Origin of the sequence: Paenibacillus sp. FSL H7-0326, assembly GCF_001955535.1 — a bacterium.
Classification (GTDB): Bacteria; Bacillota; Bacilli; order Paenibacillales; family Paenibacillaceae; genus Paenibacillus; species Paenibacillus shunpengii.
In genome coordinates, this window is sequence record NZ_MPVN01000001.1 from 1,785,886 (window position 1) to 1,843,556 (window position 57,671).

The 57,671-nt window shown below is 47.7% G+C and carries 47 protein-coding genes (2 of these 47 only partly in view); 13 read left to right on the top strand and 34 right to left on the bottom strand.

Going from position 1 to position 57,671, the window contains the following annotated elements; all coding sequences use genetic code 11:
- The 10 genes from BK126_RS08720 to BK126_RS08765 all read right to left on the bottom strand — a co-directional run.
- Positions 1–413: the 5' portion of an alpha-glucuronidase family glycosyl hydrolase gene (locus BK126_RS08720; protein ID WP_076312165.1), read on the bottom strand. It extends 1,666 nt beyond the left edge of the window; only the first 413 of its 2,079 coding nucleotides appear in the window; the start codon lies at positions 411–413; the stop codon falls past the left edge of the window.
- A gap of 58 nt (positions 414–471) precedes the next feature.
- Entirely contained in the window at positions 472–1,146 is a 675-nt protein-coding gene (locus BK126_RS08725) for a GntR family transcriptional regulator (protein WP_076312166.1), read from the bottom strand.
- 42 nt (positions 1,147–1,188) lie between these two features.
- Positions 1,189–1,998: a Nif3-like dinuclear metal center hexameric protein gene (locus BK126_RS08730; RefSeq protein WP_305954037.1), complete on the bottom strand. Its 810-nt coding sequence runs from the start codon at positions 1,996–1,998 to the stop codon at positions 1,189–1,191.
- Between the two features lie 116 nt (positions 1,999–2,114).
- Positions 2,115–3,734 carry an ABC transporter substrate-binding protein gene (locus BK126_RS08735; protein WP_076312168.1) on the bottom strand — a complete coding sequence of 540 codons (1,620 nt, stop codon included), beginning with the start codon at positions 3,732–3,734 and terminating at the stop codon, positions 2,115–2,117.
- Positions 3,735–3,809: 75 nt separating this feature from the next.
- Positions 3,810–4,682, bottom strand: coding sequence for a carbohydrate ABC transporter permease (locus BK126_RS08740; RefSeq protein WP_047913429.1), 873 nt, complete (start codon positions 4,680–4,682; stop codon positions 3,810–3,812).
- Between the two features lie 12 nt (positions 4,683–4,694).
- Positions 4,695–5,657 (bottom strand): ABC transporter permease, encoded by a 963-nt coding sequence (locus tag BK126_RS08745; RefSeq protein WP_076312169.1) that lies wholly within the window; start codon positions 5,655–5,657, stop codon positions 4,695–4,697.
- Between the two features lie 470 nt (positions 5,658–6,127).
- Positions 6,128–6,820, bottom strand: a complete 693-nt coding sequence (locus tag BK126_RS08750) for a DNA alkylation repair protein (protein WP_076312620.1) — start codon at positions 6,818–6,820, stop codon at positions 6,128–6,130.
- Between the two features lie 68 nt (positions 6,821–6,888).
- On the bottom strand, positions 6,889–8,733 hold the full coding sequence (locus BK126_RS08755; protein WP_076312170.1) for an ABC transporter ATP-binding protein: 1,845 nt from the start codon (positions 8,731–8,733) through the stop codon (positions 6,889–6,891).
- A complete protein-coding gene (locus tag BK126_RS08760; RefSeq protein WP_076312171.1) occupies positions 8,726–10,489 on the bottom strand; it encodes an ABC transporter ATP-binding protein in 1,764 nt (587 codons plus the stop codon). Before BK126_RS08760 ends, BK126_RS08755 begins: the two co-directional genes overlap by 8 nt.
- A 163-nt stretch (positions 10,490–10,652) precedes the next feature.
- Positions 10,653–11,732 carry an NAD(P)-dependent alcohol dehydrogenase gene (locus BK126_RS08765; protein WP_076312172.1) on the bottom strand — a complete coding sequence of 360 codons (1,080 nt, stop codon included), beginning with the start codon at positions 11,730–11,732 and terminating at the stop codon, positions 10,653–10,655.
- 240 nt (positions 11,733–11,972) lie between these two features.
- On the opposite strand from BK126_RS08765, the gene BK126_RS08770 reads away from it, so the two are divergent.
- Positions 11,973–13,148, top strand: a complete 1,176-nt coding sequence (locus BK126_RS08770; protein ID WP_076312173.1) for a TetR/AcrR family transcriptional regulator — start codon at positions 11,973–11,975, stop codon at positions 13,146–13,148.
- A gap of 52 nt (positions 13,149–13,200) precedes the next feature.
- Here the strand turns inward: BK126_RS08770 and BK126_RS08775 are convergent, their stop codons facing one another.
- From BK126_RS08775 to BK126_RS08785, 3 genes are all read right to left on the bottom strand, one after another.
- Positions 13,201–14,079, bottom strand: coding sequence for an AraC family transcriptional regulator (locus tag BK126_RS08775; protein ID WP_076312621.1), 879 nt, complete (start codon positions 14,077–14,079; stop codon positions 13,201–13,203).
- Between the two features lie 231 nt (positions 14,080–14,310).
- Entirely contained in the window at positions 14,311–15,861 is a 1,551-nt protein-coding gene (locus tag BK126_RS08780) for an acetate--CoA ligase (protein ID WP_256702793.1), read from the bottom strand.
- A 376-nt stretch (positions 15,862–16,237) separates the two neighbouring features.
- A complete protein-coding gene (locus BK126_RS08785; RefSeq protein WP_076312175.1) occupies positions 16,238–16,708 on the bottom strand; it encodes a GNAT family N-acetyltransferase in 471 nt (156 codons plus the stop codon).
- Between the two features lie 219 nt (positions 16,709–16,927).
- Here BK126_RS08785 and BK126_RS29360 point away from each other — a divergent pair, with 219 nt between their 5' ends.
- The gene (locus BK126_RS29360; protein WP_177178798.1) at positions 16,928–17,089 is read left to right on the top strand and encodes a hypothetical protein; all 162 of its coding nucleotides are present in this window, start codon (positions 16,928–16,930) and stop codon (positions 17,087–17,089) included.
- Between the two features lie 18 nt (positions 17,090–17,107).
- Here BK126_RS29360 and BK126_RS08790 read toward each other — a convergent pair whose 3' ends face one another.
- The 3 genes from BK126_RS08790 to BK126_RS29365 all read right to left on the bottom strand — a co-directional run bounded on the left by BK126_RS08790 (position 17,108) and on the right by BK126_RS29365 (position 17,982).
- Entirely contained in the window at positions 17,108–17,431 is a 324-nt protein-coding gene (locus BK126_RS08790) for a hypothetical protein (RefSeq protein WP_076312176.1), read from the bottom strand.
- 123 nt (positions 17,432–17,554) lie between these two features.
- Positions 17,555–17,737 carry a hypothetical protein gene (locus BK126_RS08795; RefSeq protein WP_076312177.1) on the bottom strand — a complete coding sequence of 61 codons (183 nt, stop codon included), beginning with the start codon at positions 17,735–17,737 and terminating at the stop codon, positions 17,555–17,557.
- Positions 17,738–17,841: 104 nt separating this feature from the next.
- Entirely contained in the window at positions 17,842–17,982 is a 141-nt protein-coding gene (locus BK126_RS29365) for a hypothetical protein (protein ID WP_179085491.1), read from the bottom strand.
- Positions 17,983–18,175: 193 nt separating this feature from the next.
- Between BK126_RS29365 and BK126_RS08800 the strand changes: the two genes are divergently transcribed.
- The 10 genes from BK126_RS08800 to BK126_RS08845 all read left to right on the top strand — a co-directional run bounded on the left by BK126_RS08800 (position 18,176) and on the right by BK126_RS08845 (position 30,547).
- Positions 18,176–18,493: an antibiotic biosynthesis monooxygenase family protein gene (locus tag BK126_RS08800; RefSeq protein ID WP_076312178.1), complete on the top strand. Its 318-nt coding sequence runs from the start codon at positions 18,176–18,178 to the stop codon at positions 18,491–18,493.
- Between the two features lie 328 nt (positions 18,494–18,821).
- Complete coding sequence (locus BK126_RS08805; protein ID WP_076312179.1) at positions 18,822–20,951, top strand: BglG family transcription antiterminator; 2,130 nt, start codon at positions 18,822–18,824, stop codon at positions 20,949–20,951.
- Complete coding sequence (locus BK126_RS08810) at positions 20,948–22,930, top strand: PTS mannitol transporter subunit IICBA (protein ID WP_076312180.1); 1,983 nt, start codon at positions 20,948–20,950, stop codon at positions 22,928–22,930. Before BK126_RS08805 ends, BK126_RS08810 begins: the two co-directional genes overlap by 4 nt.
- A 43-nt stretch (positions 22,931–22,973) precedes the next feature.
- Positions 22,974–24,119, top strand: a complete 1,146-nt coding sequence (locus BK126_RS08815; protein WP_076312181.1) for a mannitol-1-phosphate 5-dehydrogenase — start codon at positions 22,974–22,976, stop codon at positions 24,117–24,119.
- 162 nt (positions 24,120–24,281) lie between these two features.
- Positions 24,282–25,088 (top strand): polysaccharide deacetylase family protein, encoded by an 807-nt coding sequence (locus BK126_RS08820; protein ID WP_076312182.1) that lies wholly within the window; start codon positions 24,282–24,284, stop codon positions 25,086–25,088.
- Between the two features lie 309 nt (positions 25,089–25,397).
- Positions 25,398–27,464: an MMPL family transporter gene (locus BK126_RS08825; protein ID WP_445321894.1), complete on the top strand. Its 2,067-nt coding sequence runs from the start codon at positions 25,398–25,400 to the stop codon at positions 27,462–27,464.
- 26 nt (positions 27,465–27,490) lie between these two features.
- The gene (locus tag BK126_RS08830) at positions 27,491–28,162 is read left to right on the top strand and encodes a response regulator transcription factor (RefSeq protein WP_076312184.1); all 672 of its coding nucleotides are present in this window, start codon (positions 27,491–27,493) and stop codon (positions 28,160–28,162) included.
- Complete coding sequence (locus BK126_RS08835) at positions 28,159–29,544, top strand: sensor histidine kinase (protein WP_076312185.1); 1,386 nt, start codon at positions 28,159–28,161, stop codon at positions 29,542–29,544. Before BK126_RS08830 ends, BK126_RS08835 begins: the two co-directional genes overlap by 4 nt.
- A gap of 7 nt (positions 29,545–29,551) precedes the next feature.
- On the top strand, positions 29,552–29,941 hold the full coding sequence (locus tag BK126_RS08840) for a hypothetical protein (RefSeq protein WP_076312186.1): 390 nt from the start codon (positions 29,552–29,554) through the stop codon (positions 29,939–29,941).
- A gap of 408 nt (positions 29,942–30,349) precedes the next feature.
- A complete protein-coding gene (locus tag BK126_RS08845) occupies positions 30,350–30,547 on the top strand; it encodes a hypothetical protein (protein WP_047913413.1) in 198 nt (65 codons plus the stop codon).
- Between the two features lie 145 nt (positions 30,548–30,692).
- Here BK126_RS08845 and BK126_RS08850 read toward each other — a convergent pair whose 3' ends face one another.
- The 8 genes from BK126_RS08850 to BK126_RS08885 all read right to left on the bottom strand — a co-directional run bounded on the left by BK126_RS08850 (position 30,693) and on the right by BK126_RS08885 (position 40,488).
- Complete coding sequence (locus tag BK126_RS08850; protein WP_090726301.1) at positions 30,693–30,905, bottom strand: hypothetical protein; 213 nt, start codon at positions 30,903–30,905, stop codon at positions 30,693–30,695.
- Between the two features lie 71 nt (positions 30,906–30,976).
- Entirely contained in the window at positions 30,977–31,351 is a 375-nt protein-coding gene (locus BK126_RS08855) for a nucleoside triphosphate pyrophosphohydrolase (protein WP_256702752.1), read from the bottom strand.
- 310 nt (positions 31,352–31,661) lie between these two features.
- The gene (locus BK126_RS08860; RefSeq protein WP_076312188.1) at positions 31,662–32,693 is read right to left on the bottom strand and encodes a glycoside hydrolase family 18 protein; all 1,032 of its coding nucleotides are present in this window, start codon (positions 32,691–32,693) and stop codon (positions 31,662–31,664) included.
- A gap of 6 nt (positions 32,694–32,699) precedes the next feature.
- Complete coding sequence (locus tag BK126_RS08865; RefSeq protein ID WP_076312189.1) at positions 32,700–35,351, bottom strand: transglutaminase domain-containing protein; 2,652 nt, start codon at positions 35,349–35,351, stop codon at positions 32,700–32,702.
- Positions 35,348–36,385 (bottom strand): carbohydrate-binding family 9-like protein, encoded by a 1,038-nt coding sequence (locus tag BK126_RS08870; protein WP_076312190.1) that lies wholly within the window; start codon positions 36,383–36,385, stop codon positions 35,348–35,350. The genes BK126_RS08865 and BK126_RS08870 overlap by 4 nt, the downstream gene beginning before the upstream one ends.
- On the bottom strand, positions 36,382–37,719 hold the full coding sequence (locus BK126_RS08875) for a glycoside hydrolase family 125 protein (RefSeq protein WP_076312191.1): 1,338 nt from the start codon (positions 37,717–37,719) through the stop codon (positions 36,382–36,384). Before BK126_RS08875 ends, BK126_RS08870 begins: the two co-directional genes overlap by 4 nt.
- A 73-nt stretch (positions 37,720–37,792) precedes the next feature.
- A complete protein-coding gene (locus BK126_RS08880; protein WP_076312192.1) occupies positions 37,793–39,079 on the bottom strand; it encodes an alpha-L-fucosidase in 1,287 nt (428 codons plus the stop codon).
- A gap of 20 nt (positions 39,080–39,099) precedes the next feature.
- Positions 39,100–40,488: an alpha-L-fucosidase gene (locus BK126_RS08885; RefSeq protein WP_076312193.1), complete on the bottom strand. Its 1,389-nt coding sequence runs from the start codon at positions 40,486–40,488 to the stop codon at positions 39,100–39,102.
- A 113-nt stretch (positions 40,489–40,601) separates the two neighbouring features.
- Here BK126_RS08885 and BK126_RS08890 point away from each other — a divergent pair, with 113 nt between their 5' ends.
- Positions 40,602–42,884 carry a helix-turn-helix domain-containing protein gene (locus BK126_RS08890; protein ID WP_256702794.1) on the top strand — a complete coding sequence of 761 codons (2,283 nt, stop codon included), beginning with the start codon at positions 40,602–40,604 and terminating at the stop codon, positions 42,882–42,884.
- A gap of 91 nt (positions 42,885–42,975) precedes the next feature.
- Here the strand turns inward: BK126_RS08890 and BK126_RS08895 are convergent, their stop codons facing one another.
- The 10 genes from BK126_RS08895 to BK126_RS08940 all read right to left on the bottom strand — a co-directional run.
- Positions 42,976–44,598: an extracellular solute-binding protein gene (locus BK126_RS08895; RefSeq protein WP_076312195.1), complete on the bottom strand. Its 1,623-nt coding sequence runs from the start codon at positions 44,596–44,598 to the stop codon at positions 42,976–42,978.
- A 39-nt stretch (positions 44,599–44,637) separates the two neighbouring features.
- Positions 44,638–45,546: a carbohydrate ABC transporter permease gene (locus tag BK126_RS08900; RefSeq protein WP_076312196.1), complete on the bottom strand. Its 909-nt coding sequence runs from the start codon at positions 45,544–45,546 to the stop codon at positions 44,638–44,640.
- 16 nt (positions 45,547–45,562) lie between these two features.
- Positions 45,563–46,486 carry an ABC transporter permease gene (locus BK126_RS08905; RefSeq protein ID WP_076312623.1) on the bottom strand — a complete coding sequence of 308 codons (924 nt, stop codon included), beginning with the start codon at positions 46,484–46,486 and terminating at the stop codon, positions 45,563–45,565.
- A gap of 471 nt (positions 46,487–46,957) precedes the next feature.
- Positions 46,958–50,170 carry an alpha-mannosidase gene (locus BK126_RS08910; protein WP_076312197.1) on the bottom strand — a complete coding sequence of 1,071 codons (3,213 nt, stop codon included), beginning with the start codon at positions 50,168–50,170 and terminating at the stop codon, positions 46,958–46,960.
- A 5-nt stretch (positions 50,171–50,175) separates the two neighbouring features.
- Positions 50,176–52,473 carry a glycoside hydrolase family 3 N-terminal domain-containing protein gene (locus BK126_RS08915; protein WP_179085526.1) on the bottom strand — a complete coding sequence of 766 codons (2,298 nt, stop codon included), beginning with the start codon at positions 52,471–52,473 and terminating at the stop codon, positions 50,176–50,178.
- 311 nt (positions 52,474–52,784) lie between these two features.
- A complete protein-coding gene (locus BK126_RS08920) occupies positions 52,785–53,603 on the bottom strand; it encodes a carbohydrate ABC transporter permease (RefSeq protein WP_047913487.1) in 819 nt (272 codons plus the stop codon).
- Between the two features lie 108 nt (positions 53,604–53,711).
- Complete coding sequence (locus BK126_RS08925; RefSeq protein ID WP_076312198.1) at positions 53,712–54,590, bottom strand: carbohydrate ABC transporter permease; 879 nt, start codon at positions 54,588–54,590, stop codon at positions 53,712–53,714.
- Position 54,591: 1 nt separating this feature from the next.
- Positions 54,592–55,695 carry an ABC transporter ATP-binding protein gene (locus BK126_RS08930; protein WP_076312199.1) on the bottom strand — a complete coding sequence of 368 codons (1,104 nt, stop codon included), beginning with the start codon at positions 55,693–55,695 and terminating at the stop codon, positions 54,592–54,594.
- A gap of 18 nt (positions 55,696–55,713) precedes the next feature.
- The gene (locus BK126_RS08935) at positions 55,714–57,042 is read right to left on the bottom strand and encodes an ABC transporter substrate-binding protein (protein WP_076312200.1); all 1,329 of its coding nucleotides are present in this window, start codon (positions 57,040–57,042) and stop codon (positions 55,714–55,716) included.
- Positions 57,043–57,262: 220 nt separating this feature from the next.
- Positions 57,263–57,671, bottom strand: partial view of a glycerol-3-phosphate responsive antiterminator gene (locus BK126_RS08940; protein WP_083655777.1) — the 3' portion only. Its footprint extends 260 nt past the window's final position; the window shows 409 of its 669 coding nt (coding positions 261–669); its start codon lies beyond the right edge, outside the window; it ends in the stop codon at positions 57,263–57,265.

Below are 57,671 nucleotides of genomic sequence, written 5' to 3' on the forward strand. Positions count from 1 at the left end.
AGACGAAGCAAATGAAATGCTCCATACAGCAGCCCCTTATCGGTCTTTCCCACAACATAAAGAGAATGAATTGCCGTACTGTTATCAGAAAAAGACTTAAGGACATATCCTTCCTCATTCAGCTCTTGTGCCCATGAAGCTGCATCAAGCTCTGGCGGCAATTCCTCTTGGACGACAGCTAGACGAATACAGTCTGTTGTTAATTTATCGCTGGAGTCCAGCACTTCAGGCAGTACACCGAACATTTCCGAGATTCCATATTGCAGCTCCCGAAGGGCTGACTCTGTAATGTGGGAACGTTCCATACATCCAATTTTGGAAATTTCAAAAGAACCCTGCCAGGATGCCATACTCTCGTATCTAAGCCAGCCGCGGTCTGCAGCAGAATGTGGAAGCTGTGTGATCTGTGCCATGACGTAAAAACTCCTCTCCCTTACCTTGCTTTAAATTATACCTAGCCTAAAAAGTCCCTCACACAAAATAATGCGGGTATTTCTCACGCAATATATCTTGATCTACAACGACAAGCCGCAGATGATTCTCCATCATCTTTCCGGCCAGCTCCGTCTCCTTGTTCACAATCAATTGATAAATCTGCTTGTGCTGCGAAATGATGTTCTCCCAGTTGGAATCCGTCAACAGCCGGAGCAGTCTTAGACGATTGAAATGAATGTTAAGCTGCTGCAGCATTTTCCAGGTCCGCTGCTTACCAGTGCCATGAAAAAGAATCTGGTAAAATTCCTCATCGAGCTCAAACAGCTTTTGGTAGTTCTTCTTATCTGCACATACGTCCTGCATCGCAATGTTCGTCTCCAGCTTGAACTTGAATTCCTCTGGAAAGTGCTCACAGCACAGCTCTACGATTTCCTTCTCCAGCTTCTCCCTAATGAATCTGCCCTCCTCTACATGAGCAAGATGAATACGGGAGACAAGGGTTCCGCTCTGCGGAATTATATCGAGCAGCTCCTCTTCAGCCAGCTTCATAAACGCTTCGCGGACTGGAGTTCTGCTTACATTCAGTTCATCCGCAATTTCTTTCTCTGAGATCTTCGTCCCTGGCGGAAGCTCCAGGCGTAGAATACGATCCTTCAATAAATCATAGGAGTAGGCTCTGGTTGAGCCTTTGATCTTCTGCTCAGTCGACATACCGTTACCTCTTTCTTCGAAGCTATTTGGTTCTTCTTGCTGTTATACTACCTGAAAGATGGGGGCAACTGGAATAAAGTGAACCGGCACATTCGGGAATTGCTGACGAATCCTGTCTGCGGCTCGCCTCATCCCCGGCTCTTCGCTGGCCGCATGGCCTGTGAGGATCAGTGACTTGCTGCCTCCAAGGGCTGACGCATCCCGTATGTATTCAGGGGTCTCCCATTCCGGTCCCTCACCTGCAATAATGAGCTGCAGCTGTTCATTCTCATACATAGGAATCAGGTGCGGACCTCCACCCCTGTATCCCACAGTGATACCTATACGGTCACATATCATATCCATATTTCCAATAACTCTAACATGAGAGAGCTGAAGCTTCGCCTTGAGATGCTCCGTAATTTGCCTTACCGTTTGACCTGATGGCAGATGAATAATGGATGCTGAAGACAAGTGCCGAATTGCATATCTGTCATATCCAATCGCTTCAATCAGCCCAAGTGTAATTTCATCAGGAGTATATCGGTGTGGATAATCATGAAATCGATAAACCGTTAGATGCCTCGCCTCAATAAGCGCCTGCTTCGCTTGGTATACCGGATCTGACTTCAGCATTTCATGTGCTCCCTCATGATGACTGTAGAACAATCCCTCATGGGTAATAAACAGGTTGGCTCCAAGCTCTGCCGCTCTATTTAGTGCTTCATAAGTTGCGGAGAATGATACTGCAATGCCCTGGACGAGCCCATGCGAACGGCCGCATATGATCTTGTCTACTGTCGACTCAAGCACACCGGCCGGCTCCTCCAAGCTGCGGATCACATCCTGTACGGTGACATCCAATATTCTCACTCTCCAGTGTCTTGATTTTTGAAGGTTCAGTCGTCATCAATAAAAGAGGAGGCAGCCTTTTCGTAGGCGAAACGGCTGCCTCCTGCGATAACCTTAACTTTTACTCGCCTGAACGTTTACTCACCAGCTTGTGCCTTATATTCCTTGTACGTTTCATTCGCAATTTCTAGATATTGAGACACACCTTGGCTCTCCAGTTCCGATACAAATGTATCGAATTCGGACAGATCACGCTCGCCAAGAATGAATTTGAACGTATTCTGATCGGTATAATCCTTCAGCGGTGTGCTGAGGAGAGTGACTCTTTCGCGTTCTTCAACAGAATAAGGGATTGGTGGTTCAGCAGGAATCACTTCCTTGACTTCCTTCATATCATTTTGGAATTTAAGCTCTTCTTCACTAAACATGGAATGAAGCAGCTCTGTCGCACCACCATAAGCAAATACACCGCCGGAGAAACCATGATCGATACGCAAATCTTGTGTACCCTCTGGGTTCAAGCCATTATAGTTAATATCGTCTACAAGCTTCCGTACTCCATTTTCCTTAGTGAACGTCTCGCCCTCTATGCCCCACTTCGCAAATTCCTGACCTTCATCACTGTAATACAACCAGTCAATGAATTGCATAATGGCTTTAAAGTTCTCGCTCTCCAATGCTTTGGAAGAGATCATCACACCATTCTCCAGTCTGGAACCGGACATTAACTGCCCTGCTGGGCCGCCAGGCACTGTAATCTTGGAAATGGAATAGTTGTCTTTGCCTAGCGTCTTATCCATATCGCTGCGATGCATGACCACCGTTTGAGAGTTGCCGTTGATGACAAAGGATTTGCCGGAAACGAATTTTTGAACCGCCTGATCATCATCCTGAGTGAAGCTCTCTTTGTCCAAAAGCCCTTCCTCTACCAGCTTGTTAAAGTACTCCAGCATTTCTTTATACTCTGGTGTCGTTGCTGTATATACGAATTGATCCTGATCTTCCTTGAAAGTGAGTCCATTGCCAAAACCCCAGCCGGCTTTGGTTCCAAAGCCCATTGCAGCAATGCTCAACGTACTATTGAATTTGAAGCGATCAGAGAATGGAATGGAGTCCGGATACTCCTCCTTCAATTGTTTAAGTGCGGTATACAGCTCATCCCAAGTCGTTGGAATCGCAATGTTGTGCTTCTCGAAAATGTCCGTTCTCACGATGAGAGTGTAGTCTGGCCATACAGCTTCATGAAGACCAGGAAGTACATAGTATTTGCCATCTTCCTGCTTGAGTCCCTCAAGCTCGTCTTCAAGCCCCCATTTCTCCACTTTATCCTTGTAGTTCGGCATCAGATCTACGTAATCGCTTACAGGAAGTGCTGCCCCCGAAGCAACAAAGGGAGCTTCTTCTCCTGGGTAAGTCTTCGGAATAATGAGCGGAGCATCTCCAGAACTAATGAGCAGTGAACGTTTCTGGCTGTAATCACTCATCGGCACAATCGTAGGCTGCAATGTAACGCCTGTGATCTCCGTGATTTTCTTGAAGAGCGTCCAGTCTTGCTTGATCGGGTAAGCCGGATTGTCGTTATACATAATAGACAGATTAAAAGGTTCCGTCGCCTTGAACGTATCGCCTATATCGTAGGACTCCATCGCGCCCTTGTTCTGAATTTCCGCTTCCTGAGTGCCAAGGCCATTGCTGCATGCTGCCAGAGACAAGCTCAGTAATCCTGTGAGCAATACTTTACCCCATTTTTTCTTCATCTCAACATCCCCCTACGATTTGTAATCTCGCAATTTGTGGTTCTCTAAGCCATTGTGACCGAGAGATAGGAATCCTTACCCTTTGACAGATCCGAGCATGACACCAGAAACAAAGTACTTTTGAACGAAAGGATAAATCGTTAGTATAGGTAAAATGGTAAGAACCATGGTCACCGATTTGATGTTTGCCGATATCTGAGTCAAATTATCCGCGGAAGTCGCACCAACTGCTGCACCGCCTGTTGCCGCAGCGATCATGTTCCGCAGATAGATGGTGACAGGGAACAGCTCCTTCTTATCCAGATAGATGAAGGCTGGGAACCAGGAGTTCCAGTGTGCTACCGCATAGAAGAGAATCATGGTAGCCAGCACGGCTTTACTTAACGGAAGCACAATGCGAAGCAATATCCCGTATGTGTTCAGTCCGTCAATCGCAGCGGCTTCCTCCAGCTCCTCCGGCATATTCTCAAAGAAGGATTTCATAATAAGCATGTTGTAGATGCTGATCGCACCGGGAAGAACAATTGCCCACATGGAGTTTGCCATTCCAAGGGTGTTGATCAGGACATAGTTCGGGATTAAACCCCCGTTAAAGAACATGGTGAACACAGCGAACACCGTCAGGAATTTGCGTCCCATCAGCCGTTTTCTGGATAAGGCGTACGCAAAGATTGTAGTCAAGAACATCGATATCAGAGTTCCGACGACAGCGTATATGATGGTGTTCTTATAGTTAGTCCAGAACATGGAATCGCTTGCAACTTTCTTGTAGGTCTCAATATTGAAGCCTCTCGGAATCAGATTGACCTGACCGGAATTGATATAGGCTTCACTGCTGAAAGATTGAGCAACAACGTTGAGAAAAGGATATAGCGTAATGAACACGATGAATATAAGAGCTGATGCGTTAAATACCTTAAAGACCTTATACGATACAGATTCCTTCATGTGGCTGCCTCCTTACCATAAGCTTCTTTCCGTTACCTTGCGTGAGATCGCATTGACGGATAATACAAGGATAAGTCCGATGATAGATTCAAATAATCCGATCGCTGTCGCGTAGCTGAAGTTACTGGATCCAAGACCTACGCGATACAGATAAGTCGAGATCACGTCGGATGTCTCATAAATCAGCGGATTGTACAGGAGTAGAATCTTCTCAAAGCCGACAGCCAGGAAGCTGCCCATATTCAGAATCAGTACGGTAACAATCGTAGGCAATATCCCCGGAATCGTTACATGCAGCGTCTGTTTCCATCTGTTTGCGCCGTCAATTCTAGCTGCTTCATAGAGGGAATCATCGATCGTTGTCAGTGCAGCAAGATACAAAATTGCTCCCCAGCCCATTCCCTGCCATATTTCAGATGTGACATAAATGGTGCGGAACCAGTCAGCCTGCTGCATAAAGTTGATCGGGTCTCCACCGAAAAATTGGATCAGTGAATTGATCGAGCCATTCAAAGCCGTCAGCTGCAAGATCATCCCTGCGACAATGACAATGGATAAAAAGTGAGGCAGGTACGAAGCCGTCTGAACAAACTTCTTGAACTTCTTGTTCTTGACCTCATTTAGCAGCAGTGCGAATACAATCGGCATCGGGAAGGTTAACAGCATCGTAAGTCCGCCCAGAATGAGCGTATTACTGAATACTCTCCAGAAGGTTGGATCCTCGATAAACATGCGGAAATAATGAAGTCCGACCCACTGCTCTCCAAAGATACTGCCCCCGGGCACAAATCTTCTAAAAGCGATAACATTACCAATCATTGGCCCATACTTGAATATGAGCAGGTACAGAATCGGCAGAATCAATAGAGAGTAGAGCTGCCAGTCTTTACGCAGAAGATAAAGGATCGTTCTCCGTTTGCTCTTACTCACCACCTTCATCTCCGGCATGGGTGGATTTACAGTCTTCGGTTCCATAGCTTATTTCACTCCTATCCGTATAAACAAGTTGATAAAACCGCTTACAATTCTGAAATGAGCTATTTTTACCCATTTCGTTCTAATCCGGATTTAAACCCCCTTCTGTTGTTGAAGCGCTTACAAATTTGCATTAAAATGAAAAAACGTGAATGGGTGCAACAAGTGGAATTGCGATCTGTGCTGAAATTGAAGCTGGATATGCAGCTTAGATATGAAGCTGTGAAAGTGAAGCTATTGCATACTAGTCATACTAGTATGGTAGTTGGTTGCTCTTATTGTAATGAAGGAGTTTGATGAATTCAATACATTTTTCTTAAAATTTGTTATATATGCTTTAAAACGCATAAAATGGGTAAATCTGAGCTAATTAAAGGCATGATTATGAAATGACAAAAAATAACGGCCTCGCGATCGGATCTGCGGAAGCCGTTATTCATGAACCCTTATAATGATGTGAATCTGCTGTATTAACAGATACAGGTTTTGCGTTTCTTGAACAGCCTGCCCTTCTCTTCCACTCTGCGGATATACTCCTCTGCCAGCGGTATTTTGCAAGCCGTATTCCCTACATCTACATGGACTTTGCCGATCTCTTGTGCTACATTCATTGCCTGCTCATGGAGTGGCTGGACATAGCTCCCCACGCTGATGACAAAGCCATTCATTACAGACCTCACCCAATTCTGTTCCTCATGTATCGTCGATCTTACACGTTCCAGCAAACCAGCCAGTTCTGCCAGATCAAGCTCATCGTCCGGTGTGATGGATACATAATTCGAATAGGTACTCCAGCCGGCCGTTGCAACCATCTCTTCGTCCGATTGAATCCACTTCATTGCCAGTTCTCTGGCGAATGGACTCTCTGCGGTCAACCACGCCACCGGATACTCGGCAATCATGTACCAGTAAGCCTGCTGTACCCAAGCTTCCAGCAGCTCCTTGGAGACCAGCTTTGGATTCACGGTAAGACCTGCCAAATACATGGCATCACTATTACCTGTGCTAAATAGCGACTGCGCAACCTCCTGATCCTTCTTCACTTCCTTTACGAGCCTCTTCTTCATGTCACCGACTCTGACGCCGAAGAATGGCTCTCGAGCCCCGTGCCGCAGGAATGTCTTCTTGGTCTGCTCTGTCCCCAGCTCCTCCAGAGTGCTCATCACTTGATCTAGTGTTAATGCTCCCACACCGCTTCACCTTCTTTCCTGTCATTTTTTATCCAATCGATCTATGTCATGGCCTCTTTCTTGATCTGACTGTGAAACAAATCACTGTAAAATCCTTCTGCAGCAAGAAGCTCATCATGCGAGCCCTGCTCAATCAAGCGTCCATCCTTCAGCACCAATATCTTGTCCGCCTGCCGAATTGTATTTAAGCGATGGGCAATGACAAAGCTGGTTCGCCCTTTCATGAGCCTTGCAAGACCTTCCTGAATTTTGATCTCCGTCACCGTATCAATACTGCTCGTCGCTTCATCGAGTACAATAATTGCCGGATTCGCAAGCATGGCACGGGCGATGGCAAGCAGCTGCTTCTGTCCTTGGCTGATGCCGCTGCCGTCTGCGCTCAGCACTTGATCGTAGCCCTTTTTAAGCCGAGTAATAAAGGAATGCGCATTCGCCAGCTTGGCAGCTTCCTCCACCTCTTCATCGGTCGCACTCAGCCGGCCATAACGAATATTTTCCCTTATCGTTCCTTCAAACAAGAAGGATTCCTGGAGCACAAAGGACATATGAGAACGAAGGCTCTCACGCGATATCTTGGTTACATCCTGTCCATCAACAGAGATCTGCCCTTGATCGGGATTGTAGAATCTCGAGATCAGCTGGATCAGTGTGGTTTTGCCAGCACCGGTTGGCCCCACAAGCGCAACCATCTCTCCCGGCTTGGCAGAGAAGGATATGTCCTGTAGTGTTGCCCCTTTTTCCTCATAACCAAAGGACACTTGCTCAAATCTGACCGCCCCTTCGACATGATTCAGCTTCTCTGCACCGATCTCATCCTTCATCTCCTCATCCTCATCCATGACCTCAAATACACGCTCGGCCCCTGCAATGGCAGACAGAACGGTATTCCACTGATTCGCGAGATCATTAAGCGGTCGGGTAAACTGGCGTGCATACTCTGCAAAGATAATGATTACACCGATGGTTATCATATCGTTAATGACCATGATGCCGCCGATTCCGGCAATGATCGCAAAGCTCAGATTGTTCAGGCTGTTCATCAGCTTCGGAATAAACCCTGATATCGTCTGCGCCCAGAAGCCTGAGAGTCTGATCTTATCATTTTTCTCCTGGAAGGAGTTAATCACTCGTTCTTCTTGAGAGAAAGCTTTGATAATTCTCTGGCCCGATAACGTCTCCTCTATGTAACCGTTCAGATCACCCAGATTCTTCTGACGTTCCTTGAATAAAGGTCCCGTACGACGGGTAATCCAGCGCATGCCGAGCACCATCAGCGGAATCACGATAAATGTAAGCAAAGTAAGCAGCGGGCTGAGTGTCAGCATCACGGTCACTACTCCCACCAGCGTAAGGATACTTGAAGTCACCTGAATAATGGACCCATTCAGCGTAGCGCTGACATTCTCAATATCGTTCGTGAGCCGGCTCATAATCTCCCCTTGCTGCCGTTTGCCGAAGAACGGAATTGGCAGCCGGTGCAAATGGGTGAATAGATCAAACCGCATACGATAGACCGTTTCCTGTGCGACCTCAATCATCCATATGCTTTGTAGAAAGGCAAAGATCGGATGCAGCAGATACACTGCCCCTAGCGCACAGAGGAAGTAAATCCAATCTTGACCCGACTCTCCGACAAGATAAGTATCGATGGCAACACCAATCAGATAGGGGCCCAGCAGGGCAAGAGCTGAAGTAAGAACGACCATAAATAGAACCAGAGTAAGCTTAAGCCGTCTCTTCGCAAGATAGGACCATATTCGTTTTAGCGTCCAGGACCAATCCTTGGCCTTGGCGGTCTTCTTAGCCGCTCCCTTTCCGAGCCCTGCTTTGTTCCTGAGCACCTCGGAAGGCGGCTGTCGAAAAGGTTCAACCAGTTGTTTAAGCATGCTTAGCCTCCTGTCCAAATTGGGATTCGTATATCCGTCTATACAATTCCGAATCCTGCAGAAGCTCCTGATGAGTCCCTTGAGCGATCAATCTTCCTTCATCCAGCAGCAGAATCAGATCTGACGACAAGGTTGATGAAATCTTCTGCGTAATTAGAAATGTCGTGCATGACAGCTCCGACAGCTCGTTAAGTAGTGCTGCCTCTGTCTTGACATCGAGTGCGCTTGTACTGTCATCCAGTATTAAAATTTGTGGATTCCGGACAAGAGCTCTTGCAATGGACAAGCGCTGCTTCTGCCCACCCGACAAGTTGACTCCACGCTGGCCGAGCATCGTATCATAGCCGTTCGTGAGCGACTCAATCGTGTGATGGATCTGGGCTTTGCGCGCAGCCTCCCTCACTTCTTCATCACTGGCCTGCGGATTTCCCCAAGCAATATTTTCCTTGACACTGCCTGTGAAGAGCACGGCTTCCTGGGGAACATAACCGATAAAGCCGCGCAGATCGTCCACCGGATATTGCTGTACATTCTTCCCGTCAATGCGGATTATTCCTTCATCCGGATCATATAAACGAAGGAGCAGCTGTACAAGAGAAGTCTTGCCTGAGCCGGTTGCTCCCATAATCGCAATACGCTCTCCAGCCTTCGCTTCGAAGGACACGTTCTCCAGCACATGAAGGTCGCTTCCCGGATAACTGAAGCTTACCTGCTCGTATTGCACACTCTGTTTAACGGCAGAGTTCTTGCCTTCTGTTGTTATTTTAGCAGCACTGCTTCCTTCCGCTGCCTGAACAGAATCGAACCCAGCCTGATCCGTATCAAGCACTTCACTAACCCGGTGTCGCGATGCACTTGCCCGTGATAATGTAGCGACGATCCATGAGAGCATGGATAAGGAGCCCATCGTTCTTACCGCATAATTGACGACCGCTACAACCTCTCCCATTGTCGCATCACCCGTGATGTTAATATCATTTCTCCCGAACCATAGAATGGTCAGAATGCTTGCATTCATAACAAGCATAATGAACGGCATCGTCGTTTCTGCGAAACGCTGGGCCGCCATCGTTGAATTCATCAAATGGCGAATCGAGCGTCCGAATCGTTCAATCTCATGGCCCATGCGGACGAACACCCGGATTAAACGAATGCCGATCAAATTTTCCTGTGCGACGCCATTGACTTCATCCAATCTCTTCTGAACGGTACGGAACATGAGGGATACTTTCTTCATAATGTAAAAAATGAACAGCAGCAGCACAGGCACCGTAACCGCCAGAAATAATCCCAGCTTCACGTTGACAATCAGTGCCATGATAACGCTTCCGATCACGACAAGCGGAACACGGGTCGCAAACCGCAGCCCCATAAACACCGTGTCCTGAAGCTGGGTGATATCCCCTGTCAGCCGGATAATCAGCGAAGAGGTAGCGAACCGGTTGAATACAGCGTAAGAGAACGACTGAACCTTCTTGTACAGCGATTCCCTAAGATCGGCTCCAAAGCCTTGACTTGCATGGGCAGCATAGAACGAGCTTGAGATCCCGGCCGCAAATGCTATGAAGGCACTGATCAGCAGCACACCACCCCACGTCCACACCACAGAGAGATTCTCCTGCTGAATACCGTCATCGATAATCTTCTGGATCAGATAGGGCTGAATCAGCTCAACCATAAGCTCAAGCAGCAGCATGAATAGTGCTGCAATTGCCGCTACCTTGTACTTCCGCAAATAACTGAATATTAGAGCCATGTACATTCCTCCGATGATTCACTGATTACTCCCAAAAATACACTCATATGTATATTATAACGTAGATTGATTGTTCTCTACCTCTCTATCAGTAAAAAAATAACCGCACCCCTACGTAGGGTGCGGTTATTCCTGTGCACGAATTCATCCGTCGACGTGAAAATTAGTTCATCTTAACAATCGGCTTCACAGCAACTCCGGATTTAGAATCAGCAAAAGCTTTATTGATATCACTGAAGTCATAGAATTTGACCAGCTTATCAAAAGGAAATCTTCCTTGTTTATAATATTCGATCAATTTAGGGATAAAGAGCTGCGGCACAGCATCCCCTTCAATCGAAGCCACAAGACGCTTTCCAAGTGTGAAAGTAGCCGATTTAGTCAAATCAGGACCACCTGCAACGTAAGCCGCCGTACCCAATGGTTTCAGCGCCTCCACTGCCTGCGCCATAATAAATGGAAGCCCGGTAGTATCCAAAGTATAGTTAACACCACCACCGGTAATTTTACGGATTTCTTCAACCGCATCCACCGATTTTGAATTAATAACATGTGTAGCACCGAGCTCTTTGGCAAGCTCTAAGCGACTGTCTACAATATCAAGCACGATAACTTTTGAGCATCCGATCAAGTGAGCCGCCATTACTGCACTTAAGCCGACACCGCCTGCACCAAAAATGGCAATCGTTTCACCGAAGCTTGGTTTCAGCGTATTGAGCACTGTACCACTTCCGGTCTGAATACCACAGCCTAGTGGTCCTAGAAGTGCAAGATCAACATCCTTGTCTACTTTAACCACACTACGCTCATTCGCAATCGCGAAAGTAGCAAAGGAGGATTGTCCGAAGAAGTTGGACAGACGATGGCCATGCTGCTCAAGCGGAGAAGTGCCGTCTTTCATCACTCCCGCAAAGTTTAAAGCCATAAAGTCATGGCAATAAGCAGGCATGCCCACCAAGCAATTTTCACAATGGCCACACGAAGCAAAGGACAGCACAACATGATCTCCAGGAACAACGGTAGTTACATTCGCTCCAACCTTCTCTACTACACCCGATCCTTCATGACCAAGCACAGCTGGGAAGGGAACCATACTGGCATCACGAGCTGTTGCATCTGTATGACAAACCCCGGAGGCTACAATACGTACAAGCACTTCATTCGCTTTCGGTTCAGCAATTTCAATCTCTTCCAACTCGAATGGAGAGGTGTTGTCTTTCGTGATGGCTGCTTTGATTTTCATTAAGTACACACTCCTTTATGATATAAAACATGAAAAATAAAGTGATAAAAATCATGATTCTTCCGATCGTAATGACAGTGATGCTTGAACATTATGTGAATTTTCGGTTGATCATGGTGGTGATTACGTCTTATAGTATAAAAGGAGTGGTCGAAAAGTAGGTAATCACTAAGAGATCAAAAGTACTTTAGCGTACTTTTGTCACATTTTTGTCAACTCATGTGAACAAGGGGTGACACCATGTATGTAATGAAAACCCATTATAGCTCTGCACAGCGAAAGCTCAACGAATCCCTGTTATCTCTGGTCATAACCAAAGGCTACGATCATACAACAATTTCGGATATTACAGAGCATGCGAAACTTAGCCGGGCGACATTTTATAAATATTATCAAAATAAATCTGAGCTCTTTCATGATCTGGTTACGGATATACAGGAAGGACTTCTTCAATCTGTTCTCATCTCTTTCGAGCACTCGAAGGAAGTTGATTTCAATCAATATCCATCCATGCTGCCTGTGTTGAATTACATTGAAGAACATCGCGACTTTTTCAGCTATTTGTTTAGTAAAAATGTGTCTGGGAAGTTGTTTCTAGACTTTTATTCCTTTCTAGCCTCAAGCTTTACCAGCGAGATCGTATTTAAGCCGAAATCGAACCGCTTGGATGAAGATAGCTCGGCACAGTATCTTTCTCTGGCTTTTTTATCTTTTATGGGGTATTGGGTCCGTTCTAATTTTAAATACTCTGCGGCAAAAATGAACGAACAGCTGAACCGCCTGCATAGGGAGAAGACGGCGAGCTGGTATTTTACTCCCTCCCCTAACGATAAGTCTCTTTCTAACCTACCGAATAGGGAAGATCGACGTGTCACACGTACACGTAATGCAATCAAGCAGGCACTCCTGAGTCTGCTCCAGGATCAGATTCCTGAGGAAAATATCTTGATCAAGAATATTACAGAGAGAGCGGACATCCGAAGAGCTACTTTTTACGATTACTACAGCAATAAAGATGAATTGATCGTGGAGATGCTGGACGAATTGGGAAGCATTATGATCGAGGAGCTTAATGCTGAGCCAATTGGGATAGGTGAGCAGCATCTGATTGCCAGCTGTGAGCGTCTCTTTAAGCTAATAGAGGATCATCATGTGCTGCTTGGCATTTTGGAAAGCCCTGCAAAAGTTGGTCTCGCCATCAATCGCTGGTTTCCCATCTTTCTGAGACACTACCATGCCAAACAGCCGTCCATCTCTTTTGAAAAAGGAATCTACAATTACTATGCAACTGGAGTTATGCTTGAGCTCATCTTCTGTAAGGCAGGGGTTATTCGCAACATCTTCAGCTCCGATGCAACCGCAGAACAAATCATAGCCTTGATTGATCAGAAAGAATATGAACTTGCCTATATATAGAATCTTAATAGACCACACCGGAATATTTTCGGTATGGTCTATTTTAATTTATTTATTTTTTTACAACAGGAATCCAGATCTCACTCCGATAATTCGGCAAGGAGGTATCCTTGCTCTCATTCCACAGCATCTCGGGTCCTGGCGCTGCTTCATAATTAGAAGAAGGGAACCAGTCTGCATAGATTCGGCCCCAAACCTCCTGCAGTTTATCCGGAAAATTACCCACCGCTTCAAACACGGCCCACGTTTGAGCAGGTACTTCAAGGACATGATAGTGCGAAGGCGGTGCCAGTGTCGTTGCTGCTCCAATATAATGATCCAGCTCTCCCTGCTCCTCCATTCTCCCCTCGGAGAATTGCGTTGAGGCACTGATCAAGCCTGCTGGCTCAATGTTGGATAATGCCTTAAGCTCTGTTATACGCTGTTCGTTAAGCTGGCTCCACATGGAAGCAATCTCCGGATTGACGCCGTGAAAGACGATAGGAACCCGCTTATACAGCCCAACAATACGAAAAGCTTCTTTTTCTACAATTCGATAATTCATTTCTTCTCCTCCTCTAATTGACAAGTAGAAGCTTAGCTTGGGATAGGCTTTGAGATTTTTTCCCTGATGGAGGACTTCCGACGGCAGTATGCCATGCATGCTGTGAAAGGCACGAGTAAATGAATCTGGCGAGTTATATCCGTATTTGAGCGCTACATCAATAATTCTGAGCCCCGGCTTCGCCTCCATTAACTCCTGCCCTGCCAGCGTCAGTCTTCTGCGCCGAATATATTCAGAGATCGGAAGTCCGGCGAGAAAGGAAAACATCCGCTTAAAATGATATTCAGAGCAGCCAGCTGCCTTTGCCGCCTGTTTATAATCCAGCTCATCCAATAGATGCTCTTCCATATATTCCATTCCACAGTTCATACCTGTAAGAAAATCCATACCCACACTAGCTTCCTCCTTCGCATTTAGAATAACAGGAGCATAGAGAGATTCTCTCGACTTATGCTGCACCCATTGTGCAGGGTCTGCCTCAACCTTATCTTAGCAAAAAAAGCTGTCCAATCGACTCATCGTTTGGACAGCTCCTATTGGACCCTGAGGGATCGTCTAATGCTGGAAATTGAGCACTAGGGGTACTAAGCATGCTATAGATTCAGCAGCAGCCATTACTTACTTCTGCGCTCTTTGCTTCTCCAGTTCTCTCAGCTCGATCCGGCGGATCTTGCCTGAGCTTGTCTTGGGAAGATCTGAGATAAACTCAATCCGGCGCGGATATTTGTAAGGAGCGGTAATACTCTTCACATGCTGCTGCAGCTCCTTAATAAGCGCATCTGAGCCTTCCACACCGTCCTTCAATACGATAAAGGCTTTGACAATATTCCCGCGGGTTTCGTCTGGACTCGCTACCGCCGCACACTCCTTCACGGCTGTGTGCTTCATCAAGGCTTCCTCGACCTCGAATGGACCAATCGTATAGCCTGAGCTGATAATAATGTCATCACCACGGCCTTCAAACCAGAAATAGCCGTCCTCATCAAGGCTAGCCCGGTCGCCGGTGATGAAGTACTCTCCGAGTGTATTGGCCGGCTTGCGTTCCGGATCCAGATAGTAGCTGCGGAACAAGGCAGGCATTTCAATATGAACCGCGATATTTCCAACCGTTCCTGGTGCCACCGGCTGACCTTCATCGTCCACCACTTGCACGAGCCCCGGCGAGATCGATTGTCCCATCGCTCCCTTGCGGAATGGCATTCCCTTCAGATTCCCGATGAGCAGCGTGCTCTCTGTCTGTCCGTAACCGTCGCGAATCGTAATGTTGAAGTATCGTTCAAAGGTGCTGATGACTTCCAGATTCAGCGGTTCACCCGCCGATACCGCACTGCGCAGAGCAGACAAGTCATATTGCTCCAAACCATCGGATTTGGCCATCAATCGGTACTCCGTTGGTGTACAACAGAGCACATTAATCCGGTATTCCTGCAGCAGTCTGAGATAATGGGAAGAATCAAAGGAGCCGCTGAATACAAAACCGGTCGCTCCATGACCGAGTACAGATAGGAATGGACTCCAGATCCACTTCTGCCATCCCGGTGCCGCGGTTGCCCACACCGTGTCTTCTGGCTGAATATCCAGCCAAGGGGACGTGATGCGCAGATGGGCATAACCCCAGCCGTGTGTATGCACAACCCCTTTGGGGTTGCCCGTCGTACCGGAGGTATAAGTCAGAATTGCAATGTCATCCCGGTGTGTTTCCACGGCTGGACGCATTTCAGGCTGATTCTCCATCAGCTGGCTCAGCATGGACCAGCCCTCTTGCTGCTCTCCTCCCTCAGCCGAGACAGCAATGCGGAAATCAAGCCCAGGCAGCGGCTCTTCGATCCGATTCACTTCATCTGTTACCGTAGACCATGCAATAACAGCCCGAGCCTTGGAATGCTCCAGACGGTAAGACAGGTCCTTCGCTCGCAGCATTTCCGACGAAGGGATGATAACGAGACCCAGCTTGAGACAAGCAATATAAATCGCATAGGCGATGACTCTTCGAGGTACCATGACCAGAACGCGATCACCCTTCGTCAGACCCAGTTTCTCAAGTCCTCCGGCAATCTGATTCGCCTTCTTGATCAGCGCGCCATATGTAATCTCTTCATATTGTCCATGCTCATCTAAGCATTTGAGTGCAATCTTATCCTCACGATGCTGTTCCATTTCCGAAGTCATATTATATAGTTCAGGGGCAACCCAATGTTCATAATTCACGTTCATCTTCTCCTTCGTGACCATGTGTTTGGATTATTATAACATGTCCTAGTACCAGGTGCTAATCCTTTTACCCCTTGCCGAGGATTGAGATGGGAATTATTGTATGATACCTTCTATTGGTTCACTCTGGACTACCGTATTTTGCAGTTGTCCCTCTTCCTTAATCTGGCTCCTAGGACCAAGGATCAGGAAGAGGCGGCAAATCGTTAATTTCTGGTCTTAGGACCAGGCTTTCGTCAAAATAAAAACACCCTGCTCCCAACCCCGGAGTACCGAGCTTGAGCACAAGGTGAGTGAACTTAGATCATATGTATGTACACAGGAGCATCCCCTGCTAGGATAGCATTCCCTTATATACACCGGGTACTGAGCCTTCAATAACAGTGGCTCCCGTAGTTTTGGCATAGAAATCGACGGGTCCTGCTCCTCCGATCACCGCATAGCCATATCCATCCTGCTTCATGTAGTCAAGAGCATAGAGCAGCAGCATTTTGCCGATTCCGCGCCCACGTTCATGCTCATCAACTCCAGTTGGTCCAAAGAAACCCTTAACCGTTGCATCGTAACACGCAAATCCAAGCAGCTTGCCGTTCTCGACAGCAATAAGACATGTGATCGGTGATCTGGCAAATGCAACCTCGCATTCACTTACCCAGCCTTTTCCAAAATGGGCTCCGACCCATTCACTTACAACATGCTTCTCCGGTGCAATTGCCCGGCGGATGGTGACTCCTGTTCGCCCCTCATAGCTGGCTCTCCCTTCCACCTCAGGCAAATCATACAGCTTAACGAGCATATCCGGCATAGTATCCTCCCTAATCGTCTGTTCCTATAGAACAGAATTATGTGCTACCTAGAGTATAGAGGATATCCGCCTCCAAATGCTTGAGCTAATTCGCTCAATATTTTCAAAATCTTGCTGTTTCGAATCCATTTCATTACTTATTAAAAAGGTCCATATGCATAATGTGTGGTCGTTTCACAAACCATGATATAACAAACACCTAAGAAGGAAGGAAAGATAATGAAGAACAAAGACAGCTACAAATTTGCTGAGCTGAATGATCAATCGGAGGCTGTTGAACTGATTCAACGCACTGAGCAGCTGCTTACAGAACAGCACGGGGCGCCGATTACCCTTATTGCTTATGAGTCAGCGAAGGATAAGGATACAGCTGAAGACTAACTTTCTTAGATGAATTCTCTAGAAAGCAATTGTCAGCATAATCATCATCCAGCGAACAAACTCGGAAGGATCAAATTCATCCCAATTAAATGATATTCCGTAATCGACTGAATAGTTAGGAGGCTCGGGAGCAGGTTCTTCAAGGTCATATTGCTCCATGAGTCTCTGCTGAATTTCCTTCGACGTTTCACTTTCCTCAAGACTTAACGGGCCATTGGTCGATTGATCAGCTGATACAGAAGCTGCGTGATCCGCTCCATATGCATCTGCATGAACACCCGATGCGAGGGAAGCGGATAATAGGAGCGTCATAATTACTGCGGTGCATTTTCTTTTTAACATCAAATGAGTTCATCCATTCTGTCTTCATACTTATGTAGTCAAATTCTATTTTAGCAGAAACCGGTAACCTGCACACTTCTGCAAACAGCCGGAAGTATGACTAGAACAGAGAATACAGGATCGCTATAAGATGTAGAACAGCAAGGTAAAGATATGCTTGATATACTGTGCCCACACAGTCAAATTGAGGTCCATTTGGAAGCTTGCTCCTAGATCCCCTATAAAGGATAATATCGAATCGTTAGCCGGGACTGGCTCTTCCAGTCCATAGATCTCTCTCAGTCGCTCTTGTTCTTCTTCAGACACGGCAGCAGCCTCTTTTCATTTTGGAATTATATCCAAATTATACCATATTAAATGACAAAAAAGGCTCTCATAACCCTATGAGTGCCCCCGTGCCTTCTTCATAATTATTGACCTACCTTCTGTCCCCGCGCTTTTCCTACGATTCCTTTCATCCGGCTGCCGCATTTACAAGAGATGCTGTGCTTCAATATTTTTAATTCTCCGCCGCAGACAGGGCAAATTGAACGAACAGAACTCATATCCAAATGTAAATCCTCCTCCATTAAAGATGTTATGCCATTATTTTAATCATTCGATGCTCGGTCTTGCCTATGTCAAAAAGAACAGCTTGCTCCTATCGCTGAATAGAATAGAATGTTGTATGCTATTGATTGTTACATAGAAATGCTTTATAGGAATGTGATATAAAAATTTTACATAAAAAGGAGCATTGAAATCATGAACACACCGTTTCAACCGCCTTACTATGCCGTCATTTTCTCCTCCAAGCGTACAGAAGGGGATAACGGGTACGGCATTATGGCTGACAAGATGGTAGAGCTTGCTTCACGTCAACCCGGCTTTCTTGGTGTTGAATCGGCCCGTGATGAAGAGCTGGGAATCACCGTATCCTATTGGAAGGATCTCGAATCCATTCGTACCTGGAAAGAGCATTCGGCGCATCAGATCGCACAGGAACGCGGCAAAAAGGAATGGTATCGCTCCTTCTCGCTCCGTGTGGCCTTAGTGGAAAGGGATCGTTTTTTTGAAATGTAGCACGCTGATTCCATACATAGAATAACATCTTCTGATTCAAAAACTCCTCATCTTCGTAATATCTTAATATACTCTTCCCTAAACTCTCATACTAAGCTTCTGAATGAATGTTTTATGTGAATCAAAGAATACTATTTAAAGATGGCCCTTGTGACTAGAGGACAAAACAGGCCATCTTTTCTTTGATATTAAGATAATCTTTCCTTAAAATTTGAGTTAGCAGCTTAGCTAGCTCTGCATTTATATTTCCAGTCAGTTAATGATACCGTTTACAAAATAGGGTAATCGTCTGCATCAGCTGCAGTAAACAGAAAAGGAGCGTGAAGATATGAAGAAGCCCAGCAAGCGAACCGTGCTCATCGTAAGGTTTCTTCTAGCTTCACCCGGCCGTTATACCACTGTCCGTGAACTGTCGGATGCACTTGATGTCAGTGAACGAACGATTAAACGCGAGCTGCCCCTTACTGAAGAGTGGCTGGATAAGCAAGGAGTAACCCTGACACGTAAACCGGGCTACGGGCTTATGATCGAGGGAGACGGCAATACTCTTGCTGCACTTGAGACGGAGATGGATTCGATATCGGTAAGTCCTTCCTTCTCAAGAGAGGAACGCCGCTATTTTATTATATCGGAGCTGCTCCTTGCTTCTGAGCCTATTAAGCTGTATGCCTTTGCTTCCAGGTTCAAAGTAACGGAAGGCACACTGAGCAATGATCTGGATCGGATTGAGGAATGGCTCAGCAGCTTCCGTATAGAGCTCATACGTAAACCGGGATACGGCGTATACGTTCAGGGCAATGAAAAAGACGTCCGTACTGCCTTAATCCACCTGCTGCATGAGCATTTGGACGAATATGAATTAATTCATCTCATCAGGGATCGGGATAAAGAAAATGAAGACAATCTGAGTAAAGTGCAGTCTCATATTCGCAATCGTCTCCTAAACCTGGTTGAGGAGAGCACGATTGTGCAGCTTGAGAGATATTTGACCGAGCTGGAGCAGCATATGCAATTGAAGCTGACCGACAGCGCCTTTATCGGCCTAGCCGTCCATCTGGCACTTGCGATTGAACGAATGAGATCAGGTCAACGGATTACCATTCCGTCTCAGGTGCTTCATGAATTGAAGCGTCATCCTTCATTCAAGGCTGCTCAAATGCTGGTGAATCGGCTTGAGGATGCTTTTTCCCTCTCGATTCCCGAAGATGAGACCGGCTATATTACGATGCATTTAAAGGGTGCGGAGATTAAGCTCGATGCCGAAAAGGAAGCGGATTATGAAAATGTCAGCTTTGAGCTGGTACGGCTGGCACGAGATATCCTGAAAAAGGCCGAGGCTCTCACAGGTCTTGAGCTGAAGAGCAACAGCCGCCTCTTCTTTGGCTTCATTAATCATCTCGGTCCCGCTGTTGAACGGCTAAAGCTGGGTCTGGATATACGTAACCCCCTGCTTAGACAGATTAAAGAGCAATACGCAAGTGTATACGATATTGCACGTAATTGCTCCAAGGTACTTGAAGAATATGTCGGGCTGCCCATACCAGATGCCGAAATTGGCTATATTGCGCTCCATCTTGGAGCCATGCTGGAATATGCGGAAGCCAAATACATGAAAAATTCTGTTCAGGTATTGGTTGTCTGTGCAAGCGGGATTGGGACTTCCAGTCTGCTCCAAACCCGAATCCGCAAGGAATTTCCGTCGCTTCACATTGCTGCTGTGGTATCTGCTGCTGAAACGGAAAGCTATGAAGATCAGGTTGACCTCATCATCTCAACAGTGGATCTCGTCAGCCGGCTGCCCGTCGTGCGCGTGTCCCCCTTGCTTGGTGAAAGAGACATCGAGAAAGTCAGAGCCATGCTTGAGGATACATCTCCACATACGGACCGGGTACCGCTGAGTAAGGAAACCTCGGGTTCACTTGCTGAATCACTGCAGAAGCAAAAAAGGCTGATTGAAGGCATTCAGGACCTTCTGAATAACCTTGTGATCCAGGATGGAGCTCACTTTGGTTCGATTGATGAGCTAATTGAGAGAATCGCCGGGAATTATGCCAAGGATGAAGCCGGAACGTCCCAGTTAATTCAAGAGCTGCAAGAGAGAGAGAAGCTCGGCGAGACGATTCTGTCCCAGGAAGGCATCTTCCTGCTTCATTGCCGCTCCACTGTCATTTCGAAGCTGGCGCTGAGCGTTCTCCGATTCACGGAGCCGATCACGTACGGTGCGGATAAGGAGGCTCGGTTGTCTGCAGCCATCGTACTGCTCGCTCCGCGAGGCAGTGACCGAACCTACCTTGAGGCAGCCAGTGAAGTCAGCAAGTCACTGATTGACCGTCCCGGCTTTGCCGCCCGCCTGACAGACGGCACCTCGGCAGCATTAAGTTTGGATATCCAGGGCATTATGAAAGACTTGTATTTACGAAAAATAGAACAATATACAATGGAGGTTGAACAATTATGAGTACGCTCGAACAAAGCGCTCCGGCTCCGAAGAAGACCGGAGGAGTCAAGCAGGCCACACAGAAGTTTGGCCGGTTTCTCAGCGCTATGGTGATGCCGAATATCGGTGCTTTTATTGCCTGGGGCTTCCTGACGGCTCTCTTCATTGAAGCCGGATATCTGCCTAACGAAGATCTGGCTTCTCTCGTAGATCCCATGATTAAATACCTGCTTCCTCTGCTAATTGCCTACAGCGGCGGTAAAGCAATCCATGATCATCGCGGCGGTGTGCTTGGTGCCATTGCAGCAATGGGGGTTATTGTCGGTGCAGACATCCCGATGTTCATCGGTGCCATGATTATGGGCCCGCTCGCCGGTTATGTTATTAAGCAATTTGACAAGTATATTGGCAGCAAGACGCCATCCGGATTCGAAATGCTCGTCAATAACTTCTCCGCAGGAATTATCGGTATGCTGCTGGCCATTGCCGGATTCTACGGCGTCGGTCCAGTCGTATCCGCATTTACTGATCTGCTGGCATCCGGAGTGGATGCCATTCTGGGCTGGGGATTGCTCCCGCTCGCATCGATCTTTATCGAGCCAGCCAAAATCCTGTTCTTGAACAACGCGATTAACCATGGCATACTCAGCCCGATCGGGATCCAGCAGGCGGGTGAGTTCGGTAAATCGATCATGTTCCTGCTCGAAGCGAATCCAGGCCCTGGTCTTGGACTGCTGCTGGCCTACTCGATCTTTGGCAAGGGCTCGATCAAAGGCTCTGCGCCAGGTGCAGCCATTATTCATTTCTTTGGCGGTATTCATGAAGTGTACTTCCCGTATGTCCTGATGAAGCCAATTATGTTTGTATCTGTCATCGTATCCGGTATGGCAGGGGTATTTACCTTCAGCCTGCTTGATGCAGGTCTTATTGCTGCAGCTTCACCCGGCAGTATCATTGCTCTTATGCTCATGTCTCCAAAAGGCGGCTACATTCCGGTTATCGCCGGTGTGCTTGTAGCTGCTGTCGTATCCTTCCTGCTCTCTTCCCTCTTCCTTCGCAGATCTGCTGCGACAGATGAGGATCTCGACAAGGCAAAGGAAGCGGTATCGGATCTGAAGAACAGCAGCAAAGGCATCAGCACAAATGAAACGGCTGGTACTGCTGATCTGAGTAATAAAGCACACATTAACAAAATCATTTTTGCATGTGATGCAGGTATGGGATCAAGCGCAATGGGCGCTACTTCGTTCCGTAAGAAAGTGAAGAATGCAGGTCTTCCCATTGAGGTTACCAACACGGCTATCGAAAATATTCCGCTGGATGCAGACCTTGTAGTCACGCAGCAAAATTTAACACCGAGAGCGAAGGCTAAGGCTCCAAATGCAGTACACGTATCGATTGATAATTTTGTAAACAATCCAATTTACGATAAGCTGATTGAAGAATTGAAAGCAAAGGCAGAACAGCCTGACACTTCTCCTGTTCCGGAATACGCACAGGAGGATGTAACAGAAAGTTTGGATAAGACCTTCCCTGAGGATGCCGTGAACACAAAGAATAACGGCGAAACCGATGGCAGCGGAGTGCTTCGCAAAGAGAATATCGTCCTTCAGCTTCCATCTGTAAGCAAAGAGGATGCAATCCGCCGCGCGGGTGAATCCCTCGTCTCCGCCGGATATGTGCAGCCGCATTACGTGGATGCCATGATTGAACGGGAAGGTGTAGCAACGACCTATATTGGCAATGGTGTAGCGATCCCTCACGGTGTAGGTGAGGCGAAGAAGGAAATCAAAACGAGCGGAATCGTCATCCATCAGTATCCAGAAGGTGTCGAATTCGAAGGCGGTACGGCATATCTGGTCATCGGTATTGCCGGAGCAGGCCGTGAGCATCTGCAGATTCTTACCAAAATTGCTGAGGCTATCGAGGATGAATCTACCGTGACAAGACTGGCCAGAGTTACAGATCCAGACGAATTGTATAACACTTTCGGGGTATAAGACTTACATTAAACGCAATCTTCATATAAAGGCGGGAATAACAATGAAAAAAGCAATACAATTTGGGGCAGGTAATATCGGGCGCGGCTTTATCGGCGCCCTTCTCTCCCAGGCAGATTATCATGTCGTTTTTGCCGATATTAACGAAGAAATGATCAATGAACTGAACAACAAGAAGAGCTATCAGATCCACATCCTAGATCTGGAGCAAAGACAAGAGACGATTACCAATGTATCCGGCGTGTTGTCCAATGGACCAGACATTGTAAATACGATTGAAGAAGCCGACATCATTACGACTGCGGTAGGTCCTAATGTGCTGAAGATGATTGCCTCAACCTTGGCTGCTGGTATTGAAGCGCGCCGTGCTTCTGGACAAGGCACACTCAATATCATTGCCTGTGAAAATATGGTGGGTGCAACCAGTCATCTGAAGGAACAGGTGTATACGCATCTATCGGCTGAAGCAAGAGCTTATGCGGATGAGCATGTCGGCTTTGCCAACTGCTCCGTAGACCGGATCGTCCCTCCTTATGAGGGAGAGAACATACTGGATGTCGGCGTGGAATCCTTCTATGAATGGATCGTTGAAGAGCCTTCCCTCAAGGGGGAAACACCTCACATTCCAGGAATGAAGCTGACAGACAATCTGCTGGCTTATGTGCAGCGCAAGCTGTTCACCTTGAACACGGGGCATGCCATCACCGCTTATCTCGGTTTCCTGGCAGGTACAGACACGATTGAGGAGAGCATTAATCACGAAGCAATCCGTCCGGTCGTTCGCCAGGCGATGGAAGAAAGCGGCGAAGCTCTGATCAAGAAGCATGGGTTTGATAAGGATGAGCATTACAAATACATCGACAAAATCGAGAACCGCTTCAAAAACCCATATATTCGGGATGAAGTCATCCGCGTAGGACGCGAACCTCTTCGCAAGCTAGGTAGAAATGACCGTCTCGTAGGTCCAGCCAACATGGCGATTGAATATGGGCTTCCGCACGAGGGGTTGCTGACCGGCATTGCTGCGGCCTTTCATTATGACAATCCGCAGGACCCGCAATCGCTTGAACTGCAAAGTCTGATCAAGTCCAAAGGAATTGAAGCTGCCATCACAGAAGTGACGGGAATTGCTTCTGGCAGTGAGGATCATCAGGCCATCCATAAGAAATATTTAGAACAAACCAACTAAGTTGTTATTAGGAACGCCCTTCTGAACTGCGGTTCAGGAGGGTTATTTTTATGATTACGCAGCTGGATCTCCACTGATTTTTGCATATCTCGCTTCTTTTGAACTATGGTAAACTGTTGAAAGAGGCGGTATTACAATTATTGGAAGGGGTTTATTTCATTCATGCCTAAGATTCTCAGCTGTTATCCAGAAGGTAAATTGAAAGCGCTAACGATGAGTTATGATGACGGTGTCCTCTCGGATCGGCGATTAGCCGCTATTTTTAATGAGAATGGGATCAGAGGTACCTTTCATATTAATTCGGGAATGTTTGGTGATTCTAGATATCGTGCCCGTCTGACAGAGAACGAATCATTGGAAGTCTATCAAGGTCATGAAGTCTCCGTACATACCGTGACTCATCCATCTATTGCGCGCTGTCCCAGAGAGCAGGTGCTCTATGAGATCATGGAGGACCGCAAAAACCTCGAGGCGCTGTTTGGTTATCCTGTCCGAGGCATGTCCTATCCTAACGGCTCCTATAGTCAGGAAATTATCGAGATGCTCCCCGTGTTCGGCATTGAATATGCACGTGTCGTACAGACATCGGGAGGCTATCAGCTGCCGGAGAATTTTCTCGAATGGAAGGCGACCTGTCACCATAACCAGAACCTGATGCAGCATGCAGAGACGTTCGTTTCACTACCGCGGAAGAACATCCACCTGATGTACGTCTGGGGCCACAGCTATGAGTTCGATGATCAGGATAACTGGTATGTTATTGAAGAATTCAGCAAGTTTATTGGTGGACGTGAGGACATCTGGTATGCCACGAATATCGAAATTGTGGATTATGTGAAAGCATATAAGAGCTTAAGATTCTCGGCCGATCAGCATCTGGTGTATAATCCTTCTGCTTCTAGCGTATGGGTGCTGCTGGACGAACAGCCTGTTGAGATCAAGGGCGGCAGTATCACAACTCTATTCTAGTATTTGAGCCAATGACCTCTTCTCCATGCGCATCAAAGCTATACCTCGTTCTGAACCTCCTCCCCTCAAATAAAGGAATAATGACATGCCGATGACAATATCGGCCCCTCCCTCTTCTCTTCCTTCCATGACTTACCAAGCACAAGCGATGCCGTAATCCAGACGATGCGACCACAAGCTTCTATGTACGGCAGTTTATATTAAGTTTATTTACTTGTGCTAGAGTGAGAGCGATCAATATAGGAGGGGGAATTACAGTTGAGAAGAATACTAAGTCCCATCACCGACTGGGTCTCGACCAAACGAGGGATGTGGATTACCATTGTGGTCTGGCTGGCAGCCATGATTGGCTTAAGCGCAGGCCCTATGCTGAGTGAATACAAGGTGACCAACTTCCAGTCGCTCCCGGATGAAGCCCAATCCATCATAGCGGAGCAAAAATTAGCGGAAACGTTTCCTAATGAACAAGGAGCCCCAGGTATCCTCGTTTTTCATAACGAATCAGGGGGAATCGACGTTGATGAAGTTAGGCAGATTCTGAGTGGAATCATCTCGGCTAATATTGAAGGTGTCGATTCCATTGTCGATATCAGCGCATTGCCGGATCAGGCGCTGTCAGGCTTCACCTCGGAAGACGGATCCACCATGATTGTTCCCATGAGCCTGGAGGCTGGACTTGGCAACAGCCAATACTCAGAGATTAATGATGAAGCCTATGAAATCGGCAGTGAAATTGCAAAAGATCTTGACACCAAGTTTTATATCACCGGCCCCGCCGGAATTGCCGGCGATACCGTCAAGCTGTTTGAGCAGGCTGACCTCGTCCTGCTGCTTGCCACAATTTTTATCATTCTTATTTTACTGATTGTCATTTACCGTTCTCCGCTTCTGGCCATCATTCCGCTGCTTGCTACGGTCATTGTATATCAAGTAGCGAATCAATCGATCGCTCTGATGGGTGCAGCCGGGCTGGAAATTAACAACTCGACGACCTCGATCGTGAGCATCCTGCTGTTTGCGGCCGTAATCGACTACTCGCTATTCGTATTCTCGCGCTATCGTGAGGAATTGAACAAATATGAAAGTAAATATACGGCGATGCAGCACGCCATGCGGGCCACGGGTGAACCCGTGTTTTTTGCAGGTGGTACTGTACTCGCAGCTATGCTCATTCTATTTTTCACGGATTTCCGCGATTATCAAAACTTTGCGCCTGTATTTGGGCTGGCCATGTTTATCATTATGCTGGCTTCCGTGACCCTGGTACCTGCCTTGTTTACGCTGTTCGGGCGTAAAGCTTTCTGGCCTAGAGCTCCTAAAATCGGGCAGGAGCAAGAAATTAAGCACGGCATTTGGGGTCCGATCGCCAAGTTTGTCGTCAACAAGCCGCTGTTAATTGGCGGAATCGTCGCTGTCTTTATGGTGATTACGGCGCTGAATGTGTTTAACCTGAGATATGAATTTGACACGGTCAAGAAATTTCCCGAGGATTTGCCTTCACGCGTAGGCTATGAAATCGTCGAATCGAAATTCAACAAGGGCGAGCTTGCCCCTTCCACAGTTCTGTTGGAATCCGAGGCTGCTCTGTCTGAGGATCAGATCAATCAATTTCTAGGGAAGTTGGAGAACTACGAAGAGATTAGCTCGGTTCGTACTTCTGGCATCACGGAGGATACCACGGCAGCCAAGTTCAGTGTTGCTCTGACGATGAACCCCTACTCTACAGAGGCCATAGACTTTGTTGAAGAACTTCGCAGCCAATCCGAAGCAATCCTTAACGAATTATCCTTGCAGGGGGACGTTTACTTCGGCGGTGTCACAGCCAAACTAGTCGATGAACGGACTACAAACAATAGTGATATCGTTAGGGTCGTCATTCTGGAAACCATTCTGATTCTGGTACTTCTCATCGTATTAACTCGTTCATTAAAAATGTCGATTTACATGATAGCGACCATACTAATTTCTTATGTGTCTGCTCTGGGGCTTGGTCTATTCCTGGTGGATGTGCTGTTTGGATATGATGCAATCAGTACCCGGGTTCCCGTTTATGCGTTTATTTTCCTGGTGGCGCTCGGCATTGACTATAACATTATTTTGATTTCACGCTTTCTCGAAGAGAGAAAAACACGGAAAGTTAAAGATGCTCTTGAAGTAGCCATTCGCAATACCGGAGGCGTTATTTCCTCGGCAGGTGTCATATTGGCTGCAACGTTTGCCGCCCTGACGACGATGCCGATTGCCGATCTCTTTGTGTTCGGGTTTATAGTTGCGATTGGAATATTAATTGATACGTTTCTGGTAAGAGGTATGCTGCTGCCATCCTTAATCTTGTTCTTTGAAAAAGATAAGGATATGCAGCAACGCTCATCCTAAGCGCAGAAGGTATGGAGGGGATTCTCGTGAAAATTTTAGTCGTGGATGATGATTATGATATCCTGCAGCTCGTGACGATTCATCTAACCCGTGAAGGCTACGAGGTTATACAAGCCCAGAACGGACAGATTGCCCTTAAGCTGCTAGAGGAGACGGAGGTTAACCTGGCTATTGTGGATGTCATGATGCCCGGGATGGACGGCTTCTCCTTAACTAAAATTTTAACAAAAGAGCTGGAAATCCCCGTCATTCTTCTAACTGCAAAAGGACAGCTGGCCGATAAGGAGCAAGGGTTCAAATCGGGTACTGAGGATTATCTGGTGAAGCCGTTCGAGCCGAAGGAATTGCTGTTTCGGGTAGCTGTAGTTTTGCGGCGCTATGGCAGGGCCATGGAAAGTATCCTGAAGGTCGGGAATGTCAAAATCAACCGAAACGATTTTGAAGTCGTCATTAATGAAGAAACGATTCTGTTCCCACTAAAAGAGTTTGAGCTGCTGACGATGCTCGCGACCCGAGTTAACAAGGTTACACCCCGAACTCTTCTGCTCGATCAGGCGTGGGGCGAGGATTATGAGGGCAATGAGCAGACATTAAATACACATATGAACCGGATCCGCGAGCGGCTGAAGCGATATGGTGCTGCAATTGAAATTCAGACGATCCGCGGGGTCGGTTATAAGCTAGAGGCGACCGAATGAGAACCTTATACCGAGAGTTTATTTCAGCGATCCTGCTTATTCTAGGAATCAGTGTATTCATCGGGTTTGTACTGGCTAACATTGTTTACCTTGTATTCACCAAGGGCGAAATGACCGAGCAAAATTTAGAGGTTGCCGAGCAAATTGTTTACGTTCTTGAAGAAATGCATGTGGAGTCCCCTTCCATCCAGCCCTATCTGCAGTCTGTTGGACAACTAGGCTACCAGATTTATCTTGTTGACCGAGCTGGAAATGCCATTACCTTTGGCCAGCCCTTTGAAAAGAGCAGCCTGCCCGATCAGACGCTGGAGCGGGTACTGCAGGGGGAGAACTATATGGGCAAGGAAGGCTTTTGGAATCAGCTCTGGATGATGGGCCATTTCTCGAATGATATCAGGAACACGGTTGGCCTCCCCTTACAGATTGATGACCAGTCTTACGCATTGTTTATAAAGCCGAACAGCAAGATCTTGTTCTCTGATATTCATATGATGCTGGCCGGATTCATTGTTGCCATTGCCTTTGTAAGCGTAGTGGGTGTGATTATCATGACCAAGCGGCTTATTCACCCCATATCCGAATTATCGGAGGCGACCAAAGCGATTGCCAATGAAGATTTTACGTATACGCTGAAAATCAACCGGCAGGATGAGATTGGCCAGCTGGCCGATAACTTCCTGCGAATGCAGCAGCAGCTCATGCATAATGATGTTGCAAGAAAATCCTTCATCAATAATGTGTCTCACGACTTTCAGTCGCCTTTGATGAATATTCAGGGATATGCGGAGCTGCTCCTCAATCCGAAAATGGATGAAAAGGAGCGGCTTCAATATGCAGGCATCGTCAATGATGAGGCCAGAAGATTATCCAATCTGACGAAGCAGCTTCTGCTGATTACGTCCCTGGATCAATCCGGCTACCCCATAAAGAAGAGCTGTATCCGGCTGGACTTGCAGATTAAGGAATCCATTAAGAAGCATCAATGGAGCCTGCAGGACAGGAACCTGACCATTTCATACAAGCTGGACGAAGTCATGTTCTTCTCGGACCCGGAGCTGCTTGCGACCGTATGGGACAATCTGCTTACGAATGCGATCAAATATAATCAGCCAAATGGACATATCTTTATTTCATGCAGTAGAGATCAAGATCAGATTATACTCACTTTTCAGGACAGCGGTGTGGGCCTGTCGGAAGAGTCAGCGGGTCAGGTGTTCGAGCGTTTCTTCCGCGTGGATACGACTCGCAAAAGAGACGGGACGGGCCTTGGTCTGTCTATTGTAAAGGAGATTATTACGCTATTAAACGGAAGTATCACGCTTGAGAGCAAGCTGTCGAAGGGCACCACCTTTACCGTGATTTTTAGAGACGAAAGGAATTGATCAATACATGGAGAAAATCTGGAGCATTCGATTAATACGCTTTGCAGCGCTGTTCGGCATACTCGGGACCTTTATCGGGTCCCAAATGTCCGGAAGTATGGATTATTCCATGCGACCCATTCATGCGCACATCTTGCTGGTGGGATGGCTGTCCGTATTTGCCTTTGGAATCTTTTATAAAGTATACAAAGTAAGATCTAAAATGCTGGTTGCAGTCCAAGGCTGGCTGGCTATGCTTGGCGCCTTCGGCTTGACCTTTGGAATGTGGATGTACAGTATGAATCCGTTCCAATGGGACGAGACCTTGGTAATGATTCTCTTCATCGTAGGTGGTTCGCTGCTGCTCTTGGCGTTTTTGTTGTTTGCCATCATTACTTTTCTAATAGAAAAAGAATAGCATAATAATGCTTGTCCCGACGCTCTTATTGAGATCGCTGTTTCTCTTTTGTAATAGGGCAAGAACATACTTAGCCTGTTTTTATGAGAAAAATCTTATCCCCTGCAATTTTGCAGGGGATTTGTGTTTTCTGCAGAATGAATAATATATTCAATTCCCCTATGCATACGAATCTCATTCCACTGCACTGCCTGCATACGAATCTAGTACACTCCACTGCTTACTCAACAAATTACAGAATCTCCTAATACACATGTATATATTATAGGCCTTAAGTCATACTGTTTCATATGAGCGAAAATGATTTAATATAAAGTAAGCGATTTCAAAAATAAGTCTTCATTTTTCTCTCCCTTCTACCGACATAGTTATTATGAACTAAAAGCATGCGCGAATGGAGGAATCCATATGATTCAAGAACTACGAAAGGCCGAACGAAAAAGATACAATGTACACTTATCTCTAACGGACGGATCTACTTATTCCGGTATCGTAAGTTTGAATATGGGTCAAATGAAGCTTAGGCTAAAGTATCGTGGAGGCATTGTTACCGTTCCCTTCCATGAGATCAAGCACTGCTCGACACTCATCCCCATGTCTGTATAATCGTTACACATGATCTAAGCTCTTATAATGAAGAAACAGCTCATTCCTAATGAGCTGTTTCTGCCAGTTGACTATACTACCGACCATTTAATATTCCATATTCCATCCTCATGAAATGGTCCAACTTGAACTGCAGTTATTCTGCCTAACTTCCGATAAAAAATAGTGCGACCGCCCCCACGGCGAGCAGTAGGAACGACACAACTGCGGTCCATCTTCTATACTCTATGTATCGAATTACATACACCAGCGCCATCACAACAAAGAACCAGCCCATTGAGAATCCCGCATTCATGAAACCAATAACCAGCATGATAAATGCAAGCACAGTCAGCCCTGCCTCCAGCTTTGCCAGCATCGGATTACGCTCCTTCTTGTCCTTCGAATTAAAAATTTGAATCACCTCCTCAGCCATTTCATAATGTCATTTTATTGAACCGTCGTATCTATTAAATACACTCGACCCTCAAATCCGCCACGCAGTTTTTGCTTTTCCACCCTTTTGTTCTCCAATTCTTCAGGCGTAGAGCCGTGTACCTTTGACAATGCCCTAATAACTTCAAGCACATCTGCCAGTTCACCAAGAGCTTCTTCATCATGATCTGTGGCATAGTATTCCTCTATTTCTTCCATCAACTTCGCCCTCAGCTCAGATCTATATTGCTCCTGATCAAGCACCGTAATTCTGCAAGAATCCCCCTTCGAAGCGATAATCGTTGGAATTTGATCCCGAACGAGCTTATTGTAAGTTTTTTTCTCGCCAGTAAAGGAAGCTTCTGATTGTCCTCCAGTCCCTACGATCACGATTTCATTGCCTTCCTCTTCGCTAGATACCGATGCAGATTGAAACCCATGGAATTCCTTAAATCGTGTTCCATTTTAGTATAAATCAATTTTATAGGCCATGCTCTAGTCTCCCCTTATGCTGAAGAATGGTGATCACCCATGATTAAATCCAATTATACCATTTCTACATAAGGCTTTTTACCTGCTTCAAGTAGTCTTCACCTTTAACAAAAAAACAACCGTTCCAAACAAGCAGTATAGCATGAAAAAACCTGCTATATGCCCGAAGAACGGTTGTTTGTAAGCATCATGCTTTTGACACGAATGCCTAACGTCTCAGTACTTTACTCATCGCCTCAAGGAGGGTATGGGAAGCATCACATTTATACTCCCAGAACATGATGCCCGCAAGCCCCTGTTCAATGACATACTCGCATTTTGCTGTAATAGATTCCGGATCATCGTAAGAGATGAACGTGCTGCCGTTAAACAAATACGGCGCCTTCGCCTCCTCATCCCAGTACCTCGTGTATCCATCATTATTGATATAATCTGCTGACAACTCCGTATAATCCGGTCCAAATCCTCCGGTTGTCGCTGCCATCTGGTGCAGACCGTTATTCCTCGCCGGCACGCCTGCCCACTTGCGGGAATAGAACGCGGCTCCAATGACGATCTTATCCATCGGAACACCTGCCTTGTGGAACATGTTCACCGAAGCATCTGTGCTGATTCGGTACAAGTCCCCTGTCGCCGTATAGAGACTCGTGTGATGCCCGGTCAACACTTGGAAGCCTCCGCGCATGTCATAAGTCATTAGCTGCACGTAATCAACATAGGGCACGATGTGCTCCATCTCCGTACCGTCAATATAATATTGATCCGCACCGGCAGCAATGCTTAGCATGTAATGCCTGTTCTCCTGTTCACCCACCTGATCCAGCTCTTCCCTGATCGTACTCAGCAGCCGCGTGAAGTTCTGCTTGTCCATGGGAGAGGCAGCAATGCCTGCCTGACCATAACATGGGTATTCCCAGTCCAAATCTATGCCGTCCAGCGAATAGGTCTTCACGGCGCGGGCTGCTGATGCTGCAAGCCTCAGCCTGCCGTCCTCGGTTGCTGCTGCTTCAGAGAAGCCGCCGCTGCTCCACCCGCCTACAGACAGAATGATCTTCAGATCGGGATACTTCTCCTTCATGACCGGGATCTGCTCCATATTGTGCAGATGGCTGGTTTGAATTACGCCGTTCTGAATGATGCCAAAAGCAATATTGATGTGTGTCATCCGGCCTAGATCCGTTACTGTGACTTCATCCAGACTATGATGACTGACATATCCAATGATCCATTTACTGCTCATTTCCGCTTATCCTCCCGTCTGCTTCACTTCGCGAAGCTGCCGGTTCAGCTGTGAATGGACCTGAATGGCTTCCCTTACAGCTCCGATGCGGTAGCCGGACGAAGCATAACGAATCTGACTGGCTTCATCCAGCACGACTAGATGAGGGTACCCGGATTCTATGGCAGAAGGACTCCGGAACAACTCGGGCAATGAAGTTGAATCACCTTCTGCTAGATGAACCTGACTTGGAAGCTTCTCCAGTTGGTCATTTCTCAAGTTCGTTGGGTTCCCCGTAGAGCCTGCAATTAATACGACTGGAATATTTCGTTCCGCCAGCTCCACCTTAAGATCGATAAGCTCTTTAATTAAGTGCATCGTCGGTTCTCTCTCAGGCTCGATCCAGGCAGCAAGGATGCCTCGAGCAGTATCAGGTCGCAGATTATTAGACATACTGGCTGCTGTGCCATCCTGCAAGCCCAGTGGAACATTGCTGTCTACCGTCCCCAGAACAGGGATCTCTTCCTCGCTGCTGCGGAAGGTGATATTAACTTGGGTTTCTTTACCTTCCTCCACTTCAAAGTAAGAACATCTTGCCCTCACGGTACCATCTTTGAGACGAACTCCGGTAACCATACGGTAGAAGCCTGCTTCGACTTCCAATGGTTCCGCAAACCAGTCCTTCTCGCCAAACGGAAAATGCAGAGTCACATATTTCCCATGGACAAGCCGAGCGATAGAAACATTCTCATAATAAGCAGCAGCTCCCGTCGTACCTTCTGGTGTCTCTCCAAGGTCTAGACGCAAGGTTCCGATTCGCTTGTTCACCTCATCGTTACTGCCAAGATCCGCATAGATCCAGCTCCCCTTCTGCCAATACTGCGGTTTTCGCTCGTTCGGATGCAGACGAGAGGGAATTCCGAAGCTGCGGCACATGGCAACAAACAGGATAGCGAGGGAATCCTCATCACCAGCCATCAAACGGTAAGTCCCAGCGACTGTACCTTTTCCTTTCAGATTCGGCAGATCTTCGGAGCTCATGTACTGTTCTTTCAGCTGTTCGGCCAGAAGCTCAGGTTGTTCAATAAAGGAGTCCTGCTCTTCCCGGCTATAGGCAGTCTGGAACTGCTCTCTGTATAGACCAAGCATCTCATAAGATACACGCGGACAGAGCACATAAGGAATGAACAAGCTGTCAGGCAGCATATTTCGAAGCGAGAGAGTCCTTCTCAGATGCTCGTGAAGCACAGGACGGAACGTATCAATTAAATCCTTGCTATTGAGCGATTCCAGCAAAATAAGGGGCCACTCTCCGTTCTCGGGAGAGCTTTCATTGAGAAATTCCGCAATTTCGTGACTGTTGCCGCGAGCCTTCTGCATGACTTCCCACACTCTTGACTCTGGTAAACCCAGCTGTTCAGCAAGAATTCTGCTCTCGGCCGGGGAGACAAAGCTGCCTTCAAATGCTGCACGAATAGCAGCACCTTCCTTCATTCGTTCCTGATGCATGGATTCCGCCTGCTCCGTCAGCTCCGGGAGCACCTCGCCTTCCAGCTCAGGAGGAGGAACCAGATCCAGATCCATAACGCCGCTCTCTTGTACCGGTGGAGTGGAAAGACTCAGTACCAGCTCTACCTTGTCCGTTTCGGCAACACTCACCTTGCGCTCCAGCCAGTGATCCTGATATACAGCACGAACCAGCAGATCACCATAGCCTGTCTTGAAGAAGACTTCCCCTCTCTCATCTGTTGTAAGCGCTGCAATCGGATAAAATTCCGCCATGTTATATAATTCAAACCGTACCTCCGCACCCTGCACGGCCGTTCCATCCTGATCCTTGACTGTAACCGCGAGCTCCTTCGCAGGAGCATAGTTCTTAAGAAGATTCAGCTCCGTAAACCACGGCTTGGCTATCGTAATATCTTCTGATCCATGGTAGCTGCCCAGCACCCTTGTGTTCATCAGCATTGAGCGTCGTGCCGGCGGTGTAAACCATCCTTGATTAAGGCGTGCTTCCGGTTCGCATGCACCAATATAATACCAAGTACCATCCGCCCAAGCTTCTACCCAGGCATGATTATCATCACAATGGGCCCACCTCGGCGTATATACCTGACGAGCAGGGATGCCGATGCTGCGCAGGGCAGTAACGGCAAGCGTAGATTCTTCACCACACCTCCCCCGCGCACTTCGAATCATGGTCAGGGGAGAAGCAGTTCTCAGATCGCTGCCGATATAAGTTGCCTTCTCGTAGCACCAGTAATTGGTTTCTAGAATAGCGTCTTTCATGGATAATGAACGGGTTCGATCCGCAAGCTCTGCATAAAATAGGGCCCGGCAATCCTCGATATTTTCGGTATTCACCCGCGCCGGCAGCACAAAATGCAGAAATATTTCATCAGGGACCTGCATCCCCCACGGAACCTCTTGCCGGATTCGTAATACAGACCGTACATGACTCAGAAACACCGAGCCTGGAACATCTGCAAGATCCTGCAGCGGGCTGTATGCATACACATACTTCAGCGCCCATTCCTCTTCTATAGACATCGGCTCCTGAAAAACAGCAAATATCTCATCCGCTCTGGTTCTGACAAGCTGCTGCTTCATACGAAGCTGTTTCTCCATATCCTGCATTCTCTCAGGTGTAAGTGAAAATACCGAGGTATGTGTATTCATATCCGATGACTCTCCTTCCACAGTTTACCGTCCTCACGAATAATCCACGTGCCGCTTCCGTCTGCTGCCGCAGCCGTAATTTGGAACAAATGCTTCGCTGCATAAACCTCTGGATTGATCCCCAGCTCCGAGGACCAGCCAAGCCGTGTTAAATCCTCCGTATAGCTCCCCGTCTGTTCTGCAAAATTACGCTCCAGGTAGTACAGCTTTCTCAGCTCCCACTTTATCCGTTCATCCTGAGAGATACAGAACACATCTGGACCCCCATCATCTGCAAATACGACATATCCCCACAGCTCAGGATAATGCATATTGATCAGTCCCATAGGGGACCAGACCCAGTTATCCTCCGGGTAAGGCTTGCCCGTATCCGGATGAATCACTTTGCGGTAAGCTCCATCAACAACCTCTGTCTTCCACTCCACCCTGGAGAAATTTACTCTCCAGAACTCACCTGGCAGCGGAGCGCGGTGTTCCTTCGCACATTCCTTCAGACTGGTCCAAGGTATAGCCACTTCAACAGACCATTTGCGGTTTACTGCCTCCGGATTATTGAGCTGGCCGTCAATATGCACCGCAGTTTTCAGCCCTTTCATGTCCCAGCTGTCCAGTGGAGGGCCACCGTCTCGATAAGGCTTGATAAGGAGCAAATCCCACACCGTGTTCAGCGCATTGATCTCAAACTCATAGTACCCGTGACTGTCTCCATCCGGATCAATAAAAATCTCGAAGTCATTGTCATAGAAGATCACCGAGTCACGTTCTGTCAGCGTAGCCCAGATGCTGTCCTCCCAGAGCTCAGCCCCTACATAAAAATAGTCATCGTCCCATAGCATCTTCACTCGTGTATCTTGCCTTGGCTGGGGACGGATATCGCCTTCAATATCGACAAACTTATCCGTCCACGCTGCTCTGTCCCAGAATGGCTTGTCGAGTCTTCCGTCAAGTGTCGCCTCCCCCTTCGCACGCTGGCAAATATAATGCTTCGGTTCATACGCTCCGATCTGAGGGACAGGTACCCCGCTTAGTCTCATGATGTCCCCTCCTCTTCCAGAATTCCATCCTGCCAGGCCTGATAAATAAATTGGGAGAACAGACTGTTCGACCAGGCGAACCAGGATCTCGTATAATTGTGCGGATCATCGGCATGAAAGCCTTCGTGCATATATCCTGTATCCGCATCTGTTGCTTCCAGCATTTGTATAAGTTCCAGCTTCTCTTCAGCAGACCCCGCAGTGATTCCCTGCATAGACAGTGCCATATGCCAAATAAATCGGTCTGGCGTATGCGGGCTTCCTATCCCCCGTGCATGACTCCCTTCATAATAGAACGGGTTCTCCTTGGAGAGAGCGAATCGGCGTGTATTCTGATAAATCGGATCATCTGAAGTGCAGTATCCAAGATAAGGGATAGATAAGAGCCCCGGTGTTCCTGCATCATCCATTAGACAGTAGTTCCCGAAACCGTCTGTCTCATAGGCATAGATTGGGCCAAACTCCGGGTGTCGATAAATACCATACAACATAATGCCACGGTTAATTTCTGCCTCCAGCTGCTTTAGCTCCGACACAAACTTTGAATCACGGTAGATCCGGTCTGCGAACTCCTGCATATAGCGCAGCACCACAACCGCAAACATATTTCCGGGAATGTTATAGTGAAAATCACAGGCATCATCACTGGAGCGGAAGCCGGACCAGACCATCCCCGTATAGTTGACCGGCATACCGAGTCCCTCATTTGCGAGCGTATCTTCCGGTATTCCATTATGACGCATGAATCGATAGGGAGACCGCGCCTCATGATGCTGCTCCGTACGGAAGAGATCATATATAATCCGCATTGCCGACTTAAACTCAGCATTATAGACCGCCGTATCTCCTGTCTCTTGCCAATAACGATAGGCAAGACGCATCGGGAAGCAGAGGGAATCAATCTCGAATTTGCGTTCCCACACCCATGGGGACATGTCGGTGACGTCCGCTGTGTTCCAATGCCAATCGCTGGCTGATTCATTAAATGCATTCGCATAGGGGTCCAGATGAATGTACTCGACATGCTTCTTAATGAGACCGCTTATTATTCTTCGAAGATCGGCATCCTCCTTCGCGAAGGGTACATAATGAATGACCTGTTCGACTGAATCCCGAAGCCATGATGCCGGTATGTCTCCTGTTATAACAAATGTTGTCCCGTCATCCAACAGCTTGACTGTCGTCTCCAATGTATTCGGGAAACAATTTCGAAACAGCCTGGAGAGCTTGGGCCTGTGGGAGAGCGCTTGCTCCGCCTCACCCAGCACCTGCTGGATAACTTCAGGCAGCGGAATTTTTGGAATGTGTATGCTTGGTAGTTGAAAAGAATCCATGAAAGAATAAAGCTCCTTTCTCGACCGTATCGTGAGGTATCTTAACCATGCAGCCCTAGTACCGCTCACCCATTTAGTTATGAGTGACCACCGCACCAGAACCGCCGTACATTTCAACTTCTTCATCGAACTCCAGCTTGACGACGGTAGTCAGCTCATGCGTATCCTCATGTGTCAGATGAATCCAGGTTGTACCCGGAATTTGAAACCACGGAACTCCGCCATGAATTTCGTACGTCAGCTCCTTGCCCGAATGGAGCACCGATGCCTTCTTGATTTGGTTACACAGCCCTTTGAGACAAATACTGTCCTTCGGATCTCCATGCACAAATAAATAAAGCGTCTTACGATCTGCGGAGAGCGTACTCCCTTCACCGTAGTATCGGCTCATAATTCCTTCCCTTGTCCCGTATACAGCTTCCTCATGATCTCTGATCCATTTCCCAAGTCCGAGCAAAATAGCTTCCTGTCTGTCGTCAATGGTACCGTCTTCTCTTGGTCCAATACCCAGCAGCATATTGCCGCCCATCGAGATACAGTCACAGAACATACGGACAATCTGATGCAGTGATTTGTAATGCTGATCCGTCGGTACATAACCCCAGGAGGTATTGATGGTCGTACAGAATTCCCACGGTCCTTCCGGACGCGTAATCGGCAGCCCTTGCTCCGGAGTCTTATAATCTCCGTGTCCCGCAAGGCGTGAATTGATAATGACATCTGGCTGCAGGGATTTCAGGTAATGCTTGAATACAGGAAGATTCCACTGCTCCGCACTCCGTTCCCAATCCCCGTCAAACCACAGCAGGTCTACCTGGCCATATCCGGTAAGCAGCTCCTCCAGCTGATGATTGTTGAACTCAAGAAATCGGCTCCACTTCGCCTCGTCCTGAATTCCATTTACCGGATAAGAATACTTATTCACAGAAGCCTTGTCCTCTGGCACCTTGCCCCCTTCATATACACTTGGATAATCCGGATGAGACCAGTCAATCAGCGAATAGTAGAATCCAAGTCTTAATCCTTTTGCCGCGATTGCATCCGCATATTCCCTTACAATGTCAAGGCGTGCAGGCGTTCTCTTCACTGTATTAAGATCACTGTACTGCGTGTCCCACAGGGCAACACCATCATGATGCTTAGTAGTGAGCACCGCATATTTCGCTCCCGACTGTTCGATGAGATCAGCCCAAGCCCCGGCATTATATTGAGAGGCCGTGAAGCCGTCCAGCTGCTTCATATAATCCTCATAAGTCATTCGTCCGTTATAAAAGGACCACGATTCGGCAACGCCGTCTACTGCATAAATTCCATAGTGAATAAAGATTCCCAGCTTCGCATCCTCAAACCACTTCTGCATATGGATCTGCACCTCTCAATTTATGAGATTCTGAATACATGAGCGATCGGTGCGCCACCGGTCAGCTCGCCTTCCGGCAATTCAACTTCAATCCCTTCCCCAGTCTTCGTGAACGAGAGATCCTCAGCTCCCGCCACCAGATCAACCCGGGCAATATCCTGATTATTCAGTGGCAGCAGCACCGTGCGCTTAACCTCCTGCTTCTCATCCCCATAGAGATAAAAAGCATAGGTCTGCACATTTTTTTGCGTAAAGTGAACATTGCCGATCGAATAGGGCTCACAGACCCTTGTTCCATATATGGATTCTCCATAAGCCTTCAGCCATGCCCCCATTCCCTCAATCCGGGCTATGGCTGTTCTGGACAATCGGCCGTCTGGCTGAGGTCCGACATTCAGCGCCAGATTTCCTCCCTTTGCAACAATCTCAATCAGCATATGAATCAGCTGCCGGACGGTTTTGTAGTCATCGTCGTATCTGAAAGAGAATGAGGTGCCCATCGTAATACAGCTCTCCCACGGTACATGGAGTGCTCGTTCCGGCATCGTCTGCTCTGGTGTGATCAGGTTCTCGTATGGTCCTCCCACCGTGCGATCCGCAGACAGGAGCCAAGGCTGTAATTGACGGGCCTTCTCCACCACTTCGCCAATGCGGATATTTTGAACCCTGTAGTCGTTAACCCATCCGGCATCCAGCCATAGAACATCGATACGTCCATAGTCTGTCATCAGCTCCATAATCTGCTCATGTGTAAACTGTACAAATTCCTCCCATAGCCAAGGGTACTCCTTAGGGTTATAGCTCGGACCCCGTGATGTCTTGTTTCCTCGTTCCATACCTTCCGTCCAATAATAGGGAGAATGCCAGTCTGCCTTGGAGAAATAAGCCGAGATGCCAAGCCCCCGCGCACGGAAAGCGTCAAATAGATGCTTTGTAATATCCGCATACTTATGTCTTGAGAAGGGACAATCTCTTCCGGTAATCCGATATTCGGTAGTGCGGGTATTCCACATACAGAACCCATCATGATGCTTCGTTGTAAAGTTCAAATATTTAAATCCATTATCTGCGGCAAGCTCCGCCCATTTCTCTGGTTCAAAACGAATCGGGTTGAAGGTTTTGTTCAGTTCGAAATACTCCCGCTTCATCTCTTCACCGTCAATATCCCATTCAATATCGGCACGGGACCAATCCGCATCTTCATCACTAAGAGCCCAGGACTCCACGATGCCAATCTGAGAGTAAGGACCCCAGTGCATCATCAGTCCGAGCTTCTGATCCTTGAACCATTCCAAACGTTCCAGCAATAACGGATCTTCGGGCTTGATCCACTTATCCTCGCTGCTGTAATTATGAACTCCCTGCTCTACGGCAGGTGAAGCTTCTGTCTGCGTCTGATCTTGACTCATCATATATTCCTCCTATTTAGCGAGATTTTGTATGTCCAAATCTTTTTTTTATTGCTATCATGTATAAGAAATGACCATTTCATAGGAAAAGGAGGCGGCATTTCACCTTGAGAATGGACTATTTCAAATCCAAGCTGTTTCTGAAGTACATCCTGTCCTATCTGTTCATTCTGCTAATCCCTCTCGTAATCATGACCGTGTTTATTTATGAAAATGCTGTAGAAACCCTCCGTACTGAAATTGAAAGCTCGCGTCTAGCCCAACTCTCTCAAACGAAAGTAACCATTGATGGCCGAATGAAAGAGCTCAGTGACATTGCTTCACGGATCTCTTATGATGATCGGCTCTCTTCTTATCGTGTGAACAATACACGGACCAGCCCGGAAGCGATTCGCGCTCTGGATCAGTACAAGGCGACCAGTTCCATGATTGATGAAATTCATTTATACTTCCACAACGACAAACGCATATACTCCAGCAAAGGTCTGACTGACTTTGAAGTATTTGCAGACAATTTCAGCTTTGCAAGCTGGGACAAGCCGTCCTTGTATCGTGATCTGAATGAAGTGAAGCATCCGACGGTAAGACCTGCTGATCTGGTAACCAGGACCGGAGGTGTGCAGGACCGCAAGCTGGCCTTCCTCATTCCAATCACACCCAACAGCCTTAATCCTCATGCCACCGTCATGTACTTCATTAAGGAGGCAGAGATAACCAATCTGATCGACTCGATTCTTGGCAACTATCAAGGTCTCACCTTCGTATTGGACGCAGAAGGCCAAGTACTGGCTGCGAATCGTCAAGGTGATACCCTGAGTGAGGAAGCTTCACAAACCCTGTTTAAAGAAACGGCTCCAGGCATCCATGAACAAACACTGGATGGAAAAGAGCATTCCATTGTATCGGTTCAATCCGAATCCAATGGATGGACTTATATGACGGTCATGCCGAGCTCCCAGTTCTTCAGCAGTGTGATCGATGTCCGAAGCGTCATGATTATGATCAGTGCGCTCGTACTGCTTATCGGAGCTGTCATCGCGCTCGTTCTGGCACGAATGCAGTATCGTCCGATCTCGTCGCTGGTCGAATTCGCATCCTCACGCTATCCTGAGACTCAGAATAATGGAAAGCACAGTTACCGAAACGAGCTGGAGCGAATTCGCTCTGCTCTGCAGGATTACAGCTCCCGCATGGATATACAGGAGCCTTTTGCCCGCAATCACTATCTGTCCACACTGATAAAGGTTGGAAATACCGAGCATCTGTCTCCAGAACTCACACAGCTGTTTGATCTTAATCTGAACAAACACAGTCTGTTTGTGATGGTTGTCAGCTGGAATGAAGCTAAGCCGTCAAATATGGATCATCGCAGCCGTATTATTCATCGCCTGGCTCGCTTTGAACTGCCTGAGCTGGAGGCAACGGGTTATGGAGTAGAACTGACACAGCTGGATCAATTCGCTATCATTATTAATTTTGATACCGTCGAAGCACTGGATGAACTGGCGCAAGTGAAGCAGATTACTGAGCAAATACGGAGCATGCTGATAAATACATTTGCCATTACACCCATGATTGGTACAGGCGGCTGTTATCATCATCTTCACGAGCTGAATCAATCTTATATCGAAGCCTGCTCTGCCTTTGATCTGCTCGTTCCAGGGGAATTCGGGTCTGTAGCGCTGTTTGCAGACTTATCGAAGACACCAAGCCATTCCTTCTGGATACCGAATCATGTTCAGCTCAAGCTCACACAGAGTCTCAAGCAGGGCAACTATGAGATTGCCTCCCAGATGATCCGCTCGTCCGTGGACAGTCTTACGACTTCCAAGCTGCCGGCCCTTCTCGTTCGATGCATCAGCTTTGATCTATTGAACACGATCTTAAAGACCGCTACCGAGCTGGGAGAGCATCATATGCTGCAAAGAATCGCTCCAGGCATGGTATTCAGCAGTTCTCTTAAAGAGCTGGAATCCGTTCTGCTCTCTCTTGCTTCCCAGGTCTGCACCGAGGTGGAGCAGGATTCCAAACAGGAAGAACAATCCTTAATTGACCGGATTATTGAATATATTGATACTCACTTTACAGATCACAATTTGAGCCTGGATACGATTTCCTGTGAGTTTGAAATCTCACCGTCCCATGTCAGCCGTTCGTTCAAGGACAAGACAGGCATCAATTTCGTTCAGTACATCTGGCAGAAACGACTTGATCGAATGATCCACCAGCTGAAGACAACCGATACACCGCTGAAGGATCTCATTCAGGAGGTCGGTTATCTGGATACACCGAACTTTATCCGCAAATTCAAGAAGGAAACAGGGCTTACGCCAGGACAATATCGCAAGCAGCACCGCAGCACCAATAATGATGAGGAAAGCGGCTCCGCCAGCTAGTGTGCGAAAAAAGCCAACATCCGTAAACTACGGTCTTTCGTAGAGGATGCTGGCTTTCTTCTTTTTTCACATTAGAGCAAGCGAATCTGTCTTATTGTCCTGCGGCATTCCATGTATCGTAAACTTCCTGATAAATCTCCTGAATGCGGTCCCCGCCCATCTTCTTCACCTGCTCCACGTAGCTGTCCCAATTGGACATAGGCTCTTCCCCGGTTACAAACTTTGCTTCCATCTGTGTTACATACGTGTTGAGGTCGGAGAGCAGCGCTGAGGCTTCATCCTGCTGTTCATTATTCAAGTAAGCATTCGGAAAAGGCGCTTTACCAATCGGTACGAGCTTCTCCTCATTCTCCTTGTTAATCCAATCATCAAACTCTGTTCTAAGCCCATTGGTCAGCTCAGGTGTGTTATATCCCGGGGTCAGCATGCCGAAGTTCGGTGTGATCGTGCCTCTGTACTCTTCGCGATCTCCGCCGCCTGGAACAGGAAGCCATTCTTTTTCATACGTATCCTTATTGGTGTACTTCCACAGTGTTCCTTCAGGGCCTTGGTTAAACAAGGTCTGCCCTTCGATCGTATACAGATAATCAATCCAGCGCATAGTTGCTTCCGGATGCTCATTCACACTGGTAATCGCAAAGGTGCCGTTAGCGGACAGTCCTGGATGCATTCCATAGACTGGAGAACCCTCGATCTCGCTCGCAACCGGAGTCATCAGCGGATTATTCATCGCGTCATTCGGATCTCCACCCAAGGTAAAGTAGGAGTAGTAATCGTTAAAGACCGCAATCTGATTATTCTCGCCTTTAGCTTTTTTCTGCTCAGGCGTCTGGGAGAAGGTCTCATGATCCAGCAGTTCCTCTTCCCATAGACGGTTCATGAATTCCAAATAACCCTTGTAGCCTTCCTGCATCGGACTGTAAAAAACTTGATCCTGCTTATCTACATAAACGACCGGATCGTAAATGCCCCAGAAGCCTAGGAAATACATCCGCAGATCATCCAGCTTAACCGACGTCAGTGGAATTTCGTCAGCCTGTCCGTTGCCGTTCGGATCTTCTGTCTTCACTCTCTTCAGAAACTCATACAGCTCCTCCGTTGTACCCGGAAGCTTGTCTACACCCAGGGCTTCCAGCATTTTGCCGTTATACCACATTGGACTGCGGTACCAGACAGCAGCACTGTCGATGAATGGGAGGGCGTATATATGTCCATCAGGTGTTGTAAAGGATTTGCGAATGTCGGGATTCTCATCGAACAATTTCTTAATATTTGGTGCGTAACCTCCATCAATGTAAGGCTCAAGCGGGATAAGAGAACCCTGAGTCCCGTAAGTCACCTGCTCTGCCGGTGTGAGATCCGCTGCATACAGGACGTCTGGCAGATCACCACTTGCAAAGACAAGGTTCTTCTTTGTTGCGAAGCTGTCAATCGGTGTGAGCTGATATTCGAACTTAATGTTCGTGAGCTTCTCTGCTTCCTGCAGGACCGGCATATTACTCCAGTCCGCTACACCAGCATCCTGGGACATCATGGTCATCGTGATCGGCTCGTCCACAATTGGAAAGCCCTCTTTCTTAACGCCAGTCTCCTCCGGGGTACCGGGCTCCGCCGTCTCGCCTGATTCAGAAGGTGAGGTTCCGCATGCGGCAAGCATGCTTGCGGAAAGGATCAAACTGAGAAGAACCGCTGACTTCTTACGAACTCTCTTCATGACAACAACTCCCTTTTCTGATGGTTTATATGGTAACGATCAGCCCTTTACGGAGCCGATCATAACACCCTGTACAAAATAGCGCTGCAAGAATGGATAGATAATGATGACCGGAAGCGTAGAGACGATGATAACGGCATATCGGACGAGCGCTGCTACCTCCGCTTTGTTATTGAGGGCCGTAGCGGATGTGCTGTCCATCATGCCAGAGCCTTGGGCCGACATTTCCTGCAGAACGAGAATCTGTCTTAGCACGAGCTGCAGTGGATATTTATCCGAATCATTGAAATAGATCATAGCGGAGAAGTAGCTGTTCCAGTGTCCTACTCCGTAGAAGAGCGCCATGACGGCAATGATTGGCATCGAGAGCGGTAATATAATTTTGAGAAACAGCTTCAAATTCGAGCATCCATCGATTTGCGCTGCTTCATGAAGCTCACCCGGGATTGTCCCCTGGAAGAAGGTGCGGGAGACGATAATGTTCCATACCGACGCGGCGGATGGAAGAATCAGCGCCCACATGCTGTTGATCATACCCAGCTCCTTGATCAGCAGATAGGTTGGCACAAGGCCTCCTCCGAAGAACATCGTGACCATAAACATCCCCATAAAAAAGTTTCTTCCTACAAAATCTCTTCGACTGAGTGCATAAGCTGCAGGTATGGTGACCATCAGGTTCACCGCAGTACCGACTACGGTGTATAGAATGGTGTTTGCGTAACCTGACCAGATCCGTGTATCCTGAAACACGCGCTGATACCCCTCAAAGGTAATATCTTTGGGAAAGAGCCACATCGCTCCGGAAGCAACGGCCTTTGGATCACTAATCGAAGCACTGATCATATAGACCAGCGGATAAGCGACAACAAGAAATGCAATCGTGACATAGAGATAATTCAGTGCCAGAAAAATTTTGTCTTGTCTCGTTTCTTTAATACCGGTTAGCATTGTCCAGCCCCCTCCTCTACCACAGACTATTCTCACTTGTCCTGCGTGCGATCTGATTAACTACAATGAGCAATATGGCGTTGATGACAGAATTGAACAGCCCGACAGCCGTTGAGAAACTGTACTGCGCATTCTCAAGCCCTGAACGATATACAAAGGTCGAAATGACATCCGAAGATTCCATATTCAGCGGATTCTGCATGAGGAGAATCTTCTCGAAGCCGACGCCGAGCAGACTTCCCATGTTCAGAATGAGCAGAATGGTCATCGTTGGCACCAATACAGGAATGTTAATGTTCCATATCCGCTGCAGCCGGTTCGCCCCATCAATGATGGCTGCCTCATGAAGGCCAGGGTCTGCTGCTGACAACGCAGCCAGATAGATGATCGTTCCCCACCCGGCACTCTGCCATACGCCGGACAGCACATATACCGTCTTAAACCAGGCTGGACTTGTCAGAAAGGCTGGGGCATCAAAACCAAGCCATTCAATAAAATGGATTAGAATCCCCGTTGAAGGTGAAAGGAATGCAATGATCATCCCGACCATAACGACCATGGAGATAAAATGAGGTGCGTAAGTGACGGTCTGGGCAAGCTTTTTGAAGCGCTTGTGCTTCAGTTCATTGAATGCCAGCGCCAGAATAATCGGAATCGGAAAACCAACAGCCAGCTCATATAAGCTGATCGTCAGCGTATTCCACATCAAATCCCAGAAATAATAAGAGTCAAAGAATCGAATAAAGTGATCGAAGCCAATCCAAGGGCTGCCGAATATCCCGCGAACCGGATTGTAATTCTTGAACGCAATCTGGATGCCATACATGGGTCCGTAATGGAATATAAGAAAATACAAAAATGCCGGTGCAATAAACAAATACAGCTCCCAGTTTCTCCAGATCTTCTGCCATTGCTTTCTGCTGCTTTTTGGCTTCGACATGGTCTGTTGTCTTCTGACCGTCTTGATCTCCTGCACACAGGTTCGCCTCCTTCTGTCATCACTCATCTTGGTCTTGCGCCAGGGGCAAGCCTCCAAATACAAATCCTGCTATGTCAGTTTTGTTGGCGCAGCTTTAGGATAACGATAGTGGATAACGCATCATTTCGTAAACATGTCATTTTGGCACATGGCAAAAGCGTTGATATATCAAGGTTTTTTTAGGTTGTGACCAATAATTTACAATTCAAAAATATGTTATTTTCGCACATAAGAAAGCGATTACATATGTAAAAACGGAAAAATACCAATAGAAAATGACTGTTTATTTCGATCCAACTTTACATATAATTCACCTAATTTTATTTGTAAGCGATTTTACGGTGTGAAATTAAGTGACATGTTTATTAAAAAATATAAAAAAATATCTTCGACCCGAAATTAACTTAACATGGTCGAAGATACTGTCCAAGACTATTTCATTTTTATCGTCTTAATTTCATAAGGCCGGAAGCTGAGATCAATGACTCCCTCCTGATGACTCAGCATACTCCGTTCTTTCTCCAGTGCATCGGATTCAAACACCTCGCTCAGCTTGGCAGGCCAGGTAAGGCGTGCCTGTCCATTTCCTCCAGAAGCTTCATACATTCTGACAATCCACCCCGTGCCGTCTTCTGCCGGTTTGAGTGTATCCAGAATGACATGCTGACTTTGAAATGGAAGCAATGAATATCTTTCAGGCAAAGTACCGGAAGAAGCATTGGAGCGTGCCTTACTCAACTGAATATCCGTATTCAGCTCTGCTGCCTTGCGGAGCGTCCCTGCCTCCTGCCAGCTTCCTAGATGCGGATATAGAGAGTAGGTAAAGCTATGCTCTCCCAAATCCGCTGTGAGATCCGGCCACTTCGGAGCCCGCAAGAGAGACAATCGAATCGTGCTCTCCTGAATGTCATATCCGTATTTACAGTCATTCAGCAGACTGACACCATATCCATGCTCTGACAGATCAACGAAGCGATGTCCGCATACCTCGAACTGAGCTTGTTCCCAGCTCGTATTCCGATGAACAGAACGCTCAATGGTGCCAAAAGGAATTTCGTAGACCGCCTTGTTCGTCACGACCTGCACAGGGAACGCAGCCTTGAGCAGCTTATGCGCTTCATTCCATTCCACATGGGTCTCAAAGTCAATACGCTTGTCATGATGATAAAAAATAACGTCCTGCCGAATCGTCGACTGGCTCAGCTTCCAAGTGAACCGGAATATGTCCTTTACCTTGCCATGACTGAGCAGCTGCCGATGGACAAGTCTCGGATCATCCGCCTTCTGCTCTTCAAACCGAGGGTCGATATCCCAAGCATCCCAGTAGGTCGGCCGGTCATGGAACAGCTCCAATCGGTTGAGCTGCTCTCCAGGCCTTACAATTTCACGTGCAGCTTCCTTATCCCATAGACTCGTTATTTCTCCATTTGCTCCAAATGTGACGGAATAATAGTCCGTTTCCCACTGATCAGGGAATTCTGCGAGTGGAGACGACGATACCTGTTCCTGAGCAAGGCCGCTCCCGGTTACAATTTCCTTCTCTTTTAACCAAATGGTTCGATAACCAAAGGCTGGAATATCCTTCACAAGCACATGTAGACGCGAAGCTGGTTGTCCCTGCTCCTTCTGCTGATTATCCTGCTCGTGCTCGCTATCCGGCTGATCATCCTGCTCCTCGTGCTCATTATTCGGCTGCTCATTCCATTCATATTGCAGAGCCTGACCTGTCTCATCATAAGGAATCATATTTGCACCATGCACATCAAGGTCCACGATCGCATTTCTGGCCCATCCAAGACTGTTACATACGATATAGGGAATTCCAGCTCCATCAAGTGAAACGTGCTCTGCGATTTGCTGCAAACGTTCAGCTAACACTTCCGAGCCGATGTTAAAAATCTGTTTATACTCCTCAGAAGAGGTCTCGTAAGTTTCCGTAATGGCAGAGCCAGGGATGATATCATGGAATTGATTCAGCAGAATCAGCTTCCACCCTTGCTCCAAATTCACGGATTCGATATGACCATTGTTATGCTCTCCCCCTGCCAGCTTACTCAGACTGTGCCATACTTCAGCCTCTCTATACAGAACTTCTGCCTTTCGGTTAGCCCGTTTATTCCTGGCATGAGTCGTATAGGTACCTCTGTGCAGCTCCAGATATAAATCCCCATACCATTTGGGAAGCCGGTGCCGGGCCTCTTCCGTCGTCTGGAAGAATGCTGCAGCAGTACTGTACCGAACCTCCGGCTGTCCAACGAGCAGCTCACTGCGGTCCATGTATTCCAGCATCTCCCGGGTTACGCCGCCTCCTCCGTCTCCATGTCCATAGAGAAGCATCTGCTGTGGATGAACAGCCCGCTGCCGATAAGATTGCCAGTGCTCTTCGATATCCTTCGGCGATGTATCCTCATTCAATCCATGATTGAGATAAGAGAGCATCGGTGTACCATCAATACCGACCCATTGAAACAGGTCAAACGGAAATACATTGGTGTCATTCCAGTTCAGCTTGGTCGTCATGAAATAGCGAATACCGCCATGCTGCAGAATCTGGGGCAAGGAGGCACAATAACCAAACGTATCAGGGAGCCACTCGATCTCCGAAGTACGTCCGAATTCTTGTTCATAGAATCGCTGTCCATAGAGCATCTGCCGCATCAGTGACTCACCACTCGGAATATTCAGATCCGGTTCCACCCACATCCCCCCGACCAGCTCCCAGCGGCCTTCTTGAATGCGGCGTTTAACACGTTCATACAGTTCAGGGTCATGCTCCTTCAGGAATTGATACAGGATCGGCTGACTCTGTGCAAATTGGTACTCAGGGTACTCATCCATCAATCGATCTACGGTGGAGAAGGTTCGGCTCGTCTTGCGTACCGTTTCCCTGACCGGCCACAGCCAGGCAATATCAATGTGTGACTGACCGACCATATGCTCTATCCCTTCCGCACTTCCACCGATCTGCTTCACTAGAGCAATGAGCTGCTCCTCCAGCTCCCTTATCCGGCTTCCTTCACGAATGTCGGCTTCACTCATTCCGAGATAGCCATCCAGCGTCCGGTACATCGCTTCACGCAGTCTGACTCTCCGCATATCACTCTCCGCCAGCTGCTGTGCCGTGCCCAGTAGTGTTCGAAGGGTATACATTAAGCTCTGAACTGGACGATTCACCTTTACAAGCAGGCTGGTTATGCTGGAGATCGGTGCAGGTCTGTTCGCTTGATGGTTTAGCGGGTCAATCGGCTCTGGAATCGGATCATAGAGCTCAATCGTTAATTCCAGCTTTGAATTCTTCCCGGCATATGCCGGGTCAAGTGTCACATAGGTATGGTTCCGGTCCAAGCCTTGATAGGAAGCCCCATTGACTCTGAGGAGTCCTTCCCCGCTCCCGGCGCTAAACACAAGGCCAATGCCTTCCTTCCCCCAAGCCTCCGGCCAATTCAGTTCTTTTCTGAACAAATAGGTGATTCCATGCTGACCGGGAAACTTCGTTAGCGTAGTCCCCTCTGGAAGGGTTACTTCCTCATCATATTCACCAGGCTTGTGATACGTTGTGCTCGTCATTCCCCAATCGTTAATCTCTGTACTCTCCAGCCACTGTCTCTCGGATAGTTCCCGAATCATTCTTTGAATTCGCTGCATTTCGCTTAACCCTCCAGTACAGTAAGTTCTGTGGTCAGTGTGTCATCTACATGTCTGCCAATCCTGATGTGAAAAAGTCCTGGCTCAACAACCCGCTTATAATCTGCTCCAACATACTCCAGTTCTCCGCGTCCGATAGGAAACGTGATGCGTCTCTCCTCACCGGGTTCAAGCTCTACCTTGCGGAATCCTTTCAGCTCAAGCTTCGGTCTTGTATACAGACTTGCTGCATCCGAAATATACAGCTGAACGACTTCTGCCCCTCGGCAATCTCCTGTATTCTTTACGATGACTTCGGCTTCGACCGTATCATCTATATACATCTCGGAGGCAGACAAACGGAGATCGCTATATGTAAACGAGGTGTAGCTGAGTCCATATCCGAAGGGATACATCGGCTTACTATCCTCTTCCAAATATCTTCTACCGCGTGAGCGCTTGCCCCGGTAATGTACAGGCAGCTGACCGACATGCTTCGGTATCGAAACGGTCAGCCGGCCTGACGGATTAACATCACCGAACAATACATCGGCTGCAGCATGTCCTCCCTCCTGTCCAGGGTACCAGGCTTCGAGAATAGCATCCGCATGTGCATCGAGCCAAGGCTCTGTTATCGGGCGGCCATTAATATATATCACGATCAGCTTCTTGCCAAGCTTATGAATCTCCTGCGCCAGCTGCAGCTGTACACCGGATAAAGTCAAGGTCATCCGGTCAATTCCTTCTCCACAGTCCATGTCATTCCATGTATCAGTAACGACAGAAGCACCGGTCCGAAGATCAATGGTCCCTTCTCCAAAATCCCTTGCACTCGACCCGCCAAGCACAAGCAAGACCGTATCTGCCTGGGCCGCACAGGCAAGTGCCGCCTCAAAGCCTTCACGGCTGTCCCCTTGAATTCGGCAGCCAGGCGCATATAATACCCGCTCGGGATGATCAGCGAGCTTAGCCTTGATTCCGTCCAGCACTGTCGTTACAGCCCCATCCGGCTGAGGAGATGTATAATCACCCAATTGATTATAGGCTTGATCCGCATTGGGCCCGATGACGGCGATTACACCATGCGTCCTTGACAGCGGCAGAGCCTGGCCTTCATTTTTGAGCATTATGATTCCTTCGGCTGCCACCTGTCTTGCCAGCCGCTTATGCGCTGCGCTGCCGATGACTTCCCCGGCCTTCTTGGGGTCGCAATATGGATGATCGAACAGACCCAGCCTGAATTTCAGCGTCAGTACCCGCCGCACCGCCTGATCCAGTACTTCTATGTCTACCCTTCCTGTCTCCACGGCTTCTCCCAAATACTTCGCAAACATCTCCCCGGACATCTCCATATCAATACCGGCTGTGATCGCTTGGGCTGCGGCAGACAGACCATCCTCCGCGGTATCATGACCCCAGGCCAGCATATTGATTGCACCACAGTCGGTGATGACCATACCGTCGAAGCCCCACTCTGTGCGAAGAATGTCCTCTAGCAGTTCTTTATTCGACGTGCACGGTGTACCATCAATTTCATTGTAAGCCGGCATGATAGAAGCGGCTCCTGCCTCGACTGCACGGCGAAATGGATACAAATCAACTTCTCGCAGCTCACGCATCCCCATATGAACAGGGCCGGCATTTCTTCCGCCTTCTGAGCTGCCATATCCGGCAAAATGCTTCAGTGTAGCCGCAACAGAGGTCTGTTGATCGAGTGAATCACCTTGCAGTCCTTTAACTGAGGCCACTGCAAACTCACCAATCAGATAGGGGTCCTCACCGAAGCATTCTTCGGTTCTTCCCCATCTCGGATCACGCACCACATCAAGCACCGGCGAATACGTCACTGCTCCGCCCTGACTTCTCGTCTCCAGTGCAACAGCACGGCACATCTTGCTGTATAGCTCGGTATTCCACGTGCTGCCGATTAACAGAGGGACGGGAAATACAGTTGCACCAATGGCCATATGACCATGAGAGCATTCCTCTCCGAACAAGATCGGAATTCCGAGCCGCGAGTGCTGGATCGCATAACGCTGAATTTCATTGACCGCTTCTGCCCCCAGCTCAGGTGATAGTCCGTTCTCTATCGTTACCTCTGTCCATGGATCTGCCCTGAGAACACCATAGAGTGAGCCAATGCCGCCCTTATGCACCTGTCTGCGAAATTCCTCTGTTAAATTAATCTGACCTTCTGCGTTCTCGTACACTTTCCAGCCGAACGGCTGCACCAATTGTCCGATCTTCTCTTCCATTGTCATTTGCTTCAGCAGATCTTCCGTACGTTCTGTCACCGATTTTGCTGCATCTTTATAGATCATCATGCCAGCTCATCTCCTCTTTGTCTGTCGCATCAGCATTCACATCAAATCTATTCTTATAAGAGAGACCTTGAGGTCTATCCTTGCGAACACCATATCAGCTTTGATCTGACTGTAGAAGATAAGAGCAAAAATAACATATGGGCCGAAAATAACACACTTGCACGCTTGTTGTGGATCCATTCCAGTCAGCTGCTCAAGTACAACTAAATTACGTAACATCCTGGAACGTAAAAAAAGTCCGGCTGTCAGCCGGACTTCAATTTAGATATAGTCGTTTCATGTATACAATTATCTATCAAAAGTTAGCTAAACTATTTCACACCGTTGTACACAAACGCCTTGATGATCGAACGCTGGGCGAAGAAAAAGACGACGAGAATCGGCAGAACCAGAATAAGATTGGCTGCCATAAGAATATTCCAAGTCGCGACTCCCTCCGTCTGTCGGATCTTCGCAATCCCGAGCGGCAGCGTTCTTGCTGTTTCATTCGTCGTCATGACAAGCGGCCAGAAGTAGTCATTCCAGTGACTGATGAAGCTGAACAGAGCAATGGTGATCAGTGCTGGACGTGCCATCGGAATCATCAGCTTCCACATAATCTTCCACTCCTTGGCCTTGTCGAGTCTGGCTGCTTCAATCAGCTCCTCGGGAACCTGTTTAAAGGACTGACGGAGCAGGAAGATGCCAAAAGCACTGGAGGCAAAGGGCAGAATCAGACCCAGATGGGTATTCAGCATGTTCCAGGAGCTGAGCTGCAAATAGACGGGAAGAAAGATCAGCTGTGATGGAATCATCAAGGTAACCATTACAAGTCCGAACAAAATACCCGAGCCCTTGAACTGAAATCTGGCAAAGGCATAGGCTGCAGGGATAATCGTCAGCATTTGCAGAATCAAGATCCCAACAGCGATGAGTACACTGTTCATAAAATAATGGAGAAACGGACCCGAGTTCCAGGCCTGGATAAAATTCTGCCATTGCGGATTATTTGGTATCCAATCCGGAGGAAAAATCATCGTCTCCGGCAGTGTTTTTAGAGATGTGGAGATCATCCACGCAAAGGGCAGTGCGAAGATCAGGACCAGGATCAGCAAGCCGATGACGTTGACGACCTTCAGAACGCTGTTCATTGCGCTCAGCCCACTCCAGCTCTGCTGTCTGCCTGTGTTCCCCGCGGTCTCCCTCGTTCTAGCTGTAGGATCTATTGCATTCACTTCATTTCCTCTCCTTCCTCATGCTTACCGGTAATGGACGCGTCTTGATAACATACGGAAATAAATGATGGTAAGCAAGCCGACAATGATAAGCAGTATGACACCCGCTGCAGAAGCGTAACCGATCTTGAAGAAGCGGAAGCCGTATTCGTAAATGTAATAGACGAGTGTATTGGTCGAATTCACCGGACCGCCCTGCGTCATAATGGCAATGGTTTCAAACACCTGGAACGAACCGATCATGCTCATAATCGCCAGGAAGAACAGCGTTGGTGACAGCATGGGCAGCGTCAGCTTCCAGAAGGTCCGCAGCGGCTTGGATCGATCGAGTGCAGCGGCTTCATAGATACTTGGCGGTATGCTCTGAAGTCCTGCGATAAAGACAAGTGTATTAAAGCCGATCCCTTTCCACACGGCCACCAGAATGAGTGACATGAGTGACGTATCCGGATGCGACAGCCAATCCAGCGGCGCCATTCCAAACAGCCCGATAACCCAGTTGAGCAGCCCGTATTCCGGATCCATCAGCCAGCTCCACAGCAGGGAGATGGATACCAGAGAAATAATATGCGGACTGAAGATCGCGCCCTGAACAAACCCATAGAACAGCCCCGAGCGGTTAAGCCATAGTGCGATCAACAGTGAGAAGCTGAGTGTCAGTGCCACGGTGGCAAAGGTGTAAATTGTCGTATTCAGAAGAACCTGCATAAACTCTGAATCCGACAAAAGATCTGAAAAATTTTGCAAGCCTACATAATTCTTCGTCGGACTGACAAAATTCCAATCAAAAAAACTAAGATAGATCATATAAAAGATCGGATAAATAAAGAACACACCAAAGATCAATAGCGATGGAGATATCATTCCATAAGGTCTAAGCTTCTCCCAGAAACGAGATGTCATGCTACAGCCCTCCACCGATCGAGATCAATTCCGGAGCATTCGGCTTGGCCCCTTCATGCTCTTGCCTGATTTCATACTGCTTCAGTCTTTGACCTTCGGTATTAAAATAGTACAGACGCTCATACGGAACCGTAATGTTGACTCTGTTATCCGGTACAAGCGGCTCTAGAAAGGTCTTGATTGAGAACACGCCGAATGGAGACCCAATCTGATAGATATTCTCTGCACCCAGACTTTCCCGTGTCATGATCTCTCCATCCAGGCGAAGACCTTCCGAGGAATCCTGTGGATTCAAGAGGGCATGCTCTGGCCGGAAGCCGAAGCTTGCTATGTCCTGTGATTTTCCTTGTGCCGAATGAAGCTTGAATCCCTTGTATGGAAGCACATTCATGGCCGGAGTACCAATAAACTGGGCTGCAAATACGTTAGCCGGATCGTTGTACAGCGTCATCGGCGATGCTGCCTGCTGAATGACGCCTTTGTTCATAATAACGATCTCATCCCCCATAGACATGGCTTCCACTTGATCATGAGTGACATATACAAAGGTCGTGCCGAGCCGTTTATGCAGCTGAATCAGCTCCGTCCGCATCTGGTGACGCAGCTTCGCATCGAGGTTAGAGAGCGGCTCATCCAGGATGAACACCTGCGGCTTCTTGACCATGGCACGTGCCAGCGCTACCCGCTGTCTCTGCCCGCCGGACAGCATCTCCGGCTTCTTCTTCATGTAATCGCTGAGACCCACGATCTCAGCGATATCCTTGATGAGCTTCTCCCGTTCCTTCTTCGGCACCTTCCGATTGACGAGTCCAAACTCGATATTGTCATACACGTTCATTGTCGGGTACAAGGCATAATTCTGAAATACCATGGCCACATCGCGGTTGCCTGGAGCTACTCCGTTGACGCATATGTCATCAATCCAGATCTCACCCTTTGTCTGCTCATCCAGACCTGCAATCATTCGTAGTGTCGTCGATTTACCACAGCCCGAGGGTCCGACGAGGACGGTGAAGGAACCGTCCCGAATCGTCAGATCCAAATCCTTGATAACCTCTTCTTCCTTGAAGAATTTGCTGATTCCCTTCAGCTCAATTCTGCCCATAGTAGAGCCACCTCCCGTTTATTTGCTGAGCAGCGCGTTTGCTTTCTCAGCCGCTTCATCCAGCGCCTGCTGAGGCGTCACATTAGCATCGAGAATTGTTTTTTCAATTGCGCTCTTCATGATTTGTGCAACTTCCGGATAAGCCGTCTCCATTGGACGAGGTCTTGCATATTCAAGCTGATCCACAGCTACTTTATATTGCGGATATTCTTTGTACAGGGACTGCATTTCTTCTGTTTCCAGTGCGGACAGACGAGTTGGCAGGTATCCTACATGCTCACTTTGATAGATGGTGCTCTCCGTCGTTGTCATGAACTTGATGAACTCCCATGCTGCTGCCTGCTCCTCCTCTGTAAGCTTGGACGTCATCACGAGCTGACAACCGCCTGTTGGTACACCATAAGATTTGTTTGCCGGCATGAAGGCAGTGTCGAACTCAAAATTATTTCCTTCTGAAATATCAATTGCTCCTGCTACGCCTGCTGTAGAACCGAATTTGAATGCCGACGTTTGGTTAGCCCAGTCCTTGTCAGCCGTTGCCCCTGCCTCGTCCCCTACCGGGATTTTGATCAAGCCTTCGTTTGCAAGCTTCTTCCAGAATTCCACCGGTTCAACACCTTCTGGGGAATTGAACAGTACCGATTTACCGTCTTCAGCCAAAATTTGTCCTCCGGATTGGGCAACAAGTCCTTCGTAGAACCAAATATCGACCGGCATGGTCATCAGTGAGATTCCTTTTTCCTTAAGTTTACGTCCATATTCCTCGAATTCTTGCCAGTTCTTTGGTCCGGCAGGATCAAGGCCTGCTTCTTCAAGCACAGTTACGTTCATATACATGATCGGTGTGCTGCGCATGAAGGGAAGTCCGTACAGCTTATCGTCTACATAGGCATTTCCCATAAGGCCCGGGTTAAAATCATCCATTTGTACTTCCTCAGCATCCTGCTCTGCTAATGGACCAAGCTCTTGAATCATTCCGTATCTGGCAAATGTTGCAGTTGATGCGATTTCCAGGTCGGAAACGGCAGGTGCATCCCCTGCGGCAAATGCAGCCTGAACCTTGGCATGCAGGTCGTCATAATTTCCTTGGTATTCAGCGATGACTTCAATCTCATCCTGGGATTCATTGAAGCGTTTAACCAGCTCCTGCTTCGCCTCTTCGATCTTGTCTCCGAAGGCATACCAGTATTTGATCTGAATCTTCTCTCCTGTGCCTTCACTTGCACTTGCCGAGCCTGCCCCCGCATTCGTCGCCGAGCTTTCTCCGGATTCACCGCCGCAGGCGGATAGCATAACCGCCATTCCCAGCATGAGTGATAAGAACCCCCGTCTTTTATTTCTTTTCATTTTCTATTTCCTCCTAATCGTTTTAAAGCCGCTCTTGGACATGACAAAAGAAACCTGAACGAAACCATTCAAGGCTCTATACAAGGCCTCTCTGGTCTGTTCAGGTTTCTCCATCACTCCAACCCACTGGCTATTTACTTGTCTATATATAAGTGGATGCTTGTCTCTTCATCCTGCACTTATCTTATCTCTTCATTGTTAACGGTATTAATTGCAATTGTTAAACATGAGTTAAGTTAAAGGCTTCCTTCCACATGGAGGTGCTCGACGAGGAAACAGCTGTTGCCCCATACTTGAGACATTCCTTGGCATGTCTGCGCTCGGTAAGCAGTCCTCCTGAGATAATGGGCAGCTCTGTCATCGTCCTCACTTTACCCAGCACTTCAGGAATACGGGCCGGCATGATCTCAATGACGTCAGGCTGTGCCTGATCCAGCGATTGGGCAATGTTATCAAGCCCTTCCGAATCAATGAGGAAAAAGCGCTGAATCGTCAAAAGTCCAAGCTTCTGTGCCTTTTTGACCACCTGAATCTTCGTCGTAATGATCCCATCCGGTTTAATTGCATTCGCGAGGTAATCCAGCCCCGGCTGATCATAGGATAAGCCCCCGATCTTCTCAACATGCACG

Coding starts and splice junctions, on each gene's coding strand:
- BK126_RS08810 (WP_076312180.1), top strand. CDS start 20,948: ATGAGTACGCTCGAACAAAGCGCTCCGGCTCCGAAGAAGACCGGAGGA.
- BK126_RS29360 (WP_177178798.1), top strand. CDS start 16,928: ATGAAGAACAAAGACAGCTACAAATTTGCTGAGCTGAATGATCAATCG.
- BK126_RS08840 (WP_076312186.1), top strand. CDS start 29,552: ATGGAGAAAATCTGGAGCATTCGATTAATACGCTTTGCAGCGCTGTTC.
- BK126_RS08735 (WP_076312168.1), bottom strand. CDS start 3,734: ATGAAGAAAAAATGGGGTAAAGTATTGCTCACAGGATTACTGAGCTTG.
- BK126_RS08775 (WP_076312621.1), bottom strand. CDS start 14,079: ATGGATTTTCTTACAGGTATGAACTGTGGAATGGAATATATGGAAGAG.
- BK126_RS08820 (WP_076312182.1), top strand. CDS start 24,282: ATGCCTAAGATTCTCAGCTGTTATCCAGAAGGTAAATTGAAAGCGCTA.
- BK126_RS08885 (WP_076312193.1), bottom strand. CDS start 40,488: ATGAGTCAAGATCAGACGCAGACAGAAGCTTCACCTGCCGTAGAGCAG.
- BK126_RS08760 (WP_076312171.1), bottom strand. CDS start 10,489: ATGGCTCTAATATTCAGTTATTTGCGGAAGTACAAGGTAGCGGCAATT.
- BK126_RS08925 (WP_076312198.1), bottom strand. CDS start 54,590: ATGACATCTCGTTTCTGGGAGAAGCTTAGACCTTATGGAATGATATCT.
- BK126_RS08845 (WP_047913413.1), top strand. CDS start 30,350: ATGATTCAAGAACTACGAAAGGCCGAACGAAAAAGATACAATGTACAC.
- BK126_RS08815 (WP_076312181.1), top strand. CDS start 22,974: ATGAAAAAAGCAATACAATTTGGGGCAGGTAATATCGGGCGCGGCTTT.
- BK126_RS08930 (WP_076312199.1), bottom strand. CDS start 55,695: ATGGGCAGAATTGAGCTGAAGGGAATCAGCAAATTCTTCAAGGAAGAA.
- BK126_RS08905 (WP_076312623.1), bottom strand. CDS start 46,486: ATGTCGAAGCCAAAAAGCAGCAGAAAGCAATGGCAGAAGATCTGGAGA.
- BK126_RS08865 (WP_076312189.1), bottom strand. CDS start 35,351: ATGAATACACATACCTCGGTATTTTCACTTACACCTGAGAGAATGCAG.
- BK126_RS08870 (WP_076312190.1), bottom strand. CDS start 36,385: ATGAGACTAAGCGGGGTACCTGTCCCTCAGATCGGAGCGTATGAACCG.
- BK126_RS08805 (WP_076312179.1), top strand. CDS start 18,822: ATGAAGAAGCCCAGCAAGCGAACCGTGCTCATCGTAAGGTTTCTTCTA.
- BK126_RS08910 (WP_076312197.1), bottom strand. CDS start 50,170: ATGCAGCGAATTCAAAGAATGATTCGGGAACTATCCGAGAGACAGTGG.
- BK126_RS08770 (WP_076312173.1), top strand. CDS start 11,973: ATGTATGTAATGAAAACCCATTATAGCTCTGCACAGCGAAAGCTCAAC.
- BK126_RS08850 (WP_090726301.1), bottom strand. CDS start 30,905: ATGCTGGCAAAGCTGGAGGCAGGGCTGACTGTGCTTGCATTTATCATG.
- BK126_RS08750 (WP_076312620.1), bottom strand. CDS start 6,820: ATGAGCACTCTGGAGGAGCTGGGGACAGAGCAGACCAAGAAGACATTC.
- BK126_RS08900 (WP_076312196.1), bottom strand. CDS start 45,546: ATGCTAACCGGTATTAAAGAAACGAGACAAGACAAAATTTTTCTGGCA.
- BK126_RS08765 (WP_076312172.1), bottom strand. CDS start 11,732: ATGAAAATCAAAGCAGCCATCACGAAAGACAACACCTCTCCATTCGAG.
- BK126_RS08895 (WP_076312195.1), bottom strand. CDS start 44,598: ATGAAGAGAGTTCGTAAGAAGTCAGCGGTTCTTCTCAGTTTGATCCTT.
- BK126_RS08725 (WP_076312166.1), bottom strand. CDS start 1,146: ATGTCGACTGAGCAGAAGATCAAAGGCTCAACCAGAGCCTACTCCTAT.
- BK126_RS08890 (WP_256702794.1), top strand. CDS start 40,602: ATGGACTATTTCAAATCCAAGCTGTTTCTGAAGTACATCCTGTCCTAT.
- BK126_RS08880 (WP_076312192.1), bottom strand. CDS start 39,079: ATGCAGAAGTGGTTTGAGGATGCGAAGCTGGGAATCTTTATTCACTAT.
- BK126_RS08780 (WP_256702793.1), bottom strand. CDS start 15,861: ATGACTTCGGAAATGGAACAGCATCGTGAGGATAAGATTGCACTCAAA.
- BK126_RS08740 (WP_047913429.1), bottom strand. CDS start 4,682: ATGAAGGAATCTGTATCGTATAAGGTCTTTAAGGTATTTAACGCATCA.
- BK126_RS08860 (WP_076312188.1), bottom strand. CDS start 32,693: ATGAGCAGTAAATGGATCATTGGATATGTCAGTCATCATAGTCTGGAT.
- BK126_RS08875 (WP_076312191.1), bottom strand. CDS start 37,719: ATGGATTCTTTTCAACTACCAAGCATACACATTCCAAAAATTCCGCTG.
- BK126_RS08835 (WP_076312185.1), top strand. CDS start 28,159: ATGAGAACCTTATACCGAGAGTTTATTTCAGCGATCCTGCTTATTCTA.
- BK126_RS08790 (WP_076312176.1), bottom strand. CDS start 17,431: ATGTTAAAAAGAAAATGCACCGCAGTAATTATGACGCTCCTATTATCC.
- BK126_RS08915 (WP_179085526.1), bottom strand. CDS start 52,473: ATGATGATCTATAAAGATGCAGCAAAATCGGTGACAGAACGTACGGAA.
- BK126_RS08755 (WP_076312170.1), bottom strand. CDS start 8,733: ATGCTTAAACAACTGGTTGAACCTTTTCGACAGCCGCCTTCCGAGGTG.
- BK126_RS08745 (WP_076312169.1), bottom strand. CDS start 5,657: ATGGAACCGAAGACTGTAAATCCACCCATGCCGGAGATGAAGGTGGTG.
- BK126_RS08825 (WP_445321894.1), top strand. CDS start 25,398: ATGTGGATTACCATTGTGGTCTGGCTGGCAGCCATGATTGGCTTAAGC.
- BK126_RS08935 (WP_076312200.1), bottom strand. CDS start 57,042: ATGAAAAGAAATAAAAGACGGGGGTTCTTATCACTCATGCTGGGAATG.
- BK126_RS08800 (WP_076312178.1), top strand. CDS start 18,176: ATGAACACACCGTTTCAACCGCCTTACTATGCCGTCATTTTCTCCTCC.
- BK126_RS08785 (WP_076312175.1), bottom strand. CDS start 16,708: ATGCCGGATATGCTCGTTAAGCTGTATGATTTGCCTGAGGTGGAAGGG.
- BK126_RS08920 (WP_047913487.1), bottom strand. CDS start 53,603: ATGAACAGCGTTCTGAAGGTCGTCAACGTCATCGGCTTGCTGATCCTG.